The following is a 57,671-nucleotide window of genomic DNA, read 5'->3' on the forward strand; positions in this document are numbered from 1 at the left end:
ACACGCCGGGACTCCCCGGGTCCGCGGCCAGGCGGACGGCGGCCTCCACCGAGGTCAGCGCGCTCATGCGCCACAGGTCGCGCCCGCTGACCTGCCCGGCCCGGCCGCCGTCAGCGGTGATCACCTGCGCGGCGACCGTGAACGCGGAGCCCGCCCGGGTCGCGGCGTCCGCGTCCTCGCTGGTGAACACCTGCTCCTCCTGGAACGTGTCCGCCGTGAGCTGCGCCTCGACCCTTCTCGCGCGTACGTGCCTGGGGACCGTGACGACCTCCGAGAACGGGACGGGGGCGATCATCGTGCGCGGGCCGAGCGGCGGCGGGAACGGGAAGACGGCGTTGCGCGGCTCGACGTAGCCGACGTGCTGCTCGCCGTCGGTGTAGGTGATGCGCCGGGTGTCGGCGAACAGCAGCTCGGCGGTCTGCTTCGCCCCCGTGGTCAGCCGCCAGCCGGACACCGCGTAGGCGGTGATCACCCGTTCGACGTCCGTCAGGCCGTCGGCCACGGCGGCGGCGAGCAGGTCGCCCGTCCCGCCGTAGAAGCTCATCGCGGTGACCATGGTGACGCCCGCTCTCCTCGCGGGCTCCTGCATCGTGTCGAACATCCACTTCGTGTGGTGCTGCTCCAGGGCGTGGTCCACGTAGTGGCAGCCGCCCTCGGCCGCCGCCGTGGCGACGGGCCGGCCGGTGTGCGTGAACGGGCCCGCGCAGTGGACCAGCACGGCCGCCTGCTCGGCGAGCGCGCGTAACGCGGCGGGGTCGTCCAGCGGGGCCTGGTGCACGGGCGCCCCGCCGAGCTCGTCGGACAGGGCCTTGAGCGCTCCGTCGTCGCGGCCGGCCAGGATGACCTCCTTGCCGCGGGCGCGCAGCTCCGCCGCGACCAGGCGCCCGGTGTGGCCGGTGGCGCCGTAGACGGCGATGCGCGGTGAGGACGAGGGGGACACGAGCCACCTCCATGTTTCATACTGGCGGTACGTAACTGTTCTTCGAAGTTACGTACCGCGAGTATGTAAGTCAATGGGAGCACGATGATCCGCCGTACCCAGGCAGAGCGATCGGACGAGACCACGGGGCGGCTGGTGCGGGCCGCGCGGGAGCTGTTCGGGGCTCATGGTTACGCGCTCACGTCGATCGACGCGGTGGCCGCCGCGGCCGGGGTCACCAAGGGGGCGGCCTATCACCACTTCAACGGAAAAGTCGCGCTATTTCGGGCGGCGTTCGTGGGGGAGCAGGAGGAGGTCGCCGCCGCGGTGGAGCGCGCGGCCCTGTCGGAGCCCGACCCCTGGGCGGCGCTGCGGCGCGGCTGCCGCACCTTTCTCGAGCGCTGCCTCGACCCGGGCTTCCGGCAGATCGTCCTGCTCGACGCGCCGTCGGTGCTGGGGTGGGAGACGGTCCGCGAGATCGAGTACGCCCACACGCTACGGGTCCTGCTCGCCGGCCTCGACCTGGCCACGGCGGAGGGCGACAAGGTGGTTCTGTCCATGCGCGCACAACTCGTCTTCGGCGCGTTGTGCGAGGGCGGCATGCTGCTGGCCCGCTCCGCCGACCCGGCGGCCGACCTGCCGCGGCTCGCCGCGGAGGCCGACCGCTTCCTGGCGGCGCTCAGGCCATGATCAGCCGTGCGAGTCGGTGGGCTGAGCCTTGATCGTCGCGAAGGTCTCGCAGGCCGGGCCGTTCGGCCCGCCGACGCGTACGGAGTTGAAGAAGTCGCGGAACGGGGTGTAGAAGTTGCCCTTCCCGCCGGCCACGGTCACGGCCGAGCAGCCGCCGTAGTTCGCCTCCGAGTAGAGGTGGATGGTCGAGCCCGTGCGGTTCCAGTCGGACTTGGCGCGGTCGGCCATGTTGAGGGCGGCCAGGTCGGGGGTGTTGCTCTGGATCTGGACGATGTCGCCGGTGCCGTCCAGGCCGGAGAACAGGCAGTAGTAGTTGGCGGGGCAACGGTCATAGCCGTCGGCCGCCTGCGCGGGAACGGCCGTCAGCGCCAGGGCCGCGGCGGCGATCGGTAATGCCAGAATGTGAAGCTTCTTGCCCAACGCTCCTCCATTGGTGAAACTTTCTTTCGGGTCGAACATACAGGGCGGGATCTTGTCAGGAAAGAGGGTCGACCAACGTCACCTCCCTGCCCCTCCCGCCGGGAGTGGGGATCAGAGGCGGGCGCCTACGTCGGCGCCGTTCTTGGGGCGGAGGAAGGTGGAGGAGGGGATGGAGCCGTCGGGACGCCGAGGGCCGGTCAGGGTGGCGAGGTCGAAGCCGGTCCCGCCGGCCGCTATGAGAGTTTCACGCCGCCCCCCATCGCCCGCAATCCGTGGATGAACAGCTCCAGGTGCCGCCGGGCGAGCGCGTGCTTGGCCTCGTCCGGGAGCGGCCCGGGGAGGGGGCGGGCGATCCGTACGAGCATGGTCGTGATGTCCATGAACGTGACACCCTCCGGCAGCGTGCCCGCCGCGTGGGCGTCGGAGATCATTCGGCGTATCGTGCGGGCGGACTCCTCGCGCACGGGTGAAAGCAGTGGATCGTTCGCCGGGTCCACCACGTCGAGCAGGGCCGGAAGCACGGCCGAGACGCGTAGCTCGAGCGCCTCGCGCAGGTAGCGCGCCAGTGCCTCGAACGGGTCGCGCTCCTGCTCGGCCGCCGCCTTGGCCGCGACGGCCGTCCTGGTCAGGGCGTCGAGCGCGAGCGCGCGCAGCAGGGCGTCGCGGTCGGGGAAGCGGCGGTAGAGCGTGGCGCTGCCGACCCCGGCGCGCCGGGCGATGTCGTCGAGCGGGACGTCAGGGCCGCGCTCGGCGACCATGTCGCGGGCGGCGAGCAGGATCTGCTCCAGGTTGCGCCGCGCGTCGGCCCGCATGGGCTTGCTCATCACACTCACCAGCATATGGGGGAAAACTCCCCGGTTGGGGTTGTGCGAGTCCCCGGTGTCTGCCAGATTTAAGTGGGGAACTTTTCCCCGGTTAAGAGAGGGGCAGATCATGAGCAGTCAGGAGCAGGTTCTCGACCTCGTCCGCCGCTGGGCACGGGCCGAGCTCGACGGCGACGCGGACGCCTTCGGCGACCTCCTCGGCGAGGACTTCGCCGGAATCGGTCCCGTGGGGTTCAAGCTGGACAAGCGGCAGTGGGCGGGGCGGCACCGGGGCGACCTGAAGAACCACCACTTCGAGATCCTCGATCCGCAGGTGCGCCTCCACGGCGACACCGCGATCGTGGGCGGCGTGCAGGAGCAGCGCACCTCAGTCAGAGGGCACGAGGTCAACGACTCCTTCCGGCTGACCCTGGTCGCCGTCAAGCAGGGCGAGCGCTGGGTGATCGCCAACATCCAGCTCAGCGGCCCGCTCCAGGACCCGTCCGCGCCGCCGCCTTTCGCCCGTGAGCAGGGGTGAAACTTTCACCTCGTTTCCGCTGCTGAGGGTCGTGAATGCGGGCTGGGCCCTGGGCGGCGGCACCGCCCTGTCCTAGAGTTGTGGGAGCGCTCCCAAATATCTCTGGATGTGCCATGAGCAGCAGACAGTGGGCGATCAGGGCGGCCGTGCCGCTGCTCGTCGCCGCCGGACTGGTCGTTCCCCGGGCGTCCGCCGCGTCCTTGTTCGGGGCCGCCCCTTACCAGGACCCCAGCCTGCCCGTGCCCACCCGGGTGGCCGACCTCATGTCCAGGATGACGCTGGACGAGAAGCTCGGCCAGATGACCCAGGCCGAACGCGGCTCGGTCAGCAACTCCGACGTCACCACGTACCGGCTCGGCTCCGTGCTGTCGGGCGGCGGCTCCGCGCCGTCGCCCAACACGGCCGCTTCCTGGGCGGACATGTACGACGGGTTCCAGAACGCGGCCCTGGCCACGCCGCTCGGCATCCCCATCCTCTACGGGGCGGACGCCGTGCACGGCCACAACAACGTCGTCGGCGCCACGATCTTCCCCCACAACATCGGCCTCGGCGCCACCCGGGACCCCGCCCTCGTCGAGCGCGTCGGCCGGGCGGTGGCCGAGGAGGTGTCGGGCACCGGCGTCGACTGGGACTTCGCCCCCTGCCTGTGCGTGGCCCGCAACGACCGGTGGGGCCGCACGTACGAGTCGTTCGGCGAGACGCCGGAGCTGCCCTCCTCCATGGCCACGATCGTGACGGGCCTGCAGGGCGCCACGCTGAACGGCCCCGCGTCCGTGCTCGCCACCGCCAAGCACTACGTCGGCGACGGCGGCACCACGGGCGGCGTGGACCAGGGCGACACCCAGCTGTCCGAGGCCGACCTGCGGGCGATCCACCTGCCGCCGTTCAGGGCCGCGGTGGAGCGCGGGGTCGGCTCCGTGATGACCTCCTTCAGCAGCTGGAACGGCGCCAGGCTGCACGGGCACCAGTACCTGATCACCACGGTGCTCAAGGGCGAGCTGGGCTTCTCCGGGTTCGTGGTCTCCGACTGGAACGGCATCGACCAGATCGACGGCGCCCCCGGCACGTCCGCGCTCGACGTGCGCACCGCCGTGAACGCGGGCATCGACATGGTGATGGTCCCCACGGCGTGGCGCCAGTTCATCGACCTGCTGCGGGCCGAGGTCCAGGCCGGCCGGGTGACCACGGCCAGGGTCGACGACGCGGTACGGCGCATCCTCACCAAGAAGTTCGAGCTCGGGCTGTTCGAGAAGCCGCTGACGGACCGCTCGTACACCTCGACCGTGGGCAGCGCCGCGCACCGCGCGCTGGCCCGCGAGGCGGTCGCCAAGTCGCAGGTCGTGCTGAAGAACGCCGGCAACGTGCTGCCGCTCGCCCGCGGCGGCAAGATCTTCGTGGCGGGCAGGAGCGCGGACAACATCGGCAACCAGAGCGGCGGCTGGACGATCTCCTGGCAGGGCTCGTCCGGCAACATCACCCCGGGCACCACCATCCTGCAGGGCATCAGGAACAGCGCGGGCTCCGGCACGACCGTCACCTACAGCCAGGACGGCACCGGCATCGACTCCTCCTACCGCGTCGCCGTCGCGGTGGTCGGCGAGACTCCGTACGCCGAGGGCCAGGGCGACCGGCCCGGCAGCCTGGGCCTGGACGCCGCGGACGTCAACACCATCGCGAACCTGCGCGCGTCCGGCGTCCCGGTCGTCGTGGTGCTGGTCTCGGGCCGGCCCCTCGACGTCGCCTCCCAGCTGTCCGGCTGGAACGCGCTGGTCGCCGCCTGGTTGCCGGGCACCGAGGGGCAGGGCGTGGCGGACGTGCTGTTCGGGACCACCCCGCCGACCGGCAAGCTGCCGGTGACCTGGATGAGCAGCGCGTCCCAGCAGCCGATCAACTCGGGGGACGGGAAGACGCCGCTGTTCCCGTACGGGTTCGGTCTGACGTACGGGCAGGCGGACTCCAGCCCGCCCACCGCGCCCGGCACGCCCGCGGCCTCCGCGGTCACCTCCTCGTCCGCGACCCTGACCTGGGCCGCCTCCAGCGACGACGTGGGGGTGACGGGGTACGACGTGGTCCGCGTTCAGGGCTCGACGGAGACGGCCGTGGCCACGAGCGCGACGGCCTCGGCCACCGTCACGGGGCTGGCGGCGGGCACGTCGTACACCTTCGCCGTGTACGCCAGGGACGCGGCGGGCAACCGCTCGCCGCGCTCGGGAACGGTGAGCGTGACGACGTCCGGCGGCGGCCAGCCGGGCGGTTGCACGGCCACCGCGACCGTGCAGAGCCAGTGGAGCACCGGGTACGTCATCCAGGTCGCGGTGACCAACACCGGCACCACGTCCCTGACCGGGTGGGGCGTCACCTTCACATTGCCGCCCGGGCACGCGGTCACCGGGTCGTGGAACGTCACGATGACCACGTCCGGCCAGGCCGTCACCGCCCGCAACGCCGCGCACAACGGCTCGCTCGCCCCGGGGGCGAGCACGTCGTTCGGCTTCCAGGCCACCCGCCCGGCCGGCGACACCCGCCTGCCGTCCGGCTACACCTGCGGGTGACGGCGGGCCTGGTGCGCTCGCCGTCACCCGGGGGAGAGGTCAGCGGGGGAGATGCCAGCAGGGGAGATGCCGGCAGGGGGAGAGGTCAGCGGTCGACGTGCAGCCGGTCGAACTCGACCTGCGGCGCGCTACCGGCGAAGTTGCGGTCGACCTCGGCCCGCTCGGCGGCGCTCGGGTTCGCGTTGGTGCAGCTCACGGGCGCGCTCGACCCCGACATCAGGTCGGAGCACAGCCCGGTGCGCCGGTCGGGCAGGCCCAGGATGTGGCCGATCTCGTGGGTGGAGATGCGCAGCGGGTTGTAGCCCTGCGTGGTGGCCTGCCGGCCGATCCAGACCGTGCCGCGGCCCAGGCTGGTGGGCAGCGCGCGCGGCCAGCCGTTGTCGGCGTACACGACGAAGTCGGCGGGCGTTCCCTGGACGAGCCGGACGTTGACGACGCTGGAGTTCCAGAGCTGGGCCGCCTGGTTCACCACGGACACGAACTCGGCGGCCCGGCTCGCGTCGTACCTGACGACCCTGACCAGGGCCGCGGCCTGCGCGGGCGCGGTGACGAGCAGGAATGTGAGGCCGAGTAAGAGGGAGAGCACGAGACGAAGGGGTCTGGGCACGGAGCCTCCTCCGGGAGTTGGGGGTGCCGCCACGTTATGCGCGTCCTCCGGCCCAGGGAGAGGTACCAGATTGCCCCTATCGCGGTGGTATGGCGCGGGGTTGCGTGGCTGCCTGACCGTCACGAAGCGCAGCCGAGGAAAAACTGTCAGTGTCCGAACGCATACTCAGAGCATGCAGGATGAGCCTCTCGAACTCGGCGAGATCGCCACCCCCACCTGGAACGTTCACAACGACAAGATGGCGGAGGTCGGCTTCCTGACCATCGCCCGCCGCCTGCCGTCGCTCGTGGCACAGGCGATGCGCATGGCCTGGGGCGCGAGCCGGCGCGACACCATGGCCACGATCACGCTCAACCTCCTCGGCGGCGTCTTCACGGCCTTCGGCCTGCTGGCGACCACCGGCGTCCTCACCGCCCTCTTCAGCGAGGGCCCGACCCCCGATCGCGTGCTGGCCGCGCTGCCCAGCCTCGTCCTGGTCGGCGGCGCGGCCGTGCTGCGCACGACCGTTCAGGCGGGCGCGGGCTGGGCGGAGTCGCGCCTCACCCCGCAGATCACCCGGCTGACGGAGGAGCGCCTGTTCGGGCTGACCAGCCGGGTGGAGCTCGTGGCCTACGACGACCCGGAGTTCCATGACGCCCTCGAACGCGCCAGGGCGCGGGGTGCGGGCGTGGCCGACTGGGTGGTGTCGTCGGCCATCGACGTGGTCACGGCCGCGGTCGGCATCGCGGCCGCGGCCGGCGTCCTCGGCCTGCTCCACCCGGTGCTCCTGCCGCTGCTGCTGCTCGCCGTCCTGCCCGACGCCTGGGCGGCGGTCCGCAGCGCGCGCATGCGCTACTCGACCATGTACGGCCTGATCCCGGCCCGCCGCCGCAAGTGGATCATCGCGGAGCTGCTGGCCGAGCGCGAGGCCGCGGCCGAGGTCCGCTCGTTCACCATGCGCGGCTTCCTGCTGCGCATGTACGACGCGGTGGCCCGGGCCGAGCAGGACGTCCTGCTCCAGCTGGCCAGACGCCAGACCGTCGCCCGGCTCGTCGGCGAGGCCCTCGGCGGCCTCGGCGCCGCGCTGGTCTACGTCGCCCTCGGCGTGCTCCTGGCGGTGGCCGCGATCCCGCTGGCGGTGGCGGGCACCGCGGTCCTGGCGATCAGATCGGGCCAGAGCTCGCTGAGCAGTTTCCTGTACGCCACCAACAGCCTCTACGAGCAGGGCCTCTACTTCACCGACTTCCTGGAGTTCTGCGAGGACGCCGAGCGCCGCCTGACCGGCCCCCGCCCGGCCGCGGCCCCGGTCGGCTTCGACCGCATCACGGCCGATGACATCACCTTCACCTACCCCGGGGCCGAGGAGCCCGCCCTGCGCGAGGTGTCCATCGAGATCAAACGCGGCGAGGTCATCGCCTTCGTCGGAGAGAACGGCTCCGGCAAGACCACCCTCGCCAAAATCCTGTCCGGCCTGTACGAACCCGACACCGGCACCGTCCGCTGGGACGACACCGACCTGCGCCAGGTCGACCCCGAGCACCTGCGCCGGCGCACCGCCGTCATCGCCCAGGACCACACCCGCTGGCCCCTCACCGCCCGCTACAACATCACCATGGGCACCGGCAAAGGCGAGCAGGCCCTGCACGCCGCCGCCGCGGTCGCCGGCGCCGACCAGGTCATCGCCGACCTCCCCCACGGCTACCGCACCCTGCTCGACCGCCGCTTCAAGGACGGCCACGAGCTGTCCGGCGGCCAGTGGCAGCGCATCGCCGTCGCCCGTGGCTTCCACCGCGACGCAGACCTGCTCATCTGCGACGAACCCACCGCCGCCCTCGACGCCCGCGCCGAACACGCGCTCTTCGAACGCATCCGCCACCACTCCGACGGCCGCACCGTCCTGCTCATCACCCACCGCCTGGCCAGCGTCCGCTACGCCGACCGCATCTACGTCCTCGACCACGGCCAGATCACCGAGCAGGGCGACCACCACACCCTGATGTCCCTCAACGGCCTCTACGCCGACCTCTACACCCTCCAGGCCGCCGCCTACCGCTGACACCTCTTCCAGCGTCACTTGCACAATGTTCAAGTCGCCCCTACCGTCGGACTTGAACATTGTGCAAGTCGTCGTCCCGGGAGGGCCCCATGCCGGTTTCCGTGGTCATCGCGTCCACGCTGCAGTACGCGCTCGCAGTGCTGTTCCTCGTCCTGCCCGTCCTCGTCCACACCCACGGGGAGCGGGCTCAGCGGGCGGCCGAGGCGGTCGTGACCCGGCAGGGCCTGCCTGCAGGGGTGCTCGCCCGGCACGGGGTCAAGTTCGCCGAGAGCGTCGTGGAGCTGCTGTTCCCCCTCGCCATCTGCGCCGCCCTGGCGACGCTGGCCTCGCTCGGCCTCGCGGGGAACGGGGTGGGCCGGATCCTGTCGTGGATCGCCGCCGCGCTCCTCATGACCGCGGGCGCGTTCGTCACCGGCAGCCAGGTCTTCGCGGCCCGCTACGTCGAGGCGGCCTTCAAGAAGTCCAAGGAGCCGGGGGTGCGGCAGCTCGACGGGGGAGCGGTGGTGCGCGCGGCGCAGGAGGCGTTCCCCGCGATCCTGCGACCGCTGATCGTGCTCCGGTTCGCGCTGACGGCCGCGGGCTCGCCGGCCGTCATCGTCCTGCTGGCGACTCCGGCCGCGAGCGCGTACTTCCATTAGCCAGCCGCGCCTCCAGCCCGTCGAGGATCGTCCGCAGCCCGAACTCGAACGAGTCCTCGTCCGGCAGGGAATGTGCGGCCTCCACCGACGGCGTGGCGCGGGCCCGCAACCGGGGGAACTGCTCGGCGATCTCGCTGATGCGCGCGATGGTGTCGCGCAGCCGCTGCTCCTCGTCCGCCCCCGCCCTGCGCAGCCGGGCCCGCCATGCCAGCTCGGCCGCCTCGCCCTGCGCGGCGCCGATGACGAACATGAGCACGGTCGCCGCCGCCTGGTCCGCATCCGGCCCGCCGAACCCGGCGGCCTCGTAGACGGCGAGGCAGCGGTCGTCGTAACGGGCCTTGTTGGGGCCGTGGATGAGGTGGGTGCTCATGGCCGGGAGCATCCAGAAGTGGCGCCCCAGCATGTCGTGCGCACCGGCGGCCAGCACCGCCGCGGCCTCCCGCCAGCCGACCTCGGCGGGGTCGGGCAGCTCGATCTCGTCCCACACGTGGTCGGCGGCCAGCACGACCAGCTCGTCCTTGCTCTTGACGTGCCAGTACATGGCCGTGGCCGCCGCGCCTAGCTGGGCGCCCAGCCGCCGCATGTTCAGCCCGTCCACGCCCTCGGCGTCCAGCACCGAGACGGCGGCCCGGACGATCTGGTCCCGGGTCAGGGTGTCACGCGGCATGCCCCCCAACCTACCGCCCCCGCCCGCGCGATCACCGGCCTCGCAGCGTCCACGCCCACAGTGCCCACCCCGGCACCCGCCCATCTCACGTTCGGTCGCTCCGCGTTCGCCCATCCCGCTTCCGCGCCCACGCGTCTGCCTCGCAGCGCCCGCCCCGGCAGCAGCCCATCTCGCGCCCAGCGGACCTCTCTCGTGCCGGCCGGGAGGGCGGGCACGAGAGAGGTCAGTGAGGCGGGCGCGTGGGTCCACAGTGCCCGGCGGGAGGTCAGCAGGAGGTGAGCATGCTGCCCAGCGCCGCCTTCTCCGTGCTGTCGGTGCTCAGCCCCCAGTACCACTTCACCTGGATCCAGGCGCGGGCGTACCGGCAGCGCTCGGCGGTGCGGGGCGGCTGCCACTCCGCCGGGTCCTGGTCCGACTTGGACTGGTTGACGTTGTCCGTGACGGCCCACAACTGGGGCCCGCCCAGGTCGTTGGCGAACTGCTGGCGGCGGGAGGTGGTCCACGCCCAGGCGCCCGAGGCCCAGGCTTCGGCGAGCGGGACCATGTGGTCGATGTCCACGTCGGAGGCGGCGGTCCAGGTCGCGCCGTCGTACGGGCTGTACCAGGAGCCGGAGGTGGCGGCGCAGGAGGAATCGGTCACGACGTTGGTGCCGTCGCGCTTGAGCACTTCTTCGCGGGTGTTGCAGGAGCCGCTGATCGTGATCCAGTGCGGGAACAGGTCACGGTCGTACGTGCTGCCGTGAGACTCGGCCGCCACCGTGAGCTCGGCGAGGCGGGCGGCGGCGGTGCCGACGGAAGGGATGTTCGGGGGGATCGCGGCGGCGGGTTGGGCGGTGGCGGTGAGGGTGACAGTGGCGGCGCAGGCAAGGGTGAGGGCGGCGGGTAACACGCGGTTGCGGCGCATGAGGGGTGGCCCTTCTGCCGCCGTCCTCGGCCGGCCACAAGTGCCGGTCAGGGGCGAGGAGGGCGGGCACCTAGACCGTGTCATTGTCCGTGTTAGTCCACATATAGCCAGGTTTGCCGAGCTCAAATGGAGGCGTCGGGCGATTGCTGACATGAGCTGTCATGCAGTCATGGGCGCGCCTGTCAACGTTGGGGCGACGTTCATCGCCCCGTCACGCGCACCCGAACGGCGATCGTCGGCGTCCCCCGCGTTGCGCGGGTTCGCGGATTCCTCGTCCTGTCGTCAGGGGAATCCGTGCGTGGTGGAGATCTGGGTCATCTCACCCGCGCCGAGGTCATCCCACGGTCGCTGACAGCTCTGGGAGCCACCTCCCAGAGCGAATCGTCCGAGCGGCCGAAGCGATCCGGTGCACGAAAGTCCAGGCTGTGAGCATGATCGCAAAGGTCTTCGGACTTGTACTGGTCGCCGCCCTGTTGCGGGGCGCACCGGCCCCTCCGCCCGAACCGCATGAGTGCGCGAACGCGACCACCCGCTGCGACGGCACCATCCGGGTTCCCCTCGATTGGGAAAACCCCTCCTCCGAACGCATCTCCGTTGCCTTCACCTTCATCCCGGCAAAGGACGCCGACGGCACGGTGGCAGCCAACCGCGGCGGGCCACAACCGGCTCTGCCGGAGATACCCGGGATCCAGCACGTTCTCGGGCCTGTGCTCGATCGGAAGAACCTCCTGGTCATGGATCCGCGCGGGATCGGACGATCCTCGCCGCTGCTGTGCCCGGGAGCCGACCCCTTCGCGCCTGAGACCATCGCCGCCTGCGCCGAGAGCGTGGGTGCGCGCGGTGCGTACTTCACCGCCGACCAGGCCTCGCACGACCTCGACGCGGTACGGCGAGCGCTCGGCCTGGGCAAGATGAGCTACTTCGGCAACTCCTACGGCACCTTGTACGCCCAGGCGTATGCGGCCCGATACCCGAACAGCCTCGACGCGATCTTCCTGGACAGCTCCATGGTCATCGGCCGCGACGGGTACGCGGAGCAGGAGTTCGACGCCCGGCTCGACTACCTCGATCTCGTCTGCGGGCGGTCGAGGGCATGTGACGCGCTGCCCGGCGAAGCCTCCGGCATCTGGACGAGGCTGGTGGACCGGCTGCGAAAGCGGCCCGATCCGGAGGTGACGTTGCACCAAGCGCTCACGCTACGTGGGCCGGCCGAAGCGGTGGTCGGCCGGGAGAACGTCGCGGCCGCACACGCCTACCTCAACGGCGACCCGGCTCCACTGCGCCGTCTGGCCCGCCTGACCCCCAAGACCGTCCCGCCGTTCGACCCTCCGTGGCTTGCGGGGCATGTGGCCTTTCGTTGTGGCGACGGTTCCTTCCCCTTCGACCGGCTGGCATCGGCGGCCGAGCGTCAAGCGCAGGCCGAGCGGTACTACGAGCGAGAACGCCCGATGGCCCCCTACTGGCCCACCGACTTCTTCCCCACCGAGGCGGTCGCCAGCCAGGAGTGGTGCGTCAACTGGCCGACCCCGCGACACAGCCCGCCGCGCCCGCCGGGACAGGCGCTGCCCAACGTACCCATCCTGGTAGTGGCCGGGGACTTCGACGTCAACCGCCCTGCGGAGGTGGCGCGTTCGCTCCGGGTCTTCCCGAACGCGACCGTCATCCGGATTCCGTTCGGGATTCACGCGCAGTCCTTCCTCCCGTCGCCGTTGGGTGACTGCGTGCGCGGCATGCTGCGTACGTTCCTGACCAGCAAGCGGATAGTGGATCAGAAATGCACCGGCGAGAACTACCGCGCCGTCGGCGCGTTCCCGCAGCAGCTCCGGGATGTGACGCCGCACCCGGCCCGTCGGCTCAGCTCTGGTCAGCGGCGGATCCTCGCGGCCGCCTTCGCGACCGCCGCCGACGCCACCGCTCGCCGCAATCCGCACGCCTTCTACTACTTCGGACGGCCGAACGAGGCGGGGCTGCGCGGCGGCCAGGTCACCTTCGGTCAGGACATCACGCTCGACAGGGTGCGGTTCGTGCGCGACCTGCAGGTCAGCGGACCGATCGCCCTCACCCCGGACGGTCGCGCCACCGCGACCCTCACGGCCGAGACCGGCGGACGTACCCACGAGGTGACGCTGACCTGGACGGCGTTCTCCACCCGGCCGGCCCTGTCCGGCACCTTCGACGGCCTCCCCTTCGACTGACCGCCCTGCCTTGCTCTGCGCCGGCTCTGCGCCGGCTCTGCGCCGCGTTCCGGATGGCCGAGTGGACGCAGGCGCATGCCGTGCCGACCGGAACGCCGCAGACGCGGATGAGGTGGACAGGACCGGCCGTGACGGTGGGTCATCCGGCCGGGCGAATATTTCCGCAATTCGCCCGGCCGGGATTCAGGGCGGTCGCCGTACTGGGAAACTCGGCGCCCGGCTGGACGGCAATCGGAAATTGCCGAGCCGGTGATTCGGATGGCGGTGGAGAATGGCGCGGGCGCGATCGGAAGTCTCAGGTCGCCGCAGGCGTACCCGTAGTGTGATCAAGGCTTGACGGGGAGCGTTCGGACCGCTAAACGACAGACATGGCGAACGTCAAGGCGCGGCTCCGTGTCGCGGTCTCCAACGTGGATCTCGGCATCGTGCTGCTCGTCGCCGCTGCCGTCAGTGTGCTCGATCTGCTCGATGTACTCAAAGACGGACAATCCGACCAGCTGATTCTGCCGGTGCTGGCCCTGCTCGCGTTCGTCTGGATCAGGGACAGGAACAGGCAGGCCCGGGTGGCCGACCAGCTTGATGCCGTCGCGCGTACGACCGACGGCATGTGGCGACTGCTGGCCAGCGGCGATTCGGTCAAGTCGCTCAACGGGGCGGCCATCACCCGGCTCCTCGAGGAGGCGCGGGCGGGCAGCGATATGTGGCTGTTCAAAGGGGGCACGGGGACTTTTATCCGGGCGGTGACGCTGCCCGAATGCGTTGAGCGGGCCAAGAGGAAGCGCAGCAAACTGCGTTTCCTGCTGGAATTACTCGACCCGACGGACGAACCTCTGTGCGCGGAGTACACCCAGTTGCACCGCAGTCTCGCCGACGACGGGGCCGAGGAGAAAGGGTGGACCTCGCTGGGCACGCGCAAGGACGTATATTCGACGATCCTCGCCGCCTGCTGGTACCGGCAGCACAACAGCCAGCTGCTGGAGTTGCGGATCGGCCTGTCCCGCACGATCTCGCTGTTCCGCTGCGACCTCACCAAGCACAATCTGGTGATCACCCAGCGCGGTCCCGAGTTTCCCGGCCTCGCCATTCCGCAGAACAGCCCGCATTACAACCCGTGGTCCATCGAGCTGCACAACAGCCTCGACCAGACCAAACTGCTGGACGTGGCCAAGGCGCCGCAGCTGAGCGCCCGGCCGACCGTGGACGAGACGCGTCAGCTGTTCGAGCGCCTGGGCATTCCGCTGACCGAGGAGTTCCGGGATTCCGATGTGGCGGACATCGCGAGGGGTGCGCTCAACCGCATCGACCCGTACGAGGGGCGGGTGCCGGTCGCAGCGCCGTCAGTCAACTGACCGCGCAGGCGGGGCCGGGGACGGCGGAGTTGGGCGAGGTCGCAGAGGGGGATGATGGCGCCGTCCCTGCCGGTGCCGGTGCCGGTGCCGGTGCCGGTGGGAGTGGGGTGGGGGTGCGGGTGCCGTGCCGGTGTCGCTCGCGAGCAGACGGCCCTCGGGGCTGGAAGTCGGGGAAGTGACGCGGTCGGTGTGCCCGGGGGAGGTCTGCTCGGACGGCAGGGATGTGGGTTGAGGTGGTGGGGCCGGGGCGCGGGTGAGGCGGTGGGCCGGGGCGTGGAGTGAGGTGGTCCGGCCGGGGCGTGGGTTGAGGTGGTCGGGCCGGGGCGTGGGTTGAGGTGGTCGGGTCGGGTCGGCGTGTGGGCAGTGGGCGGTTTGCCTGGCGCGGTGCTGACGTTGCAGCGCGAGAAGGCGGTGGCCGGGCGGGCGAACTTCGCCGACGGTCGTGTCACGATGTTCACCGGGCGTCGGCCCGCACGGTGGTCTGACGGGCCTGGGGCGGGCGCGACGAGGTGGTTCCCCGTCTGACGGGCCTGGGGCGGGCGCGACGGGGTGGTTCCCCCGACAAGAGCGTCAGGGGAAACGCGCGGCTCAACAAGGACCGCCGGCGTCGACGGAGCCGAGTGATTCGTGGGTCGTGCCGCTCAGGGCGGCGAGGACGGCCTCTTCCACCGTGGCGTGCACGTGCAGGACGGTGTGCGCCCACGTGAGCTCCATGATGCGGGCCAGCTTCGGATCTGGGGCGGCCAGGTGCAGGCCGCCGCCGTGCTGGCGGGCGAAGGCGTGGGTGTTGAGCAGGACGCGAAGGCCCGCGCTGCCCAGGAACTGCGCCTCGCTGAGGTCGATCACCACGTGCTCGCCGGGCTGCCGCCTGCTGCCGCGGATATGGCGATCGAGCTGCCCGGCGGTCGCGACGTCGACCTCGCCGGCCACCGAGATCACGCTCACGCCCGGCAATCTCTGAATGGCGAACGTCAGATCCGGCATGCGGTGCCCACCGATCGGAGTCCGGAGACGATGCACTGTTATGGCTTGCCCGTATCGCACCATATCCGGGCGCCCGCCTTTCGCCTAGACATGAGCACTTACTTCTTTCCGGCCCACCGCTCGCGCCCGGCATGCCCAGGGTGAGCAGCGGATTCATGGAACCCACACGATCCGTGCAAGACCGGCCCGGCACAGTGGAACGTACGGGACGAGTGATTGGCGGTCGGACATATTCAGCGCTTGCGAACGGACGGAAATACGAATATCCGCGACGCCGCGAATTTCGGTGGCGCTCTCCCCGAGTTTGACCGTGCTCGCCATGATCACGGATGCGCTCGCGGGCCGTCATCGCGGTCTGCCCCAATCGTGGCGAAGGACGATTCAGGCACGGTCCGGCTGGCGGTCGAAGGAGGCGGTGCGGCCGCTGGGCGCACCCGGCCATGCGGTGGTGCCGGACAGCGTCGTGCCGTGCGCCCCCGTCGGTGACGTCTCCGTCCAGGAGCAGATCGATCGCCTGCATGACATGCCGCCCGACCTGCTGCTCAAGGACCTGGAGCAGGCGTTCAGGCCGCCGGCCGCGCACTGGCGCGCGGCCGCCGACCGCTCCGACCGCTGGCTGCCCGCGCACTGGCGGCTCGCCGCCGACCGGCCCGACCGCTGGCTGCGCGGGTACGCGGGCGCGCTCGCCGACGTGTGGGCCGTCGCCGAGCCGCTGTGGAGCAGGGCGCGTCCGCTCCTCGACAGGGAGGTCGCGCGGGTGGGTGTCGCGAGCGTGCGCGGCGGCGCGGACGCGCTGCTCGGCTCGCTCGCCGGGCGGCTCGTCCGCGACGAGAACGGCCTGGTCATCGAGGGGGTCGCGGCCGGTGTCCACGAGCTGGGGGACCGGTCGCTGGTGCTCGTGCCGATGCTGGCGGGCAAGGATGCGCTGATCGTCGGGCTGGACGACCCGGAGGCCGTGTGGATCGCGTATCCGGTTCCCGCGGCCGGGAGGCTGTGGCGTACGGACACCGATGACCTCTCGGAGCTGGTGGGACCCGTACGGGCGGAGCTGCTGCGCACGCTCGACCGGCCCATGACCATGACCGCGCTGGCCGGCGGCATGAACATCCCGCCCAGCAGCCTGACGTTCCACTGTGACCGGCTGGTCGCGGCGCGGCTCATCGCCCGTGAGCGCCGCGGTCGCGAGGTGTGGATCGACCGCACGCCCCGCGCGGGGGCGCTCCTGGAGCTGTGCCTCCGCTGAATCGTCCAAGGGGAACGGGGGCGCGCTCGCGATCCGGCGCGCCCCCGTTCAACGAACTGCCGCTCAGCCGGCGTTGGTGAACTGGTTGAGCAGCGGGCCGTCGAGCTTCCAGCCCGGCTCGTTGGCCAGGATCTTCTGGGTGTGGGAGTCGATGGCGAGGCGCCACTTGTTGTTGTTCGACAGGCGGTAGATCTTCACCGTCTCACCGGGGGAGGCCGCGGCGGGCGCGTACCCGAGGATGCCCTCGTAGCGGAACTTGCCCGAGCTCACGAGCGACTCCCGCTCCGCGACGGAGCCGGTGACGATGTAGGACGCCTTGGCCTCCCAACGCAGCCGGAAGAGCGGCTTGCCGCCGGTGAAGGGGGCGCGCGAGATGTAGTACATCGGAGTCTGGGTCACCGACCAGCCGTGCTTGGTGACCGCGCTCTCCTTCTCCGCCTCGTTGCTGGTGTAGAAGAAGCCACCGTCCTTGGTCACCAGCTCGTAGACCTTCACCCGCTGCTCGGCGACGCTCTGGGCCGACGACGCCGACGTGGCGGACGCCTGCGTGGCGATCCCGACGGACAGCGTGGCGCCGAGCGCCACGGCGAGCCCGAGGCCGACGGGACGGGTCATGCGGCCGAACGATATTGCCATCAAAGCTGTTTCCCTCCGTATGGATGGCGATGCCCGGCCAAGCTAACAGTGCGTTGTGTGACCGCCTTGTCCATTTCGAGTAACGTCTAAGGGTTACCCGGCCAGCCTGGCGCGCAGGCGGTCGGCGTCCGGGTGGTTGAGCTGCTCCAGCAGCTCCAGGGCGCGGCGGAACGTGTCGAGGGCGGCGGCGCGGTCGCCGGCGGCGTCGTACATCTCGCCGAGGTGGACGGTGGTGTCGGCCTCGTGCCAGCGGTCCCCGACCTCCTGGAACAGGCCGATCGAACGCCGGTAGAGCTCGGCGGCCTCGGCGAAGCGGCCGAGGTGGTGGTAGGCGTAGGCGAGGCTGTCGCCCGCGCTGGCCTGACCGTGCCGGTAACCCAGCTTCGCGTGCAGGTCCAGGGCCTCCTGGCAGTACGGGATGGCCTCCTCGTACTCGCCGAGCAGGACGAGCTGGTAGCCGATCGAGTTGAGGAACAAGGCCGCGCCCGCCTCGTTGCCCGCCTCGCGGTGGAGCGTGAGGGCCTGATGGAACTCTTCGAGGGCGGCGCGGGGCCGGTCCTGTTTCTGGTGGATGAAGCCGAGGCCCAGATGCGCACGGGTCCGGCCGTCACGGTCGCCCAGCTCGGTGAACAGGGCGATCGCCCGCTCGAGGTCGGCCCGCGCGTCGTCGAGCCGGCCGAGCCGGATGAGGGCGCGGCTCGCCCCGGCATGGGACTGGGCCTCGCCGAAGCGGTCCGCCTGCCGCCGGGTGACGTCGAGCGCGGCGCTGTGGGCGGCGAGCAGGTCGAGCCAGCGCCCCTGGCGGTCCAGGTAGTCGCTGAGCGTCCAGCCGAGCTGCCATGCGCGGGTGCCGAGGCCGGCGTCGGCGGCGTGCCGGACGGCGGCCAGGAGCGTGGGGTGCTCGGTGGCGAACCACTCCATCGCCTGGTCGTGGTCCGCCAGATGCGCCGGGGACGTCCCCGGCTGGGGCTCGTCCAGGGTCAGCGGCTGGCGGCTGCGGTTGATGATCAGGGCTGCGGCGTGGGCCGTGTGCAGGTAGTGGTCGAGCAGCCGGCACGTCGCGGCCCGCCGCTGGTCGGAGAGGAAGCCAGGGCCGTCGAGGGCGCCGGAGTCGGTGTGGACGGCAGGGGTGCTGGGGCCGTCGAGGGCGGCGGAGTCGGCGTGGACGGCGGTGGTGGTGGGGAGGTGCTGTTCGGCGGCGTAGGCGCGTAGGAGGTCGTGCATGGTGAACCGGCCGGCGACGTTCTCGGTGACGAGGTGCGCCCGTACGAGCTCCCCGAGCAGCACCCGCACCTCCCCACCTGTGAGCCCGGCCAGGCTCGCCGCCGCCGCGCCGCCCAGATCGGTGCCGAACGCGCTCCCCAGCAGCCTGAACAGGCGCGCGGCCGGCGGCGTGAGCGCCCGGTAGGACCAGGAGAAGACCGCGCGGAGGCTGGCCGTCTGCTCCCCGGCGTCCAGGAGGTCGAGCCGGGAGGAGTCCTCGCGCAGCTGCCCGGCGAGCACGGCCAGCGGGAAGCCGGGGTGCATGCGGGCGCGGGCCGCCACGATCCCCAGCGCCAGCGGCAGCCCGCCGCAGCGGTCGAGCAGGTCGGCCACCGCGTCCGGCTCGGCGCGTACCCGCTCCTCGCCCAGCAGGCCGGTGATCGCCTGGCGGGCCTCCTCCGGGTCGAAGGCGTCGAGCGGGATCGGCCGGGCGCCGTGGCCGGTGATGAGGCCGGGCAGCAGACGGCGGCTGGTGACCAGCACCGCGCAGGACGGGCTGCCGGGCAGCAGCGGGGTCACCTGGTCGGTGTCGCGGGCGTTGTCGAGCACGATCAGCATCCGCTTGCCCGCCACCAGGCTGCGGTAGAGCGCGGCCTGCGCCTCCAGGCCGACGGGCACCGCGGCGGCGTCCACGCCCAGGGCGTCGAGGAAGCCGCGCACCGCGGTCTCGGGCGGCATGGGCGCGTCGGAGGGGTCGAAGCCGCGCAGGTTCACGTACAGCTGGCCGTCGGGGAAGCGGGGCAGGTTTGCGTGCGCCCAGTGCAGGGCGAGCCAGGTCTTGCCGACGCCGCCCGTGCCGCCGATGGCGGAGATCACGACCGTGTCCCCGGGTGCGGCCATGATCCGGTCGAGGGCGGCCAGTTCGCGCGAGCGCCCCGCGAACGACGGCGGCGGCTGGGGCAGCTGACGGGGCACCGGGACGGGGCGCGGGGCGAGCGTGGTCTCGGCGCTGAGCATCCGCAGGTGCAGCCGCCGCAGGCCGGGGCCGGGGTCGGCGCCCAGCTCGTCGGCCAGCCGGCGGCGGGTCCGCTCGTAGCGGTCGAGCGCCTCGGCCTGGCGGCCGTTGCGGTAGAGGGCGAGGATGAGCTGCCCGACGAGGCGTTCGTCGAGCGGGTGGCGGTCGGCCAGTACGGCCAGCTCGGGCAGCAACTCGGCGTGCCGGCCCAGCCGGAGCTGGACGTCGTGGTGGTCGAGCCAGGCGGACAGGTGTTCGGTCTGGAGCGTGTGGCGCAGGGCCGCCAGCCACGGGGTGTCCAGGCCGGCGAACGGCTCGCCGCGCCACAGGCCCAGCGCGACCTCGTACAGCCGGGCGGCCTCCAGGTCGTCGCTCGCCCGCGCCCGGGCCAGCAGCGCGCGGAAGCGGTGGAGGTCCACCGCCTCCTCCCGCACCCGCAGGAGGTAGCCGGCGGCGCTGCGGTGGATGCCGCCGGAAGGTGACAGCGCGGAGGGGGACAGCGCGGAGGGGGACAGCGCGGAGGGGGACAGCGCGGAGGGGGACAGCGCGGAGGGGGACAGCGCGGAGGGGGACAGCGCGGAGGGGGACAGGACGGAGCGCAGGCGGGACAGGTAGCTGTGCAGCGTGCCCGCGGCCCGTTGCGGCGGGGCGTCCCCCCAGACGCGGTCGGTCAGCTGGTCGAGGGAGACGGGATGGTTGGCGTCGACGAGGAGGGCCGCCAGCACGCAGCGCTGCCGCGCGGGCCCGAGGTTGATCGGCCGGCCGTCCGCCCACGCGCTGACCTCGCCCAGGATCCCGAACTCGACCCCCACGGGACTCATCCTAGGGGGCGGCCGTCACCGCGCCAGGAGCGGCTTGGACAGCTCGAACACCCCGCCGACCCCTTTGCCGGGGACGTCGAAGACGACGGCGGCCAGGTCCTTGGCGGGGATCACGTGGGTGCCCGTGGCGCCCCTGCGCGCGTTGGGGTCCCAGACGGTGATCGTGCCCTTCGCGGTGTCGTAGCCGTAGGCGACGACGGCATGGCCGAAGTCGCGCTTCTTCCTGCTCCAGGGCAGCCGGTTGCCGAGGACCGCGACGATCGTGGGCTTCCCGAGCACGCCGACCGCCTGGGAGACCTCCGCCATCAGCGCGGCGGGGTCGTCCTTGGCGTACGCGAGCCGGAACCGGTAGCCCGCGGGCCTGACGTACGCGTTGAGCACGGCCAGGATGTCCTCCCGCCTGGTCGAACGGGCCTCGGCGCTCGTCTTCATCTCCTCGGCCAGCTGGTCCTGACTGCGCTTGACGCCGAACGCGCGCAGCACGATCGAGCTCGCCGCCGGGGCGCAGTAGTAGGTGGTCCGCTGCGCCTGCCCCTTGATCCCCACGGCCACCGCGGTGGGCGCGGCGAGTTGCGCCCTGACCGGGGGCAGCACGGTCGCGGCGGCCGGAGGGGCGAGGGGCAGGACACAGGCGGCGAGGACGGCGCCGAGGACGAGTCTTGCGGAACGCACGCGGTCTCTCTCCGTGTTACAGGCGATACGGAAGTGACCAAAATACACACTTCAGCGGCTCAGCTGTTCGTTCATGATGAGGAACGCCCCCAGCCCGTGGAAGTCGTTGACCGGGCGGGCCCGCCCGAAGTAGTAACTGAGCGAGTCGCTGGCGTTGGTGCCCTCGCTGACGCCCACGAGGTTGGTCCGCCCGTCGGAGCCGAGCGACACCTGGGCGAGCACCCCCTGGTAGCCGCGCTCGGCGTTGGCGCGATAGGAGGCGTCCACGTACCCGCGCTCGACCGCCCGCGAGATCGTGTACGTGTACATCGCCGAGCACGACGTCTCCGTCCAGTTCGACGGGTTCGACGGCTCGGTGACCACCTGCCACCAGCGGCCCGTGGCCGGGTCCTGCCAGCGGGCGTACGCGGGCACGAGCTCGCGCAGGATGTCGATCAGCGCCGCCCGGCGCGGATGGTCGGCCGGGATCAGCTCCAGGATGTCGGTCACGGCCATCCCGAACCAGCCCATCGCCCGGCACCAGGAGATCCCGTTCGTGTTGCCCAGCGAGGGTTTGACCCAGGACGCGGTGGGGCCGCCCGGCTCGTCGTAGGCGTGGTAGAGCAGCCCGGCGGCCTGGCCCGACGTGCGGCGCAGGTGGCTCCAGTAGATCTCGAGCTGCTTGGCAGGTTCGGCGCTGGTGAAGGAGTCGGCCGCCACCCAGGCGCCGTACCGGGCGAGGAACGGGTCGGCCATGTAGACGCCGTCGCCCCAGAGCTGGCCCTCGCGGGAGGTGGAGGTGGAGTGCCACCAGCCGCCGTCGGAGGTGCGCGGGTACGTGTTCAGCCGGGTCCTGATCTTGGCCGCGGCGGTGCGGTAGCGGGCCTGCCCGGTCTCCCGGTAGAGGGCGAGCAGGACGTTGCCGGCCTGCATGCTGTCGAGGTTGCCGAAGCTCTGGGAGATGCCGCCGGAGGAGTCCACGAACCGGTCGGCCCAGTCCTTGATGTACTGCAGGTAGCGGGGCTCGCCGGTGCGCTGGTAGACGAGGTACTGGCCCCAGAGGTAGAGGCCCTGCGGGTAGCTCCAGCCGCCGAGCGTGGCGGGGGAGAAGCGGGCCATCGTCGAGTCGACCATCGCCCGGGACCAGTCGGTGCCCGTCGAGGAGGGGTCCACGCCCAGCGAGTCGAGGTTCGGGCCGCCGTTGGCGGTGGTGGCGGTGGCCTTGACCGCGTTCGCGCCGGCTGTCAGCGTGACCCGTACGGTGACGGTCCGCCAGGTGGTCCAGGAGCCGGTGCCGGGGAAGGACAGGGTGGTGGCGGTGCCACCGGCGGTGACGGTCATCGGACGGTCGACGGCCGTGCCGTTGGCGTAGCGGAGGGCGAGCGTGACCGGGCCGGGGTCCGCCGCCTGGATCGTCCACTCGACGGAGGAGCCGGCGACGTTGTCGAGGTTGACGAAGCCCGAGCCGGTGAACCCGGCGTGGTTCGACTCCACGACCCCTTGCGAGATCGTCCCGTTCTCGGCCTCGTAGAGGGTGGCCGCCGCGGCCGAGCTGACGGCAACCGGTTGCAGAATGAGCAGGCCGCCGAGTGTCGCGGCGGTGATTGCGCGAAGACGTCCCATGTATCACTCCGGGTCTGACGAGCTGTGATGCCGTGCCGCCGGTGCGGTCCTGCACGATCGGGAGCCCATGGCTCCGATCTTCTTGCGCACCTCAGGCATACATCCCGGCGTGGCGCCCTGTCTACCGGTCGATGTCATCCGATGTATCGATGCAGCAAAGTTAGGAAACTTTCCTAAGCAATGGACCGTTCCAACTATTGACGGGCCTGACGGTTTATGGCAAACGTTTGGAAAGCTCCCCTCTCTTACACCAGGCATCACTCTCAGCCAGGAGCGCCCGATGAACTTCAGCAAGTCCCGGGCCTGCGTCATCGCCTGCTTACTCGCCCTGGGAACGGCCACCACGGCCCTCCCGGCGGACGCGGCGCCCACCCGGTACGAAGCCGAGAACGCGACGATCTCCCAAGGCGTCGTCGAGTCCAACCACGCCGGCTACTCCGGCACCGGCTTCGTCAACGGGGACAACGTCGCAGGCTCCTTCACCGAATGGACGATCAACGCGCCCGCCGCGGGCACGGCCACGCTGGCCTTCCGCTACGCCAACGGCACCGGCGCCGACCGGCCCAGCGACATCGCGGTCAATGGCACGACCGTCGCCGCCGCCCGCTCCTTCCCCGCCACCGGCGCCTGGACCACCTGGACCACGATCACGCTGACCGCCCAGGTCACCGCGGGCACGAACACGATCAGGGCCACCGCCACCGGCGCGGGCGGCAACCCGAACTGGGACTACCTCGACGCCGAGGTCCAGTCGTCCAACTTCACCGACTACCAGGCGGAGTCCGCGACGATCTCGCAGGGCGTCGTCGAGTCCAACCACGCCGGCTTCACCGGCTCGGGCTTCGTCAACTACGACAACGTCACCGGCTCCTCCGTCGAGTTCGCCGTCAGCGCGGCCGCCGCCGGCACCCAGAGTCTGACCTTCCGCTTCGCCAACGGCACCACCACCGACCGGCCGATGACCATCGCCGTCAACGGCACCGCGGTCGCCACCGCCCGGTCTTTCCCCGGCACGGGTGCCTGGACGACCTGGCAGGAGATCAGCGTGAACGCCCCGCTGAACGCGGGCGGCAACACGGTCAGGGCCACGGCCACCACGGACAACGGCGGCCCGAACCTCGACCGGCTGCGGGTCACCGGCCCCGGCGACACCGAGAAGCCGACCTCGCCGGGCCAGCCGGCGTGCTCCGACATCACGCACAACGCCCTGACCCTGGCCTGGCCGCCGTCCACCGACAACATCGGCGTGGCGGCCTACGACATCTACTACCTGGGCCAGCAGATCGCGACCGCTCCCGCGTCGCCGTACCGGCTGACCGGGCTCAACCCGAACTTCTCTTACCAGCTGTCGGTCTTCGCCCGCGACGCCTCCGGCAACGTGTCGCTGAGCAGCCCCGAAGTGAACTGCAAGACGCTGCCCGCGCCCGCCGACGACCCGCCCTCGCAGCCGGGGCAGCCCACCGTCAGCGGCGTGCAGTCCGCCTCCGCCACCGTGACCTGGGGCGCCTCCACCGACGACAACGGCGTGCGGGCCTACCTGGTGCGCGACAACGCCACCAACGCCGTGCTCGCCACGGTGACCGGCACCCCGCCGGCCACGACGGCCAGTGTGCCGCTCGAATGCGCGCACACGTACCAGGTGCACGTGGTCGCGCGTGACAGCGCCAACCAGCTCTCCACGCCGAGCGCGCCGTCCGCGTCGTTCACCACGGGCAGCTGCGGCACCGTGCCGCAGACGCCGGCCGGCGTCGCCGGTGGCTGGGACGTGCCGTGGGACATCTCCTGGGCGCCCGACGGCACGTACGCGCTGGTGACCGAGCGCGACACGTTCAAGGTCTTCAAGATCACCCCGTCGGGCACCAAGACGCAGGTCGGCACCGTGCCCAACGTGCAGACCACCGACGGCGAGGGCGGCCTGATGGGCCTCGACTTCTCGCCCACCTGGAACGGCACGACCGACCAGGAGGTGTTCTTCATGCACACCGCCTCCGAAGGCAACCGGGTCGTGAAGATGAACTTCAACGGCACCGCGCTCAGCGGCTACGCCACCATCCTGCAGGGCATCGACAAGAACCGGTACCACAACGGCGGGCGCATCAGGTTCGGCCCCGACGGCTACCTGTACGTGACCACCGGCGACGCGCAGCAGTCGAGCAACGCCCCCGACCTCGACTCGCTCAACGGCAAGATCCTTCGCATCACCAAGACCGGCGCCGCCGCGCCCGGCAACCCGTTCGGCACCCGCGTCTACAGCTACGGCCACCGCAACCCGCAGGGCCTGGCCTGGGACTCGGCCGGCCGACTGTGGGAGTCGGAGCTGGGCAACTCCTCGCGGGACGAGCTCAACCTCATCCAGCCGGGCAAGAACTACGGCTGGCCCACCTGCGAGGGCACCTGCAGCACCTCCGGCATGACGAACCCGAAGTACACCTGGAGTGTCTCCGAGGCCTCGCCGAGCGGCATCGCCATCGTCAACAACACGGTGTTCATGGCGGCGCTGCGCGGCCAGCGGCTGTGGCGCATCGTGCTGAACGGCGAGAACGTCTCGACGGTCAACTCCTACTTCAACGGCACGTACGGCAGGCTCCGCGCGGTCGAGAAGGTCCCCGGCGCCAACGCCATCTGGTTCGGCTCCACCAACTCCGACAACAACGGCGACGGATCGGCCGACACCATCCGCCGCTCCAACATCCAGTAGTCACCCCCTAGTCGCCGGCGGCCGCGCCATCGCGCGGTCGCCGGATCCACCCCCCGGAGCCTGCGATGCATCCCTCCAGAAGGGCCGTGCTCAAAGGAGCGCTGCTCGTCCCCGTGCAGGCGGGCGCCGTGCTGCCGCCGGCGCCCGCCACGGCCCAGCCGCTCGACTCCCCCTGGGACCAGGTGCCCGCGATCCTGGCCAGGATCGTGCCGCCGACCTTTCCCGACCGCACGTTCCCCATCACCGATTACGGTGCCAAGCCGGACAACTCCACCGACTGCACGGCCGCCTTCCGCTCCGCCATCGCGGCCTGCAACGCGGCGGGCGGCGGCACGGTGCTCGTGCCCGGCACCGGCAAGTTCCGCACCGGCAAGATCCACCTGCTGTCCGGCGTGCGGCTGCACGTCGAGGCGGGCGGCACGATCCGGTTCAGATCGGACGCGGGCTCGTACCTGCCGACGGTGTTCACCCGCTGGCAGGGGATCGAGTGCTTCAACTACTCGCCCTTCATCTACGCCAGGAACCAGACCGACCTCGCGCTGACCGGCACCGGCACGATCGACGGGAACGCGGCGGCCGGCCCCTGGTTCGGCTTCGACGACCAGCGCGGCCCGGACTGGGACCGGTTGCAGCAGCAGGCCGTGGACGGCGTGCCGGTGGAGCAGCGGCAGTTCGGCGACGGCCACTTCCTCAAGCCGAACCTGATCCAGTTCTACGGCTGCCGGAACATCCTCGTCGAGGACCTCGACATCAGGAACCCCGCGATGTGGACCATCCACCCCGTCTTATCCCGAAATATCACGGTAAGGCGGGTCAAAATCTATAGCCGGGGCGCGATGGTGGACGGCGTCGACCCCGAATCCTCGTCGGACGTGCTCATCGAGGGCTGCACGTTCGACACCGGCGACGACGGCACCGTCATCAAGTCGGGCCGCGACACCGACGGCCGCCGCGTGGGCGTGCCGTCCACCGACATCGTCATCCGCGACAACACCTACTACGGCCGCTGGGGCGCGATCACGGTCGGCAGCGAGATGTCCGGCGGCGTCCGCAACGTCTTCGCCGAGAACAACCGCATCCTCGCCGGCTCCAGTTACCACTCGTTCTACGCCCTCTACCTGAAGACCAACAACCGGCGCGGCGGGACGGTGGACGGCGTGCACGTCCGCAACCTGACGGGTGGCCCGTGCGACCGGGGCGGCTTCTACATCGACATGAACTACAGCCTGACCGGCCCCGGCAACGGCCCGATCGTCGACCCGGTCATCCAGAACATCACCGTGGACGGCCTGAACCTCGCCGGCTCGCCGTTCGCGATCAAGCTGTCGGGCTCCGCCGCCAGCCACATCCGCAATGTCACGATCACCAACAGCACCTTCACCCAGATCGACACCCCCGCCCCCCAGCTCTCCAACGCCGACAACGTCGTGCTGCGCGACGTGCGCATCAACGGCGTCCTGTACGGGGGCTCGCCGCCGGGCAACCGGTACGAGGCCGAGAACGCGACGATCTCCCAGGGCGCGGTCGAGTCCAACCACGCCGGCTTCTCCGGCACCGGGTTCGTGAACTACGACAACGCGGCCGGCTCGTACGTCGAGTTCACCGTGAACGCCGCCGCGGCGGGGACGGCGACCCTGACCCTCCGCTACGCCAACGGCACCACGGCCAACCGCGCGATGGACATCGCGGTCAACGGCACGGTCGTGGCGGCGGCCAAACCCTTCAACGGCACGGGCGCCTGGACCACCTGGCAGTCCACGACGGTCTCCGCCCAGCTCGCCGCCGGCGCCAACACCGTCAGGGCGACCGCCACCACCGCCAACGGCGGCCCCAACCTCGACTACCTGGAGGTCCGATGAGCGTGACCCGTCGCCAGCTCGGCGCCCTGGTGGGGGCCGCGTTCCTCGCCCCGGCCCTGCCCACCAGGGCCGCCTCGGCCGGCACCTTGACCGTCGCCCCCGCCTGGAAGCTCATGTGGGCGCCCGACCCGGCCGCCGTCGGGCTGCGCGCGTTCGAGACGCTGGAGGACGACCGCGCCGACTCGCATCCGGCCGGGCAGCCCCACATCTACGTCGAGGGCGACGCCTTCCGCTTCAACATGCACACCGTCGACCGCGACACGTCCACGGACCGGCAGCGCCAGGAGGTCACCGGCAACCGGAACCCGGACGGCTACCTGCGCTGGCTGGCGGGCGAGACCTGGCGCGTCACGTACTCGATGTACATCCCCAGCTCGCTCAAGGCGACCACGACCTTCACCCACATCAGCCAGACCAAGATGCCGGGCACCGGAACCAGCCCGATCACCGTCACGTCGCTGCGCCGCGTGAACGGCGTGCAGACCATCGAACACAAGATCTTCGAGTCCGACACCCTGGTGGGGCGCACCGAGCTAGAGCCGCTGCACGACAAGTGGATCGACGCCGAGTACGAGATCAAGATCGGCGACGGCGGCTCGGGCTCGGTGCGGTGGGTGCTGCGCAGCGGCGGCGCCACGCTCGTGGACGCCACCAAGACGGGCGACACCTTCCTCGGCGACCGGGTCCGCCCCAAGTGGGGCATCTACCGCTCGCTCGGCGACACCTCCGGCTCGCTGCAGAACTGCTACCTGCTGCTGCGCGACATGCGCGCGTACAAGCAGGTGCAGGCCACCGCCACCCGGCTGGAAGCGGAGAACGCGACGATCTCGCAGGGCGTCGTCGAGTCGAACCACGCGGGGTTCTCCGGCGCCGGGTTCGTCAACACCGACAACGTGGCGGGCGCCTACGTCGAGTGGCGGCACACCGCCGCCGCGGCCGGTCCCGCCACGCTGACCGTCCGCTACGCCAACGGCACGGGCGCCGACCGCCCCGCGGACCTGGCCGTCAACGGCCGGCTCGTGGCCTCCGGCCTGTCCTTCCCCGCCACCGGCGCCTGGACCACGTGGGCGTCCAGGAGCGTGGTGGCCGACCTCGCCGCCGGGGCCAACACCATCCGCCTCACCGCCGCCACGGCGGGCGGCTGCCCGAACCTCGACTACCTGGAGGTGGTCCAGTGACGATCTCCCGGCGCGACCTGATCAAAGCAGGCGGCGCCCTCCTCGTCGGCACCGGCACCACGGGCGGGCCCACGTACGCCGAGTCCGTCGCCCCTGGTGCGGCGGGCTCGGCCACCACCACCACCGGCACCACCGCCACCACCGCCGCCGCGACCAGTGCCTCCATGGCGGCGTCGCCGTGGGACCGGGTGCCCGAGATCCTCGCCAGGATCGTCCCGCCGGCCTTCCCCGACCGCGCGTTCCCGATCACCGACTACGGCGCCAAGCCCGACAACTCCACCGACTGCACGGCCGCGTTCCGCGACGCCATCGCCGCCTGCAACGCGGCGGGCGGCGGCCGCGTGGTGGTGCCGTCAGGAACGTTCCGCACCGGCAAGATCCACCTGCTGTCGAACGTCAACCTCCAGGTGAACGGCACCATCCGGTTCCGCACGGACCCCGGCTCCTACCTGCCGACGGTCTTCACCCGCTGGGAGGGCATCGAGTGCTACAACTACTCGCCCTTCATCTACGCCAACGGCCAGACCAACGTGGCCATCACGGGCACGGGCACGATCGACGGCAACGCGCCCGCCGGCGACTGGTCGTCGTGGGGGAGCGGCGGCGCGGACCGCGACCAGCTCCGCGAATGGGGCGCGGACGACCACCCGGTGGCGCAGCGCCAGTTCGGCAGCGGCCACAAGCTGCGCCCGAACCTGATCGGCCTCTACAACTGCACGGCGGTGCTCGTCGAGGGCGTCAACCTGCGCAACCCGGCGATGTGGACCCTGCACCCGGTCTACTGCACCAACGTCACCGTCCGGAACGTCACCTTCTCCTCCACCAACTCCCAGGGTGACGGCTGCGACCCCGACTCCTGCACCGACGTGCTGATCACCGGCTGCAAGTTCGACACCAACGACGACTGCGTCCCCGTCAAGTCGGGCCGCGACCGCGACGGCCGCCGGGTGAACCGCCCCTCGCAGAACATCGTGATCCAGAACTGCAAGTTCAGCGGCCGGTGGGGCGGCGTGACCATCGGCAGCGAGATGTCCGGCGGGGTCCGCGACGTGTTCGCCGAGGACTGCGAGTGCAACGCGCCCGACTTCCCCGGCCGCTACCCGGTCAAGTACGCCCTCTACGTCAAGACCAGCTTCAACCGCGGCGGCTTCGTGGACGGCGTGCACCTGCGCCGCATCACCGGCCACGACCTGGAGCGCAGCGCCCTGTACGTCACGCTCAACTACGAGACCTCGGGCTCCCTGCCGCCGGTCGTGCAGAACTTCACCGCCGACGGTCTCACGATCGACGGCGCGGCGCAGGCGTACGACCTGGACGGCCGCCCGACCGACCACATCAAGAACGTCACGATCTCCAACAGCACGTTCACCGGGATCACGACGGCCACGCCGACCGCGTCGAACGTCGACAACCTCGTGCTGTCCGGCGTCCGCGTCAACGGCAAGGACATTTCGAACACGGCGGGGACCCGCTACGAGGCCGAGAACGCGACGATCTCCCAGGGCGCCGCCGAGTCGAACCACGCCGGCTACTCCGGCACCGGCTTCGTCAACTCCGACAACGTGGCCGGCGCCTACGTCGAGTTCGCGGTGAGCGCGGCGGCGGCCGGCAGCAGGACGCTCACGATCAGGTACGCCAACGGCACGAGCACCAACCGGCCGTTCGCGGTCACCGTCAACGGCGCCGCCGCCGGATCCGCCGTGAACGCCCCCGGCACCGGCGCCTGGACCACCTGGGTGTCCACCTCCGTCACCGTGCCGCTCATCTCCGGCGCCAACGCCATCCGGCTCACCGCCACCACCGCCGGTGGCCTGCCCAATCTCGACTACGTGGAGCTCCAGCCATGAAACCGCTCGCCCGAGCCCTGCTGGTGTGCGCCCTCGCCCTGCTCGGAGCCGCCCCCCTCCCGGTGAACCCGGCGCACGCGCTCGCCGAGTTCAACGTGCGCGACTACGGCGCCACCGGCAACGGCTCGACCAACGACGACGACGCCATCGACCGCGCCATCAACGCCGCGAGCGCGGCCCCCGGCGGCACCGTCGTCCTGCCCTCCGGCCGCTACCGGGCCCGCACCATCCACCTGAAGTCCAACGTCACGATCAGGCTCGACTCCGGCGCGACCCTCCTGGCCGCGAGCAGCGGCATGGACGCCGCCGAGTCCAACCCCAACGACGACTACCAGGACTACGGCCACAGCCACTTCCACAACTCGCTCATGTGGGGCAGCGGCATCACCGGCTTCCACCTCACCGGCACCGGCACGATCGACGGCGACGGCAACCTCATCACCGGCAACCCGTCCTCCGGCCAGGCCGACAAGGCGCTGACCCTCACCGAGTGCTCGAACGTCAGCCTCGAAGGCGTCACGTTCCGGCGCGGCGGCCACTTCGCCGCCCTGATCAACGGCTGCCACGACGTCACGGTCGACAACCTCAAGACGATCAACTCCAGCAGCGGCGTGCGCGACGGCATCAACCTGATCAACAGCTGGAACGTCACGGTCACGAACAGCCGCATCGAGGCCAGCGACGACGCCCTGGTGTTCAAGAGCGACTACGCGCTCGGCCACACCTACACCAGCCAGAACGTCCGCGTGCGCGACACCACCGTCTACTCGCACGAGAACAACGCGCTCCAGTTCGGGTCGGAGACCTGCGGGAGCTTCCGCGACTTCCGGTTCGACAACATCACCGTGCTGGGCGCGGGCAAGGCCGGCATCGGCATCGTCTCCATGGACGGCGCGATCATCGAGGACGTCCACTACGACAACGTGACGCTCACCAAGACCACGTCGCCATTCTTCTTCAAGATCGGTGAGCGGAAGCGCTGCCCCGGCTCGCCCCCCGCCGGACGGATCCGAAATATCACGATCTCCAATGTGACCGGGACCGACCTGACCGCGCCCGTGGTCACCGGCACGGTGGGCGCCTCCGACTACACCAGCACGCTGACCGGCACGCCGTCCGTGGACCTCGGCCCCGGCATCACGTTCCAGAACGTCGACCTGACCGTCCCCGGCGGCCACCCCGCCTCGGAGGCGACCCGGGTGCCCGGCGAGTTCCTCACCACCTACCCGCCGCGCGACTACGGCGCGCGCCCCTCGTACGGCTACTGGATCAGGCACGCCACCGGCATCACGCTCAACGGCGAGACCCGGTTCGAGGACAACGACAACCGGCCCTACGCGATCGCCGACGACGCCTCCGACGTGCGGGTGGACGGCGTCGTCGCGCAGCGCGGCAGCGGCAGCGCCTACGACGTCGGGTTCAGCGGCGTCAGCGGCTACGCCGTGCGCGACAGCGCCGACACCTCCGGCGGCGCGCTGCGCGTGCGCGCCACCAACTCCACGCCCGTCCCCGGCACCCCCGACAGCCTGTACGCCGAGGCGGAGGCGGGCACGGTCACCGCCCCCATGCAGACGGCCGCCGACCAGGCCGCGTCCGGCGGCTCGTACGTGACCGTCGCCGCCGGCAACAACAGCAAGTCCAGCGCACCCTCCACCGGCTGGACCACGATCCCGTTCACGGTCGAGCACGACGGCACGTTCGCCGTCTGGGCCCGCGTGATCGCCGCCAACGACGGCGACGACTCGTTCTGGGTGCGCTCGGGCACCGGCTCGTGGACGAACTGGAACAACATCCCGATCGGCGCCTCCTGGCACTGGGCCAAGCTGCCCGTCACGTACGACCTGGCGGCCGGAGCGCGCACGATCACCTTCGCCTACCGCGAGGACGGCGCCCGCCTCGACCGGGTGGCCATCAGCAGCGACCCCGCCTTCGATCCCGGATCCTAGGAGACGCACCATGAGACGAACGGCGACGCTCGCCGTCCTGGCGCTTCTGCTCGGCCTGCTCACCGCCGCCCCGGCGCGGGCCGACCTGCAACACCCGCGCCAGGCGTTCCTGCGCAACTCGATCGCCGGCCTCTTCCTGCACTGGGGCGAGCGGACCTCGCCGCAGCACACCAGCTGCAGCGCGTGGGAGGCCGACGTCACCAACGGCGGCTGGAGCGCCTCCTACTGGGTGAACGAGGCCAAGAAGCTGCACGCCCAGTACATCGTGCTGGCCACCTTCCACAGCCGGCTCGGCTACGCCCGGCCGTACCCGTCGGCGATCCCGGGCTCCTGCCGCACCACGCGGGACTTCCTCGGCGAGCTGATCGACGCCGCCGACGCGCAGGGCCTGAAGGTCATCAACTACATGACCGACGACCCGCAGTGGCACAACGAGGGCCTGTCGTCGGGGTCGTGGCTCAACTCCTCGGCCTTCTCCGGTTACGTCGGCCACGACGTGGACCTGACCACCCGCGACGGGTTCGGGGAGTTCAGCTACCTGCAGTTCTTCGAGCAGATGCAGCGCTATCCCAAGCTCGCCGGGTTCTGGATCGACAACGACAACGCCTACTGGGAGCGCAACGACCTGTACGCCAAGATCTACCAGCAGCGCCCCGACATGACGATCTCGAACAACAACGAAGACACGCCGATCATGGACATGATCAGCAACGAGCAGAAGACCGGCATGACGCCGTCGTACGACTATCCGCAGGCGGTCTACACGGCGCTGCCCCGGCTGATCGAGGCCGACTTCAAGCTGCCGACCGGCGGCCCCTGGTGGTACGGCGGCTCCGACCAGGCCGTGGACCGCAAGCTCACCCTCGGGCGGCTCATCACGAACGCGGGTTCGTCGGTCAAGGCGCTGATGGCCGAGACGGCCATGGTCAACGGCCGCTTCCCGGCGCAGCAGGCCGACTTCAACAACTTCGCGAACACGTACCTGTCGGCCATCTGGGAGTCGCTCGGCGGCACGGAAGGCGGCGGCTACATGTTCGGCGGGCTCAAGCCGGGCTTCTGGAACAACGGCGCGCACGGCGTGACCACCGTCGCCAAGAGCGACCCCGACCGGCACTACATCCACGTGATCACGCCGCCGTCCGGCAGCACGCTGTCGCTGCGCGACAACGGCTACCGGGTCAGCGCGGTGACGAACCTGCGCACGGGCGCGCCGGTCGCGTTCACGCAGTCGGGCGGCACGCTGACGCTCAGCGGGATCTCGAGCTGGGACCAGTACGACACCGTCTTCAAGGTCGTCACCAGCGGCCGTCAGGGCGTCTACACCGGCGTCACGCTCTCGGCGAGCTCGTCCACCAGCGGCCACGGCGCGGCGGCGGCGGGCGACGGCAACTACCTGACCTACTGGGACAGCGACGCCGCCGAGCCCGCGCGGCTCACCTTCGACCTGGGCTCCGCCAAGCCCGTCCAGTATCTGGCGATCAACCAGCGGGAGGACTCCACCGTCTACCCGTCGTCCGGGTCGGCGCGGATCTCCGACTACCAGGTACACGTCAGCAACGACGGCTCGACCTGGGGGAGCGCGGTCAAGACCGGGACCGTGCCGAACGCCCGCGGCGTCCAGTTCATCGACCTGAACGGGGTCAACGCCCGCTACGTCCGGCTCTCCAAGACCGGGCACCACGGCGTCGCCCGCTGGCGGGTGGACGAGGCGTGGGTCGGTGGCCGGTACGCGGGCGGCGGCGGCTCCACCGGCACCCGCTACGAGGCCGAGAACGCGACGATCTCGCAGGGCGCCGTCGAGTCCAACCACGCGGGCTACTCCGGCACCGGCTTCGTCAACGGCGACAACGTCACCGGCGCCTACACCGAGTGGACGATCAACGCGCCCGCGGCCGGAACCGCCACGATCGCGCTGCGCTACGCCAACGGGACGACGACCAGCCGCCCGGCGGCCGTCACCGTGAACGGCGGCGCCGCCCAGAACCGCGACTACCCCGGCACCGGCGCCTGGACCACCTGGGCGACCGACACGTTCACCGTCCAGCTCAACGCCGGGGCCAACACGCTGCGGGTGACCGCGACGACCGATGGCGGCAACCCCAACCTCGACTGCATCGACGTCACGACGGGAGGCGCCTCATGAAAACGGTGCTCATGAAAGCGGGGCTCGCGGCGCTGGCGCTGGCCGCCACGTGCCTGGCCGTGCCCGCGGCACCGGCCGCCGCCTCGGACAACGGGCTGTCGATCAGGCCCGCGATGGGCTGGAGCAGCTGGAGCTTCGTCCGCCGCTGGCCCGACGAGACCAAGATGAAGGCCCAGGCGGACGCCCTGGTCAGCAGCGGGCTGGCCGACAAGGGCTACGTGTACGTCAACCTCGACGACTTCTACCAGAAGTGCGACTCCAACGGCTTCATGGTCGACGACTACGGCCGCTGGGCGGTCGACACCGCCAAGTTCCCGTCCGGGATCAAGGCGCTGGCCGACTACGTGCACGCCAAGGGGCTGAAGTTCGGCTTCTACGTCACCCCGGGGATCGCGAAGAACGCCGTCACCGCCAACAAGCCGATCGAGGGCACGTCGTACCACGCGCAGGACATCGCGGACACCTCGCAGACCCACAAGAACTACAACTGCAAGAACATGTACCGGCTCAAGTACTCCCACCCGGGTGCGCAGGCGTTCATCAACTCGTGGGCCGACCAGATGGCCTCCTGGGGCGTGGACTACCTCAAGATCGACGGCGTGGACGCGTCCACGGTCGCGGACGTGGAGGCGTGGGACAAGGCGCTGCGCCAGACCGGCCGGCCGATCAACTTCGCGCTCTCCAACAACCTGCCGATCGCCCAGGCCACCACCTGGAAGCGGCTGGCCAACAGCTGGCGCACCCAGGGCGACGTCGAGTGCTACTGCGGCTCCGGCCCGAACGGCAGCGGCTACCCGCTCACCGACTGGTCGCACGTCGTCAGCCGGTTCAACTCGGCCGCCTCCTGGCAGCAGTACGCCGGTCCGGGCGGCTGGAACGACTACGACTCGCTGCAGATCGGCAACGGCGACCAGGTCGGGCTCACCGCCGACCAGCGCCGCTCGCACATGACGCACTGGGCGATGGCCGCCAGCCCGCTGCTGCTCGGCACCGACCTGACCGCGCTCACCTCCGTCGACCTGGCGATGCTGAAGAACGACCGGCTCATCGCGGTCAACCAGGACGGCGTGGCCGCCCAGCGCGTCGTCAACAGCGGCGTCAACCAGGTGTGGCGCAAGCGGGAGGCCAACGGCGACTACATCGTCGCGCTCTACAACACCGGCACCTCGGGCAACTCCACGGTGAGCGTCACCTGGGCGCAGGCCGGCTTCAGCGGCCCGGCCGCCGTCACGAACCTGTGGTCGGGCGCCTCCGAGGGCACCGTCGCCTCCTCCTACAGCGCCACCCTGCGCCCAGGGGAGACCCGCCTCATCCGCGCCCGGCCGGCCGCCGCCGCGACCCGTTACGAGGCCGAGAACGCGACGATCTCGCAGGGCGCGGCCGAGTCGAACCACTCCGGCTTCTCCGGCACCGGGTTCGTCAACGCCGACAACGTGACCGGCTCTTACGTGGAGTTCACCGTGAACGCCGCCGAGGCCGGCTCGCGCACCGTCACCATCCGGTACGCCAACGGCACCTCGGTGAACCGGCCGATGAGCGTCGCGGTCAACGGCGCCGCCGTCCAGACCCGCGACTTCCCCGGCACGGGCGACTGGGACACCTGGGCGGACGCCACGCTCACGGTGCCGCTGAACGCCGGGGCCAACACGGTCCGCCTGACGGGCACCACCGCCAACGGCGGACCCAACGTCGACTACCTCGACCTCTCCTGATTGGAAGGTACGCCTGTGCACCCCCCACGCTTACGCCGCCTCGTCATCCTGGCCGTCGGCTGCCTGGCCGTCACCGGCCTGGTCGCGTTACCCGCCCGGGCCGCGACCGTGCGGTACGAGGCCGAGAACGCCACCAACGTCCAGGGCGTCGTCGAGTCCAACCACGCCGGGTTCTCCGGCACCGGCTTCGTCAACAGCGACAACGCCGCCGGCCCGTACACCGAGTGGACGGTGAACGCGCCCGCGGCCGGCACCGCCACGCTCGCCATCCGCTACGCCAACGGCACCACCACGACCCGCACCACCGATGTCTCGGTCAACGGCACGGTCGTCTCGGCCGGGCGCACGTTCGGCCCCACCGGGGCCTGGACCACGTGGGCCACCTCCACCCTGACCGCCGCGCTCGCCGCGGGCGACAACAAGATCCGCATCACCTCGACGGCCTCGGGCGGCAACCCCAACCTCGACTACCTCGAGGTCACCGTGGCTGACGCGCCCGCGACCGAGTATCAGGCGGAGTCCGCCACGCTGTCGCAGGCCGCGGTGGCGACCAACCACACCGGCTACACCGGCTCGGGCTTCGTCGACTACGTCAACGCCGCGGGCGGCTACATCGAGTGGTCCGTCAACGTGGCCGAGGCCAGCACGCACACTCTCACGCTGAGGTACGCCAACGGCACGACCGTCAACCGGCCGATGAGCGTCGCGGTGAACGGCGCCGCCGTCCAGACCCGCGACTTCCCGGGCACCGGCAGCTGGGACACCTGGGCGGACGCCGCGCTGACGGTGTCGCTGAACGCCGGGGTCAACACCGTCCGCGCGACCGGCACCACCGCCAACGGCGGCCCCAACGTGGACCGGCTTTCGGTCAGCGGCTCCGGCGGGCCCGACGGGCAGGCGCCGACCGTGCCCGCGGACGTCCGCGTCACCGGCACCTCGGCCGCCAGCATCACGCTGGCCTGGACGGACTCCGCCGACAACGTGGCCGTCACCGGCTACCGCGTCTACGAGGGGACGACCGTGGTCACGACCACGCCGACGGCCGGCGCCACGATCGGCGGGCTCACCGCCGGGTCCACGCACACGTACACGGTCACCGCGATCGACGCGGCGGGCAACGAGTCCGGGCACAGCGCCGCGGCCACCGGCACGACCGGCGGGGCCGGCACCGGGCCGACGGCCGACCAGCTCCTGGCGAAGGTGACCGCGTGCAGCCAGATCTCCAACGGCAAGTACAAGACCGACTCCGACGTGAGCTCGGCGACGGTCGCGGTGTGCGAGAAGACCGGGGCGGTGTTCTGGAAGGGCGACATGGACATCGACTGCGACGGGGTGCGCACGTCGCAGTGCAACGAGGACACCGACTGCTGCTTCCAGGCCGACACGTTCTGCCACACCAGCGGGGACTCGCCGCTCAACGCGGCGCAGCTCGCGTACATGGTGGTGCCGAGCGCCAGCTCCATCTGGGACTACCGGACGAAGGGCATCGGCTGCGGCACCGTGGTGGCGATCGTCTACAACGGGCAGGTGGAGTACGCCGTGATGGGTGACACGGGGCCGAGCGGGATCATCGGCGAGGCGTCCTACCGGACGGCGGCCGACCTCGGCATCAACCCCGACCCGAGCAACGGCGGCACGGACACCGGCGTCACGTACATCGTCTTCACCGGCTCCGGCACCAAGGTCCAGACCATCGAGAACCACACCCAGGCGGTCACCTTGGGCCGCACGCTGGCACAGCGCTTCCTCGACCAGAACTGACGCGGCCGCGCATCCTGGGCCGGCTCCGTGGTCGTCCTGACCACGGAGCCGGCCCGTGTTCATGCCCGTGTTCATGAGCGGCCGAGGATGCCGGCCGCCCGCTCGCGCATCTCCACCTTGCGGATCTTGCCGGTGACCGTCATGGGGAACGCGTCCACCACGTGCACGTACCGGGGGATCTTGTAGTGCGCCAGGCGGCCCGCGCAGAACTCCCTGACGCGCTCGGCCGTCAGCGGCTCCACGCCCGGCCGCATGACGATCCAGGCCATCAGCTCCTCCCCGTACCTCTCGTCGGGCACGCCGATCACCTGCACGTCGGCGACGTCCGGGTGGCCGTAGAGGAACTCCTCGATCTCGCGCGGATAGATGTTCTCGCCGCCGCGGATCACCATGTCCTTGATGCGGCCCACGATGGTGACGTAGCCGTCGGCGTCCATGGTGGCCAGGTCGCCGGTGTGCATCCAGCGGGCGGCGTCGACGGCCTCGGCCGTGGCGTCGGGCTGGGCCCAGTAGCCGAGCATGACCGAGTAGCCGCGGGTGCACAGCTCGCCCGGCACGCCGCGGGGGAGCGTGAGCCGGGTCTCCGGGTCGACGACCTTGACCTCGATGTGCGGCATGGCGCGGCCGACCGTCTCGGTGCGGCGGGCCAGGCCGTCGTCCCGGCGGGTCATCGTGGACACGGGTGAGGTCTCGGTCATGCCGTAGCAGATGGCGACCTCGGTCAGGTTCATCTCGCTGACTACGCGTTTCATGACCTCGACGGGGCACGGGGATCCGGCCATGATGCCCGTTCTGAGGGTGGAAAGATCGAAATTTCCGGATCCATTCAGCAGGGCCAGCTCGGCGATGAACATCGTCGGCACCCCGTACAGGGACGTGCACCCCTCGGCCTGCACGGCGCGCAGCGTCGCCTCCGGGTCGAACCCCGGCGAGGGCAGCACGACGCACGCGCCGTGCGAGGTCGCGCCGAGGTTGCCCATGACCATCCCGAAGCAGTGGTAGAGCGGCACCGGCAGGCACACCCGGTCGGCCTCGGTGTAGCCGAGCAGCTCGCCGACGAAGTAGCCGTTGTTGAGGATGTTGTGGTGCGACAGCGTGGCGCCCTTCGGGAAGCCGGTCGTGCCCGAGGTGTACTGGATGTTGATCGGGTCGTCGAACGTCAGGAGCGCCGCCCGCTCCGCCAGCAGGGCCGGGTCGGCGCGCCTGCCGCTCTCGACCAGCTCGTCCCAGCCGGGCTCGCCGATGAACACCGCCTCCGCGAACCCGATCTCGCCGATCATCGCCCGGTAGTCGCTGCTCTTGTGCGTGACCGCGCTGACGAGCAGCCGCAGGCCCGACTGCTCGACGACGTAGGCCAGCTCGTGGGACCGGTACGCGGGATTGACGTTCACCAGGATCGCGCCGATCTTGGCGGTGGCGTACTGGACGAGCACCCATTCGGCGCAGTTGGGCGCCCAGATGCCGACCCGGTCACCTTTGGCGATGCCGCGGGCCAGCAGGCCGAGCGCCACCTCGTTCACGGCGGCGTCGAGCTCCGAGTAGGTCCAGCGGCGCCCGGTCGGCACGTCCACCAGCGCCTCGCGCTCGCCGAACCGCGCCACGGCGCGCTCGAAGTTCTGCCCGATCGTCTCGCCCAGCAGGGGGACCTCGGACGCGCCCGAGGCGTAGGAGAGCAATGCGTCAGCCATGAACGGACGATTCCCCCGTCCCCGGCCCGGCACGCGCTCAGTTGCCCTGCGGGTGGGTGCTCCAGTACTCGTCGGCGGCGGCCTGGATGTCCGTCAGGACCTTCTGGTAGGTGTCCGGCTTGACGACGAAGGCGCCGAAGCCGTCCAGCGCGGCGGTGAGCACCGGGGGCGGGGTGGCCTCGAAGTAGCGGTTCACCAGGCGATACTCGCCGCTGCCCGCCGCCTTGCTGACCTCGGCGATGGCCTGGTCGGCGATGGCGACCTTGGGGTTGGCCGACACGTCGCCCCTGGCCGTGGCCCACTTCTCCTGGGCGGACGAGCTCACCCACCACTTGAGGTACTTCGTGCTCGCGCCGGGGTCGGGCGCCTTGGCCAGCGAGCAGAGCGGGCCGCTCTCGAAGATCATCGACGTCTTGGGCAGCGCGGGGTTGACGTTCGGGACGACGAAGAAGCCGTAGTCGGTGCCCGCCTTCATGTCGCGCTGCGTCATGCTCGTGTTGAACCACGTGCCGAACGACACCATCGCGGCCTTGCCGGTCTTGAGCACGTCGCCCGGGTCGGTCTTGTCGCCGGGGTTGTTGAAGTAGCCGGCGTCGATCATCGACTTCCACCGCTTCATCACCTCGACCACGCCGGGGTCGGTGTACTTCGCCTGACCGGCCGAGAGGCGGTCGTAGAGGTCGGGGTCGGTGCCGGCCAGGAGCTGCTCGAACCAGACGAAGGAGAACAGCACCGAGGTGTGGTAGAAGGCGGTCACGCCGTTCTTCTTCAGGGTGTCGGCGACCTTGACCAGCTCGTCCCATGTCGCCGGCGGCTTGAGCCGGTACTTGTCGAAGACGCTCTTGTTGTAGAACATGCCCCAGTACGCCGCGTTCAGCGGCACGCAGTACTGCTTGCCGCCCACCGTGTAGTACTTGGCCAGGTCGGCGGACAGGTCGCCGTTCTTGATCGCCTCCTGCCAGATGGCGGTCGTGTCGGAGACCTGCTTCTGCGCGACGATCTCGGCCAGCCGCCCGCCCGTCGTCCAGGTGAACAGGTCGGGCTTCACGTTCGTGCGGAACGACGCCTTGATGAACGCCTGGTACGTCGGCTCGTCGGTGTAGCCGACCGGCTTCATGGACAGGCCGATCTGCTGCTTGGACAGGCTGCCCATCTCGTCGAAGTATTTGCTCCAGGCGCCCTTGTCGTTGTAGAGCTTCAGCTCCGTCCTGCCGGCGGCCTGCTGGGGCGCGGATCCGCCGGAGGAGCAGGCGGTAAGAGCGAGGCAGATGACGGCGGCGACACCAAGTGACCGGATCATGCCCGGCCTCCTCTTCGATCTTGGGGGGATTAAGTCATCTAATCACTTGATATCTTGGCTGTCCATAGGGACGACGGCTCGCCGCGTAACCTCCCGGTAACATCGCGGGGCCATGCCGTACCGCTCCTGGAAGAGCCGGCCGAAATACGACTGGCCGGAGAATCCGCAGCGCTGGGCGATCCGGCCGATGCCCTCCGTCGTCGTGGTCAGCAGCAGCGCGGCGTGCTCCAGCCGGCGACCGACCACGAACCCGATCGGCGTGCACCCGTAGTGCCTGCGCATCGAGCGGGCCAGATGCCCCGGGCTGACCGCGGCGAGGGCCTGCAGCCGGGGCAGGCCCTCGCGCAGGTTCTCCTCGCGCCGCATCGCGACGCAGGCCGACACCAGCCAGCCGGGCCGCCGGTCCACGGCCGTCCCGTCGGCGCCCTCCAGCAGCGGGACGACCGCCGTCAGCAGCCCGACCAGGTCGAGCACGCGGGGCGCGCCGGAGTAGGCGGCCAGCAGCCGGGCGAACTCCGCCGCCACCGGCCCGTCCAGGTCGGCGCGGGCCGACGGCGGGAGCTCCCGCCGCTCCCAGTCCGCCGGTCCCGCCAGCCCCGCCAGGTCGGCGAAGGCCCGCCAGCGCTCGCTCGGGAAGGCGATGTTGACGAAGCGCATGCCGCCGGCCGAGGCGAACTCGTGCCGGTCGTGCGGCCGTACCAGCAGCACGTCCCCGGCGCGCAGCGGCTGCTCCGCCTCGCCGACCCGCTGCACGCCCGCCCCCGCCGTCACGAGGACCAGCTCGTGGAAGTCGGCGTGGGAGTGCGGCTCCGGGCGGTCCCTGCGGCCGCCCTTCACCGGCACCAGGGCCGCGTGGTACGGCAGCCCGGCCGCGAACTCGACCCAGCGCAGGACGGTCGGCATGTCAGGAAATTAATACTTGTGGAGCGCCGATTACTAGTAACCCGTCCCGCGAAGACCGAAGAATCCGAGTGACGCCCCACCCCCACAAGGAGCGCATGGTGAGAGTCGACCGGACCCTTCAGGACTACGACCGCGACGGCTACACGATCTTCCGCGACGTCCTCGACCGCGACCTGATCGCCGAGGCGAGCGAGCACGTCGCCTGGCTCCAGGCCAAACACCCCGACCTGCACGGCGAGGACCTGGGCACCGAGCTGGTCGCCCGCGACCCCTTCTGGGTGCGGCTGGTCGGCGACGACCGGCTGCTGGACATCGCCGAGCTCTTCGTCGGCCCCGACATCGCGCTGTTCGCCTCGCACTACATCAGCAAGCCGCCCTTCGCCGGCAAGCCGGTCCTGTGGCACCAGGACGGCGCGTACTGGCCGCTGGAGCCGATGCGCGTCGTCACGCTCTGGTTGGCGGTGGACGAGGCCACGACGGAGAACGGCTGCCTGCGCGTGATCCCCGGCTCACACCGGCAGGACCTGCACGAGCTGCGGCAGCGTGACGACATCGACAACGTGCTCGGCTCGGAGAGCGCGGTGACGGTGGACGAGTCGCAGGCCGTGGACCTCGTCCTGGCGCCCGGCGACGTGGAGGTCCACCACCCCAACATCCTGCACGCCTCCAACGCCAACACCTCGCCGCGCCGCCGCTGCGGCCTGACCATCCGCTACATCCCGACCTCGACCCGGATCACCAGCGAGGAGCAGCCGTTCGTGTCGGCCCTGCTGTTCCGCGGGGACCCGGGCGTGAACGTCTACCAGCCCTTCCCGGAGTACGTGGAGGGCGAGCACATGCCCTTCAGATAGCCCGGCGCTCACCCGGCGCCGTGCTGGAAGATCGCGCTGTCCTCGGCCTCGTAGACCGAGGCGGCGAACTCCTCCAGCGTCCGGGCGCAGCCGTCGAGCGCCTCGACGACCTCCTTGCGCCGGGCCGCGCCCAGCACGTCGCGAACCTTGACCTTCTCGAACCAGCCCCTGAGCTTGGCGAGATCCTCCTCGTTCTCCTCAAGCTCGCTGTAGGTGAAGTGCTTGGCCAGCACCTCTTTCTCGACCTCCTTGTGGAAGTCGGCGCACTTGTCGAGGATCTCCTCGTACTCGTCGTCGCGGGCGGCGTTGTAGAGCGCGACCAGGTCGGACTCGCCGATGACCGACGAGGTGCTGACCAGGAACGCCTGGCCGGCCATCGACTCGACGATCTCGCTGCGCAGCGCCCGCAGGGCCCGCTCGCTCTGCGGGGTGCGCGGCGCGGCGGCCGCGGAGTTCTGCAAATAGACGGCGCCGAGGTTGCGCAGCTTGCGCCAGACCGCGGCCCGCAGCCTGGTCGGCTCGCTGGGCACCCGGTAGATCAGCATGAGCCAGGTGACCGCCTTGGCCGGCCCGGCCGCCTGCGGCTCGCCGCCCTTCGCCTCCTCCGTGCCCGGCACCGCGCCTCCTTCTCCGAACGGGACCACTCGATCGTATCCGCGCCCGGTGGCGGGGCGCGCCGCCCCGCCAGGGGGCTACCCCGCGCGGTAGGCGATGTGCCCGTCGAGCATGGTCAGCCACGCGTCCACGCCGGACAGCGCGTCCGCGGGCAGGCTCCGGACGTCGCCGTCCAGGACCACCACGTCGGCGAGCTTGCCGGGCGTGAGCGAGCCGATCCGGTCCTCCATGCGCAGGGCGTACGCCGCGTCGATCGTGTGCGCGCGCAGCGCCTCCTCCAGGGTGATCGCCTGCTCCGCCCCGATCGGGCCGCCCTCCCTGGTGCGGCGGCGCACCGCGTTCGACACCGTCTCCATGGGCCGCAGCGAGGAGACGAACGAGTCGCTGGACAGCACCGGGCGCAGGCCCGCGTCCAGCTCCTCGCGGATCGGCTGCAGCCGGTGCGCCCGCCGCTCGCCGAGCCGGCGCACGAAGTCGGTGCCGCTGTCGTACAGGAAGTTGGGCTGGTTGACCGGGATCACGCCGAGCGCGGCGAACTCCCTGACCTGGGCGGACGTCGGGTGGCCGCAGTGCTCGATCCTGGGCCGGGCGTCGTCGCCCGACACCGCCACCGCGGCCTTGATCGCTTCGAGGGAGTAGCCCATGGCCCGGTCGCCCTGGGTGTGGATGCCGATCTGCCAGCCCGCCGTCGCGGCCCGCCGTACGAGATCGACGAGCTGCTCGGGCTGGTGGTAGAGCGAGCCGGTGAAGCCCTCGCCGTACGGCTCGTCGAACATCGCCGTGCCGCCCAGCAGCGTGCCGTCGCAGTAGAACTTCATCGCGCCGAACCGCAGCCGGTCGTCGCCGAACGGGCCCGCCAGGCCGATCGAGGACAGCTCGTCCAGCATGTGCGACAGCGGCATGACCGCCGTACGCACCGGCAGCGTGCCCGCCTCCCAGGCGGACCGGTAGACCAGCAGCTCGCGGCGCGAGACCTGCGGGTCGCACACGGTCGTCACCCCGGCCCGCAGGTACGTCTCCCCGGCCAGCTCCAGCCACGACCGCAGCTGCTCCAGGGGCAGGTCGACGTGGAAGTTCGGGCCGTGGCAGCCGATGTCCACGGCCACGGGCAGGATCAGCTCCATCGCCGAGTCCAGCACCATGCCGGTCAGCCGCCCGCCCTCGTCGCGCACGAACGCGCCGCCCGCCGGGTCGGCCACGTCGTCGCCGATGCCGCGCCAGGACAGCGCGGCCGAGTTGACCACCGCCTGGTGCCCGGACACGTGGTAGACGATCACCGGGTGCTCGGTGGTGGCCTCGTCGAGCTGCCGCCGGGTCGGCCGCCCGCCGGGATATTTGGCGTCGTCCATCCCGTACGCCCTTATCCACTGGCCCGCCGGGGTCCTGGCGGCCTCGGCGGCGACGGCGGCGACCAGGTCGGCGGCGCTGCCCACGGCCGGGTAGCGCGCGTCCACCGCCACCAGCGTCTCCGCGGTGGACAGCAGGTGGTTGTGCGGGTCGATGAAGCCGGGCAGCACGCTGCGCCCGCCCGCCCGCACGACCTCGGCCCCCGGGCCCGCCTGGGCGAGGACGTCCTCCTCGCGCCCCACGGCCAGGACGCGGCCGTCGCGTACGGCCACGGCCCCCGCGTACGGGTTCGAGGGGTCCATGGTGATGACGTTCCCGCCGGTGATGACGGTGGTGGACAATGCACTCTCCTATTCGGTGGTGATCGGAGCGGCCGGCACGCGGTCGCGGTGGCGGGGCGCCACGAGCAGGCAGAGCACGCTGAGCGCGCACATGGCGACCAGCAGCGCCACGGCCGGCCAGGCGGCGCCGCCGTACGCGCCGACGAGCGCGGTGGCGGCCAGCGGCGACAGGCCGCCGAAGATCGCGCCGGCGCCCTGGTAGGCGAGCGAGATCCCGGTGTAGCGGACCTGCGGCGGGAACATCTCGGACAGGATCGCGGCCATCGGCCCGTACGTGCCCGAGGTGGCCAGCCGCATGACGCCGAGCATCAGGAAGATCAGGAACGTGTTGTGCGTGCCGAGCACCGCGAACTGCGGCACCGCCAGCACCGCCGTGCCGATCAGGAACCAGATGGCGACCTTGCGCCCGCCGAACCTGTCGCCCATCCAGGCGATGCCGAGCGTGGCGACCAGCTCCACGAAGGCGGCGAAGCTCAGGCCGTTCAGGATGAGCTGCTCGGTCTCGCCGACCGACGGGCCCGTGGCGTACGACAGCAGGAACGTGGTGAGGATGTAGTAGCCGCCGATGGCCACCGGCAGCGTGCCGATGCCGAGCAGGACCGACCGCCACGACGTCCGGAAGACCTCCTTGATCGGCACCCCGGTCTTGTCGGCCTCCTCGAAGACCGGCGACTCCTCGACGCGGAGCCGGATGAACAGGCCCACCAGCACCAGCACGGCCGAGACGATGAACGGCGCCCGCCAGCCCCACGAGTGCAGCGCGTCGTCGCCGAACAGGGTCATCAGGCTGAACGCGCCCGTCGCCAGCAGCGCGCCCGCCGGGTTGCCGAGCTGGGCGAAACCGCCGTAGAAGGTCTTCTTGCCCGCGGGCGCGTGCTCGACCGCCATCAGCGCGGCCCCGCCCCACTCGCCGCCGACCGCCAGCCCCTGCACGAAGCGGAGCAGCACCAGGAGCACGGGGGCGAGCGTGCCGATCGACGCGTACGTCGGCAGCAGGCCCACGGCGAAGGTCGCGCCGCCCATCATGAGCAGCGTGACCACCAGCGCCGACTTCCGGCCGACCCGGTCGCCGAAGTGGCCGAACACGATGCCGCCGAGCGGCCTGGCGAAGAAGCCGACCGCGTACGTGGCGAAGGACGCCATGAGCGCCACCGTGGGGCTGGAGGCGTTGGGGAAGAACAGGTCGTCGAAGAGCAGCGCGGCCGCCGTGGCGTAGACGTAGAAGTCGTACCACTCGATCGTGGTCCCGACGAAGGCGGCGCCGGCCGCCCGGGTGGCGCGATTCATGGATCCTCCGGGTCTCAGGGGGTGCGACGACGATAAGCGCAGGTCAGCCGGACGGGGGCCGGGACGAAACGCACCACCGGGGGTGAATTAGAGTGCGGTATGCACAGCCCTGAGGAGCACCCATGGCCTTGACCGTCGCGCAGGCCATGACCCTGCCCGGCATGCGCATGCGGCTGCTGGCCGGGCGCGCCGGCCTGTCGCGCGTGGTCCGCTGGGCGCACGTGTCCGAGCTGGCCGACCCCGTGCCGTGGCTGCGCGGGGGCGAGCTGGTGATGACCATCGGCCTCGGCCTGCCGGGCGACCCGGCCGGTCGGCAGGCGTACGTCGAGCGGCTGTCGGGCGCGGGCTGCGCCGGGCTCGCCTTCGCGCTCGGCGAGGCCGTGACGGCCGTCCCGGAGGAGGTGCTGGCCGCCGCCGACCTCCAGGGGCTGCCGGTGCTGGAGATCCTGACCCCGTTCATCGCGGTGACCGAGGCCGTCGCGCGGTGGCACGCCGACGAGCGCGTACGCGGGGAGCGGCGGGTCGTCGCCGCCCAGGAGGCCATGGCGCGGGCCGCGCTGCTGTCGGGCACCTCGGGCATCCTGCGCGCCCTGGCCGAGCACACCGGCGGCGAGTCCCTGCTGCTGGACCCGCAGGGCAAGCCCAGGGCGGCCACGCCGGCGGGGGAGCGGCCCTGGCACGCCAGGGCCCTGGAAATGGCGCGGGGCGCGGCCCGGCTGAGCGCGGGCGTGCTGGACGACGGCATCCAGGCCGTCCAGGTGCAGAGCCTCGGCTTCTCCGGGCCGCCGACCGGCTGGCTGGCGGTGTGCACGGGCTCGCCGCTGGAGTGGCACGCCAGGATGCTGGCCAACCAGGCCGCCTGCCTGCTCGCCATGGAGCTGCTGGGCGTGCGGGCCGGCCGGGCCAAGGCGCACGCCCAGCGGGGCGCGCTGCTGGCCGCCGTGCTCGACGGCGGGCTGTCGCCGCGCCAGCTTGGCGAGCTGTGCCCGGTCGCGGCGGCGCCGTACGAGGTGGTCGTGACGGCGGCGCCGGTCCCGCCGGAGGCGGCGATCGAGGCGCTGGAGGAGGTGGCGGCGGACGCCGAGGAGCTGGCCCTCGTGTGCGCCCGGCCGGAGGGCACGGTCTTCGTGCTGCCGGAACGCACGCCCTCAGGTGGAGGTCCTGAAGGGGCCGGGCTCGCGGCGCCCCGGTGGGGCGCGGAGCTGTGCGGGCGGCTGGGCGTGCCGGGCGGCGGCTGCCGGGCGCTCGGCCTGGACGAGCTCCCCTCGGCCGTACGGCACGCCGCCACCCTGGCCGCCCGGGGCGACGGCTACCTCCACGTGGACGACCTCGAGGCGTCCGCGCTGCTCAGGGACGCCTTCGTGCCCGCCGCCGCCCACCGCTTCGCCGCCGCCGCGCTCCGCCCGCTGCGCGAGTACGAGGCGCGGCACGGCGGCGACCTGGTCGGCTCGCTCCGCGCGTACCTGGAGGCGGGGTCGAACCTGGAGACGGCGGCGCGGCGGCTGGGCGTGCACCGCAACACCCTGCGCCGCCGCCTGGCCGTCGCCGAACGCGTCTCGGGCCGCCCCCTCACCGACCCCGGGCACCGGCTCCAGCTCTGGCTGGCCCTCTCCCTCGGCGACCTCGTACCTCCCGGCTAGCGCCCACGGCCGGGCATTCCTTCAGGCCGGACGGGTGATCAGGTGGCGAGGGGAAGGGACAGGACGAGGCGGACGCCCCGGGCGAGGGGCTCGGCGCGGACCGTGCCGCCGTGGGCCTCGGCGATCTGGCGCACGATGGCCAGCCCCAGCCCCGAGCCGGGCAGCGAGCGGGCCGCCTTGGCGCGGTAGAAGCGGTCGAAGACGAACGGCAGGTCCTCCGCGGCGATGCCGGGCCCCTGGTCGGCGACCGACAGCGCGCCGTCCGCGGTCACCTCGACCAGCACCTCCCCGCCCGGCGGGCTCCACTTGATCGCGTTGTCGACCAGGTTGGCGGCGGCGCGCTCGACGGCGTCGGGATCGGCGTGGACCAGGCACTCGGCCAGCTCGTCCCGCAGCCGGACGTGCGGCGCCCGCCCCCGCGCCCTGGCGATCACGCGCTGCGCGACCAGGTCGAGGCGGACGTCCTCGGTGTGGATCTGGACGTCGCCGTACCTGGCCAGCTCCACCAGGTCGTTGACCAGCACCCGCAGCTCCCCGGCCTGCGCGCGGGCGTCCTGGACCAGGGCCGGGGCCTGCGGGTCGGCGGTGCCGCGCCCCTCGCCCAGCAGTTCGAGGTTGGTGATGAGGCTGGTCAGCGGGGTGCGCAGCTCGTGGGATGCGTCGGCGACCAGGCGCCGCTGGGCCAGCAGGGACTCGTTCAGCGCGCCGGTCATCGTGGTGAACGAGCGGGCCAGCCGGGCGACCTCGTCGCGCCCGCTGCCGTCGAGCCCGCCCGCGGTGAGCGTACGGGTGGCGGTGACGTGCTCGACCACCTCGGTCAGGCGGCCGATGGGGCGCAGCACCCGCCCGGCGAGCAGCCGCGCCCCCATCCCGGCGATCAGCGCGCCGCCCAGGATCAGCGCCCCCAGCAGGAGCTTCAGGCTGTTCAGGGTGCTGTCGTCCCGGTCGAGCGGGAACGCGGTGCGTACCAGTCCCTGATCCACCTGCCCCAGCGGAGCCGTGTAGACGCGGTAGCGCGCCCCGCCGTAGGTCACCTCCTGGAAGTACGGCGGGAGCTTGCCCCACGCGACCCCGGCGTCCCTGTCCGAGAGCGGGACGAAACCGGTGGTCGGCCCCGGCTCCACGGGAGGCGGGAAGAACTGCAGCAGCGTGTTGCCCACGGAGACCGGGTAATCCGGCAGGGGCGCGCGGGTGACCTTGAACGTGGCCAGCAGCTGGGGCGCCTGCCCGGCGGCCAGCACCAGCTCGCCGTCGTGCTGGCCGCCCAGCCCGCTCGCCATCGCCGGATAGACCACCAGCGAGGCGATCAGCAGGGCCGCCGCCACCACGGCCGCCCCGGCCAGGGCGACCCTGGTCCGCAGCGTCACGGCTCCTCCCGCAGCACGTACCCCAGCCCGCGGACCGTCTGGATCAGCCGCGGCTCGCCCCCGGCCTCCAGCTTGGCCCGCAGGTAGCTGATGTAGACCCACAGCGCGTTGGACGACGGGCCGAAGTCGTACCCCCAGACCGCGTCGAAGATCACGCCACGGCTCAGCACCCGGTTCGGGTTGCGCAGGAACACCTTCAGCAGCGTGTACTCGGTCCTGGTCAGGTCGAGCACCCGCGCCCCGCGGGCGGCCCGGCAGGCGGCGGTGTCCAGCTCCAGGTCGGCGAAGCGCAGCACCTCCTCGGCCGCGCCGCTGCGCCGCAGCAGGGCGCGCAGGCGGGCCCGCAGCTCCTCCAGCGCGAACGGCTTGACCAGGTAGTCGTCGGCCCCGGCGTCCAGCCCCGCGACCCGGTCGGCGACCAGGTCGCGGGCGGTGAGCATCAGGATCGGCGTGCGGTCGCCGCCGGCGCGGAGGCGGCGGCACACCTCCAGCCCGTCCAGGCCGGGCATCATGATGTCCAGCACCACCGCGTCCTGCCGCCCGCCGCCGGCCGCCTCCAGGGCGCGCAGGCCGTCGGCGGCGGTGCTCACGTGATAGCCCTCACGGGCGAGCGCGCGCGTCAGCGAACGGCGCACCGCCTCGTCGTCGTCGGCCACAAGGACGTGCATGATCCCACTCTCCTCGCCGTGCCCGCCGCCGCCCACCCCTGAGCGCGTTCTGGTGGCCGGGCGGGATGGCCGCCGTCCAGCCCCGGAGGCTGGTCGCCCGCCCGGCCGCTCAAGATCCCGGGGTCTTGGGGGCGTCCGGCCTGACGTCCTCTCCTTGTACGAAGGACCGCTTGAAGTCGTCCAGCGCCTGGATCAGCCGCTCCGCCGACACGCCCAGGCGCTCGGCGATCGCGGCGAATTCCGGTGATTTCGGATTTATCCCGCCTTTCTGGCTGAGGAGGTTCAGCTCCTCCTCGGCGGCGGTCGCCCGCTCAAGCCCGACGCCCAGCGAGGCCGCCAGCGCCTTGGCCAGCATCCCGCTCTCGACCAGCTTGGGCTGCTCCCGCTTCTGCACGTCGGGTTGCTGCACGTCGGGTTGCTTCACGTCGGGTTGCTGCACCTCCGGCTTCTGCACGCCGGGTTGCTGCACCTCGGGCTGCTTCACGTCCGGTCGCTTCACGTCGGGCGAGCACTTGCCGTCGAGTTCCGCGGCCTTGGCCGCCTTGGCCTTCGCGATGTCGGCAGGCGTGCAGGCCGCCGCCTTGGCGCACGGGTCGTCGGCGGGGTCCCGCTGGGACGAGGCCGCCAGCGCCCCCGACCCGCCCAGCGTCAGCACCAGCACCATGCCGGCGGCCAGGCCGGCCTTGCGTCGGTCCATGTCGCGTCTCCTTCTCCCGACCGGCCGGCCCCTCCGGCCCGGTGGCTGCCGCCAGCCAACCCGGCCGACCTTCACCCAGCCGTCGGCGAACCTTAGAAACGCCCTAGATTCACCAAGCGGATCGCGTTGGGCGTCGCGTCCATCTGCGCCGTTCTCGATCCCGAACTCGTCGTGCTGGGCAGTCACGTCGGTGCCGCCGGAGGCGGCGAACTCGCCGGCCGCGTCCAGCGGGCCGTGGCGCGCATGTGCCTGGCCCAGCCACGGGTGGAGGCGAGCGCGATCCCGGACAGGCCCGTGGTGCGCGGCGCCCTGCTGGTCGCGGTCGAGCAGGCGCGTGAGCGGGTGTTCTTCGCTGATCTGTGAACGGCGTCGGCCTGAGGGCTCGCCGACCTGGGCAGCGCCCGGAATGATCGCTAATCTGCCACAATGTCATCCCATTATCGAGCGCCTGGCGCGTTAGCACTCGCGGCGGCCGTCGCCCTCACCACGACGTCGATCGCACCGGCGCACGCGGCGCCCGCGGCCGCCGAGGATCGGGTCTTACGGGTCTACAACAACAACATCGAGAACCTGGTGAGAAACAACGCCGACGGCACGTGCACCCGGATCTCGGGCCCGGACCACCTCGCGTCGATGCTGGTCGACGACGACGGCAAGACAGGCACCTCCGGCGTGCAGGCCCCCGATCTCCTGATCGTGCAGCAGGTGCGCGGCACCGGGCAGGCCACGGCCTACGCCGACCAGCTCTCGGGCGTGTTCGGATATCCGGCGGGCACGTACAAGGCGATCGTGGCCTGGGACGACCCCGAGGAGTGGGGCAGCACGCACAAGTGCAGCCAGCAGTCGCTCGGCGACCTGAAGAAGCGGCAGACCAACGCCATCATCTACAACACCCGGACGCTGGGCCTCGCGGCGGGTGACATCTCGAAGTACTGGAGCGCGGGCTGGTTGAAGCCCGGCACCTCGTACGCCGGCGGGGCCGGCTGCACGCTGTACAAGCCGCCGGACAGCGACGACGGCACCACCAACCAGTACAAGTGGAAGCGCACGAGCGCCATCGCGGCGAGGTTCACGATCAAGGAGACCGGGACGACGGTCTTCGCCGCGACCATGCACCTCCCGGAGCAGAACGGCGCGAACGCCTGCGCGGGCGCGGGCTACACGGGCATCGCGAACTCCGGCATCCACGTCGGCGCGGACGCCACGAGCCTCATGAACGCCTCGACGATCCGCGTGATCGGGATCGACGCGAATCGTACGAACATCGCCGCCACCACCCTCGGCGGCTTCGGCATGACCGGCTACGGCGCGAAGGCGACCTCCGGTTCCAGGAAGATCGACTACCTCTTCGTCAAGGGCACCGTCCGGCCGTCGAGCATCGACCACACGGTGAGCAGCACGAAGTCGAACCATCTCGCCCTGTACGGCTTCATCGAGTTCTGAACGCGCACCCCCTTCGGCGCCGGGCATGCACCTGCGCGGGCGGCACGCGCGCGCAGGCGCCCCCGACGGCGGGACGGCTCGCTACAGAGCCGCTACAAGAACGCCACAATCGCGGTTCGGGTCCTGTCAAAACGATAGTGAAGGTGATCATCGCCGCCCTAAGATCACTTTCATGCTGATTCGCCGGACATTACGGATGATCACTGCTCTGGCCGCGACCTGCACCGTCGCGATCGCCGGGGGTGTGGGGACGGCCCAGGCCGAGGCGTCCCCCGCGTCGTCCCAGGGGCAGTTGCTGTTCTACAACCACGCCTACAGCGTGGTGGACCGCGAGACGGCCGACGCCGTCGAGAACTCGGCCTACCTGCGCGAGTTCGCCAACTTCGAGGTCCGCACCACGACCGGTGGCGGCCTGACCTGGAAGGGCCGCTACCTCAAGGGCCGCGAGACCTACATGGAGCTGTTCGGCGAGGGCGACCTGCCCGGCCAGGACGCGCTCTTCGGCTCCGCGGGGCTGGCCGTCTCGACCGAGCGCGTCGGCGACCTGGCCAAGGTGACCGCGCAGCTGAAGGCCCAGGGCATCTCGGACCCGGCCGAATACCGCCAGACGCGTGACTTCGGCGATGGCGTCCCGATCCCGTGGTTCGACACCATCCGCACCACCTCCACCCAGTACGAAGCCTTCGACCCGTGGGCGATGGAGTACTTCCCCGAGTACTTCGCCGACCCGCGCAGCCAGACCGAGCCGGAGAGCTACCCCGGTGACGTCAGCCGGGAGCGCTACCTGCCCGACGCCTACCAGGACCACCTGATGCGGGACATCACCTACATCCGCATCGGTGTCACCGCGCGGGACCTGGCCAACACGGTGCCACTGCTGCGGGCCGGCGGGTTCAAGGTCGCGGTCGTCGGGGGCGGCGCCATCGCGACCGGCGGCGGCACCACCATCCAGCTCGACTCCGTCGCGCGTGAGCAGGCGGGCCTGAAGCAGGTCACCATGTCGCTCAACCGCTCCGTGGAGACCCGGCACGAGGAGCGGATCGGACGTTCGACCCTCGCCGTCGGCCCGGGCGCCCGCGCCCAGTGGACCTTCGACGCCCCGCAGTAAAGCCCCGTAGTCAAGCCCCGTAGTCAAGCTCCGTAGTCAAGCTCCGTAGTTCCTTCTCCACGCGCCCGGCCGGCGACGACGTCGATCGTCGCCGGCCGGGCGTCGTCGCTCCGCCTGTCAGCCAAGGCGCTCGTTCCTGCGCGCACTCCAGACCGCAGGCCCGGCCACCAGGACGAGAACGCCGGCGAGCCACAGGACGCCCCGGAGCGGAAGGGCGTCGACGATCGCGCCGCCGGCCAGCGCGCCGAGACCGATCGAGAGGTTGAACACCGCCACCCACAGCGCGGAGGCTTCCTCGACCGCCTCCGGCGCGGCCCTGATCATCCATGTTTGGAGGCTCGTGGAGACCCCGCCGTACACCAGGCCCCAGACGACGAGCAGCAGCACCCCGCCCGCGGCGCTGAGCCCTGCCACGGGGTAGAGCAGCACGGTCACCCCCAAGGCGGCGGCGATGGTGAGGACCGTGCGATGAAGCCTCTTCGCCACGGCGGCGCCCGCGACGAAGTTCCCCGCGATGCCCGCCACGCCGAATCCGAACAGCAGTGGCCCGACGAACTCCTCGTCGATGCCGGACAGCTCCCGCAGCACGGGACTGATGAACGTGTAGGCCGAGAAATGGCCGGTCACGATCAGGAAGGTCGCCAGGAGGCCGACCCGTACGCCCTGGTCGCGGAACTGAACGGCCAGCCGCCGCAGGCCGACGGGCCGGGCGGCGGTCAACGGCGGCAGCACCGCCAGCAAGGCGACCAGCACGGCGAGCGCGAGGACGCCCAGCGCGCCGAACGCGATCCGCCAGTTCGCCAGCCCGCCGATCATCGTGCCGATGGGGACGCCGAAGACGTTCGCGGCCCCGACGCCGCCGAAGATGATCGCAGTGGCCCGCGGCACGCGCGGGGCCGGGACGAGCCGTACGGCCAGACCGCCGGCGATGGCCCAGAACCCGCCGATCGCCACCCCGACCAGCACGCGGGCGGCGATCAGGAGCGGATAGTCCGGGGCCAGGGCGGAGGCCAGGTTGGCGAGCGTCATGAGTCCCATCAAGGCGACGAGCAGGAGCCTGCGATCCATCGTGCCGACGAGCACCGGCACGACGGGCGCCGCGACGGCGGCGACGATGCTGGGGACCGTGACCATCAGTCCCGCCGCGCCCTCGGACACCGACAGCGCCGATCCGACGGGGGTGAGCAGCCCGATGGGCAGCTGCTCGGCCGTCACCAGAAGAAATGTGCCGAAGGCCACGGCGGTCACCGCGATCCAGTGATTCCTCGCCGAGGCGTCTCGCCCGGTCGTCGTGGGGTCCGTTGCCGTCACGCCGCATCTCCCTCCGCTATTCGGGAGCGATCGCTCCCATATGACGGCACACCCTAATACGGGAGCGATCGCTCCACAATTCGGGTAGAGTGGTGACCATGGCACGACCCAGGGAGTTCGACGAGCAGGACGTGGTCGCCAGGGCGACCCACCTGTTCTGGCGTCGCGGCTACAACGCCACGTCCGTCCGCGACTTGGGCGCCGAGCTCGCGCTCAAGCAGAGCAGCCTGTACCGGACCTTCACCGACAAGCACACGCTGTTCCTGCGGACGCTGGACCACTATCGGGCGACGGAGTCCGCTCAAGCCGAAGAGCAGCTCAACATCCCCGGCCCCAGCCTCGAGGTCCTGCGGGAGTGGCTGGTCTGGATGATCGGCCACGACGCCGGTCGCGGCTGCTTCGTGGTCAACACGGCCGCCGAGCTCGGCACCACCGACCCCGAGGTCCGGCAGAGGACCGAGGCCGCGTTCGAGGTCACCCGGGAAACCCTGGCGTCACTGCTGCGCCGCGGCATCCGCGACGGCGACCTGCCCGCCACCTTGGACGTCGACGCCGCGATGGAGCTGCTGTTCACGACGGTGCTCGGACTGCGCGTACGCGAACGCGCCGGACACGACCCCCAGCGGCTAGCCACGGCGATCGACTTCACGATCAGAACGCTCGCGACCTCCGCGAGCTGACGCGCCCACCGCCCGCGGTCCAGCGGAGCCCGGCCGTACCGGGGCTGCTCCTCACGCGCGCATACCGTCCAGGATCGCGCCCGGCCGCCTGCTCGGCGGCCGGAAGGCGGAGTGAGTCATCGGGCCACCGCGTACGTGGCCGAGACGGTGCCGCTCCGGTAGCTGTGCGAGGCCAGGAGTGTCCAGGTCAGCCGGTCGCCGCCGACCAGCGTGGAGTTGCGCCACTCGAGCGCGGGCAGCGTGGCGGAGAAGCCGACCTTGTGGAGGTCGTTCATCCGATCCGCGAGCCCGCCGGTCGCCGTCGGCCAGTAGCCGGCGTGTTCCTCGTAGGTGCGCCGCCCGAGCAGCATGGTGTCCGCGGCGGCCAGGTTCGCCGCGATCCGCTGCTCCATCTCCTCGTCATGGAAGGGCCCGTGCCACTGGTCCGGCGATCCGACGACCCCGTCCAGCGACGAGAACAGCTCCGCAACGATCTTCCTCATCCACGTTCCTCGGTTTCCTGCGGCTTCCATCCGTTGCCGGCAACTCTGGTCCGCCAGGCCGTACCGGGACATCCGTGGAGATCACCTGACTGCTACGGAGTCGTCACTGATTCGCCGCTGAGAGGCGCGTACGCCACAATGGCCGCATGGTCCCTGGCGAGCCGCGGGAGGTCTCGCCCCGCGAGGCCGAGGTGCTGGCGGGATTGGCCGAGCACCGGACGAACGCGCAGATCGCCCACCGGCTGCGGATCTCGGTCCGTACCGTGGAAAGTCACGTCTCCTCGCTGCTGCGCAAGTACGGCGTGGCCAACAGGGCGGCCCTGGTGGCCCTGACGGGGCAGCAGCCGTCCCCTTCGGCCAGGCCGGGGCACGTCGAGGGGATCCCGGTCAGCCACACCTCCTTCATCGGGCGCCGGCAGGAGCGGCAGGAGGCGCTGGCGGCGCTGACACACGCCGCGCCGGTCTGCCTGGTGGGCCCCGGCGGCGTCGGCAAGACCCGGCTGGCCGCCGTGCTGGCGCAGGCGGCCTCGGCGTCGTTCCCCGCCGGTGGGGCGTTCGTCGATCTGACCCCGGTCGGCGAGGGGTTCGTCCTGCGAACCGTGGCCGACGCGCTGGGCCTGGCCGAGCGTCCTCCCCAGCCGCTGGAGAGCATGGTCGCCGAGCGGCTCGCGCTGGGACGGTCGCTGCTGGTCCTCGACAACTGCGAGCACCTGCTGGACGAGGTCGGCGACCTGGTGGACAGACTGCGCTCGGACTGCCCCCAGGCGGGGATTCTGATCGCGAGCCGGGAGCGGCCGGGCCTGCCCGGCGAGCGGGTCATCACGGTGCCGCCGCTGGCGGGGGAGGCCGAGACGCTGTTCCTGGAGCGGGCCCGCGCGATCGATCCGGGATTCGCCGCGGAGCCCGCGGTCGTCGCCGAGGTGTGCGCCCGGCTCGACGGACTGCCGCTGGCGATCGAGCTGGCCGCCTCGCGGGTCGCCGTACTCGGCATCGACGCCCTGCGGGTGGGGCTGCAGGACCGGCTCCGGCTGCTGTCGGGCGCGCGTGGCAGGCCGCCCCGGCACCGCTCGTTGCGCGCGGTCATCGGCTGGAGCTACGACCTGCTGGAAGAGGAGGAACGCGCGCTGCTGCGTCGCCTGGCGGTGTTCGCGGGCGGGTTCGACCTGGCGGCGGCCACGGCGCTCATGCCGGGCACGCCGCCCAGCGCGACGGCCGACGTCATCGGCCGGCTGGCCGACAAGAGCCTGATCGGGGTGGTGGGCGGTGGCCGGTGGCGGCTGCTGGAGACCATCAGAGCCTTCGCCGCCGACCGGCTCGCGGACAGCGGCGAGACCGAGGAGACGTTCCAGCTCCGTCTGCGCTGGGCCGCGGGCACGGCGGCGACGCTGGAGTCACGGCTCGACGGCAACTGGGCGCCGCAGTTCGACCTGGTGGCCGACGATCTGCGGGCCACGCTCGCCGGCACGGCCGCCGTACCGGACCGGCAGGCCCACCGCCTGGCCAGGTCGCTGGCGCACCTGACGTTCGCCCGGCGCTTCCACCGGGAGGCGATCGGCCACTACCTGGCCGCCGCCGACCGGGCCCGCGACGCCGCGGACGGCCACCAGGACCTCCTGAGCGCCGCCGCCACGGCCGTCTCGATCGCCGACGGCCCACTGGCCTTCCGCCTGCTGGCACGCGCCGCCGACCAGGTCGAACCCGGCGGTCTGCGGGCGGCCGCGCTCGCCTCCGCCCTCGTGGTCACCCACCGCTACAGAGGCGCGGACGACCGCGACCCGATGTCCGAACACCTGCCGGCGCTGATCGACAAGGCGAGCGCCGACGCCGCCCCTGCCGATCCGCGCACCGCGGCGCTGGTGGCGACCGCGCGGGCCTGGGATCAGGACGATCTCCAACTCGCCGCCTCCGCCGTCGAGGCCGCCCGTGAGTGCGGCGACGTCATCGTCCTGCTGGGCGCGCTGGACGTGCTCACGCGCGCCCACGCGCGGGCCGGCCGGATGCGCACCGTCCAGCGGATCTGCCGGGAACGGCTCGCGCTCATCGAGCACCTGCCGGCGCACGAGCCGCCCGCAGCGGCCGAGATCGTCGACACCTTCCACTCCGCGGCGCGCGCGGAGCTGTGCGTCGGCGACCTGCCGGCCGCGCTCGCCGTCGCCGACCGCGCGCAGCGCGAAGACCCCATCGGCGAACACCCCTACCTGTCCATCCCCAAGACCATCAGACCGCTCGCCCTGAGCGGTCGTTTCCCGGAGGTCTTCCAGCAGGCGCCCGCCATGTGGGAAGCCTGGCATCAGGCAGGCAGCCCG

45 protein-coding genes (2 of these 45 only partly in view) are annotated in these 57,671 nt (G+C 71.4%); 23 read left to right on the plus strand and 22 right to left on the minus strand.

Annotated features, from left to right (window positions below):
* Positions 1-940, minus strand: partial view of a saccharopine dehydrogenase NADP-binding domain-containing protein gene (locus H4W80_RS50035; protein ID WP_318787429.1) — the 5' portion only. It extends 110 nt beyond the left edge of the window; 940 of the gene's 1,050 nt are visible here — the first part of the coding sequence; its start codon is at positions 938-940; its stop codon lies beyond the left edge, outside the window.
* A gap of 84 nt (positions 941-1,024) precedes the next feature.
* Between H4W80_RS50035 and H4W80_RS50040 the strand changes: the two genes are divergently transcribed.
* Entirely contained in the window at positions 1,025-1,609 is a 585-nt protein-coding gene (locus H4W80_RS50040) for a TetR/AcrR family transcriptional regulator (protein WP_192791508.1), read from the plus strand.
* Here H4W80_RS50040 and H4W80_RS50045 read toward each other — a convergent pair whose 3' ends face one another.
* Both H4W80_RS50045 and H4W80_RS50050 read right to left on the minus strand, forming a co-directional pair.
* Complete coding sequence (locus H4W80_RS50045; RefSeq protein ID WP_192791509.1) at positions 1,610-2,029, minus strand: peptidase inhibitor family I36 protein; 420 nt, start codon at positions 2,027-2,029, stop codon at positions 1,610-1,612.
* Positions 2,030-2,262: 233 nt separating this feature from the next.
* On the minus strand, positions 2,263-2,853 hold the full coding sequence (locus H4W80_RS50050) for a TetR/AcrR family transcriptional regulator (protein WP_192791510.1): 591 nt from the start codon (positions 2,851-2,853) through the stop codon (positions 2,263-2,265).
* A 109-nt stretch (positions 2,854-2,962) separates the two neighbouring features.
* Between H4W80_RS50050 and H4W80_RS50055 the strand changes: the two genes are divergently transcribed.
* Both H4W80_RS50055 and H4W80_RS50060 read left to right on the plus strand, forming a co-directional pair.
* Complete coding sequence (locus H4W80_RS50055) at positions 2,963-3,370, plus strand: nuclear transport factor 2 family protein (RefSeq protein WP_192791511.1); 408 nt, start codon at positions 2,963-2,965, stop codon at positions 3,368-3,370.
* Positions 3,371-3,483: 113 nt separating this feature from the next.
* Positions 3,484-5,922 (plus strand): glycoside hydrolase family 3 N-terminal domain-containing protein, encoded by a 2,439-nt coding sequence (locus H4W80_RS50060; RefSeq protein WP_192791512.1) that lies wholly within the window; start codon positions 3,484-3,486, stop codon positions 5,920-5,922.
* An 85-nt stretch (positions 5,923-6,007) separates the two neighbouring features.
* Here H4W80_RS50060 and H4W80_RS50065 read toward each other — a convergent pair whose 3' ends face one another.
* Positions 6,008-6,529 carry a snapalysin family zinc-dependent metalloprotease gene (locus tag H4W80_RS50065; protein ID WP_192791513.1) on the minus strand — a complete coding sequence of 174 codons (522 nt, stop codon included), beginning with the start codon at positions 6,527-6,529 and terminating at the stop codon, positions 6,008-6,010.
* Between the two features lie 172 nt (positions 6,530-6,701).
* On the opposite strand from H4W80_RS50065, the gene H4W80_RS50070 reads away from it, so the two are divergent.
* Both H4W80_RS50070 and H4W80_RS50075 read left to right on the plus strand, forming a co-directional pair.
* Positions 6,702-8,564, plus strand: coding sequence for an ABC transporter ATP-binding protein (locus H4W80_RS50070; RefSeq protein ID WP_192791514.1), 1,863 nt, complete (start codon positions 6,702-6,704; stop codon positions 8,562-8,564).
* Between the two features lie 89 nt (positions 8,565-8,653).
* A complete protein-coding gene (locus tag H4W80_RS50075; protein WP_192791515.1) occupies positions 8,654-9,202 on the plus strand; it encodes a hypothetical protein in 549 nt (182 codons plus the stop codon).
* Here the strand turns inward: H4W80_RS50075 and H4W80_RS50080 are convergent.
* Both H4W80_RS50080 and H4W80_RS50085 read right to left on the minus strand, forming a co-directional pair.
* Positions 9,156-9,869, minus strand: a complete 714-nt coding sequence (locus tag H4W80_RS50080) for a TetR/AcrR family transcriptional regulator (RefSeq protein WP_192791516.1) — start codon at positions 9,867-9,869, stop codon at positions 9,156-9,158. The genes H4W80_RS50075 and H4W80_RS50080 overlap by 47 nt on opposite strands.
* 265 nt (positions 9,870-10,134) lie before the next feature.
* Positions 10,135-10,773 carry an HNH endonuclease family protein gene (locus H4W80_RS50085; protein ID WP_192791517.1) on the minus strand — a complete coding sequence of 213 codons (639 nt, stop codon included), beginning with the start codon at positions 10,771-10,773 and terminating at the stop codon, positions 10,135-10,137.
* Positions 10,774-11,204: 431 nt separating this feature from the next.
* On the opposite strand from H4W80_RS50085, the gene H4W80_RS50090 reads away from it, so the two are divergent.
* Both H4W80_RS50090 and H4W80_RS50095 read left to right on the plus strand, forming a co-directional pair.
* A complete protein-coding gene (locus H4W80_RS50090) occupies positions 11,205-12,968 on the plus strand; it encodes an alpha/beta fold hydrolase (protein ID WP_225966132.1) in 1,764 nt (587 codons plus the stop codon).
* Between the two features lie 368 nt (positions 12,969-13,336).
* On the plus strand, positions 13,337-14,317 hold the full coding sequence (locus H4W80_RS50095; protein WP_192791519.1) for a hypothetical protein: 981 nt from the start codon (positions 13,337-13,339) through the stop codon (positions 14,315-14,317).
* A 588-nt stretch (positions 14,318-14,905) separates the two neighbouring features.
* Here H4W80_RS50095 and H4W80_RS50100 read toward each other — a convergent pair.
* On the minus strand, positions 14,906-15,364 hold the full coding sequence (locus H4W80_RS50100; protein ID WP_318787430.1) for an STAS domain-containing protein: 459 nt from the start codon (positions 15,362-15,364) through the stop codon (positions 14,906-14,908).
* Between the two features lie 352 nt (positions 15,365-15,716).
* On the opposite strand from H4W80_RS50100, the gene H4W80_RS50105 reads away from it, so the two are divergent.
* Positions 15,717-16,544 carry an ArsR/SmtB family transcription factor gene (locus H4W80_RS50105; RefSeq protein WP_192791521.1) on the plus strand — a complete coding sequence of 276 codons (828 nt, stop codon included), beginning with the start codon at positions 15,717-15,719 and terminating at the stop codon, positions 16,542-16,544.
* 63 nt (positions 16,545-16,607) lie between these two features.
* Here H4W80_RS50105 and H4W80_RS50110 read toward each other — a convergent pair whose 3' ends face one another.
* From H4W80_RS50110 to H4W80_RS50125, 4 genes are all read right to left on the minus strand, one after another.
* The gene (locus H4W80_RS50110) at positions 16,608-17,159 is read right to left on the minus strand and encodes a hypothetical protein (protein ID WP_192791522.1); all 552 of its coding nucleotides are present in this window, start codon (positions 17,157-17,159) and stop codon (positions 16,608-16,610) included.
* Positions 17,160-17,273: 114 nt separating this feature from the next.
* Positions 17,274-20,210, minus strand: coding sequence for an AfsR/SARP family transcriptional regulator (locus tag H4W80_RS50115; RefSeq protein WP_318787431.1), 2,937 nt, complete (start codon positions 20,208-20,210; stop codon positions 17,274-17,276).
* A 24-nt stretch (positions 20,211-20,234) separates the two neighbouring features.
* On the minus strand, positions 20,235-20,891 hold the full coding sequence (locus H4W80_RS50120) for a C39 family peptidase (protein ID WP_192791523.1): 657 nt from the start codon (positions 20,889-20,891) through the stop codon (positions 20,235-20,237).
* Between the two features lie 51 nt (positions 20,892-20,942).
* Positions 20,943-22,493: a glycoside hydrolase family 88 protein gene (locus H4W80_RS50125; RefSeq protein WP_192791524.1), complete on the minus strand. Its 1,551-nt coding sequence runs from the start codon at positions 22,491-22,493 to the stop codon at positions 20,943-20,945.
* Between the two features lie 280 nt (positions 22,494-22,773).
* Here H4W80_RS50125 and H4W80_RS50130 point away from each other — a divergent pair, with 280 nt between their 5' ends.
* The 8 genes from H4W80_RS50130 to H4W80_RS50170 all read left to right on the plus strand — a co-directional run bounded on the left by H4W80_RS50130 (position 22,774) and on the right by H4W80_RS50170 (position 37,637).
* Complete coding sequence (locus H4W80_RS50130; RefSeq protein WP_192791525.1) at positions 22,774-25,191, plus strand: PQQ-dependent sugar dehydrogenase; 2,418 nt, start codon at positions 22,774-22,776, stop codon at positions 25,189-25,191.
* Positions 25,192-25,256: 65 nt separating this feature from the next.
* Positions 25,257-27,050, plus strand: coding sequence for a glycosyl hydrolase family 28 protein (locus tag H4W80_RS50135; RefSeq protein ID WP_192791526.1), 1,794 nt, complete (start codon positions 25,257-25,259; stop codon positions 27,048-27,050).
* Positions 27,047-28,228 carry a CBM35 domain-containing protein gene (locus H4W80_RS50140; protein WP_225964109.1) on the plus strand — a complete coding sequence of 394 codons (1,182 nt, stop codon included), beginning with the start codon at positions 27,047-27,049 and terminating at the stop codon, positions 28,226-28,228. The genes H4W80_RS50135 and H4W80_RS50140 overlap by 4 nt, the downstream gene beginning before the upstream one ends.
* Positions 28,225-30,075: a glycosyl hydrolase family 28 protein gene (locus H4W80_RS50150; protein WP_318787432.1), complete on the plus strand. Its 1,851-nt coding sequence runs from the start codon at positions 28,225-28,227 to the stop codon at positions 30,073-30,075. The genes H4W80_RS50140 and H4W80_RS50150 overlap by 4 nt, the downstream gene beginning before the upstream one ends.
* Positions 30,072-32,021, plus strand: a complete 1,950-nt coding sequence (locus H4W80_RS50155) for a glycoside hydrolase family 28 protein (RefSeq protein WP_192791527.1) — start codon at positions 30,072-30,074, stop codon at positions 32,019-32,021. The genes H4W80_RS50150 and H4W80_RS50155 overlap by 4 nt, the downstream gene beginning before the upstream one ends.
* 10 nt (positions 32,022-32,031) lie before the next feature.
* Positions 32,032-34,164 (plus strand): discoidin domain-containing protein, encoded by a 2,133-nt coding sequence (locus H4W80_RS50160; protein ID WP_225964110.1) that lies wholly within the window; start codon positions 32,032-32,034, stop codon positions 34,162-34,164.
* Positions 34,161-35,876 (plus strand): CBM35 domain-containing protein, encoded by a 1,716-nt coding sequence (locus H4W80_RS50165; protein WP_192791528.1) that lies wholly within the window; start codon positions 34,161-34,163, stop codon positions 35,874-35,876. The genes H4W80_RS50160 and H4W80_RS50165 overlap by 4 nt, the downstream gene beginning before the upstream one ends.
* A 15-nt stretch (positions 35,877-35,891) precedes the next feature.
* The gene (locus H4W80_RS50170) at positions 35,892-37,637 is read left to right on the plus strand and encodes a glycoside hydrolase family 75 protein (protein ID WP_192791529.1); all 1,746 of its coding nucleotides are present in this window, start codon (positions 35,892-35,894) and stop codon (positions 37,635-37,637) included.
* A gap of 71 nt (positions 37,638-37,708) precedes the next feature.
* Here the strand turns inward: H4W80_RS50170 and H4W80_RS50175 are convergent, their stop codons facing one another.
* Genes H4W80_RS50175 through H4W80_RS50185 form a run of 3 tightly spaced genes read right to left on the minus strand, consistent with a single transcriptional unit; the run spans position 37,709 to position 41,528 of the window.
* Positions 37,709-39,325 carry an AMP-binding protein gene (locus H4W80_RS50175; RefSeq protein ID WP_192791530.1) on the minus strand — a complete coding sequence of 539 codons (1,617 nt, stop codon included), beginning with the start codon at positions 39,323-39,325 and terminating at the stop codon, positions 37,709-37,711.
* Positions 39,326-39,362: 37 nt separating this feature from the next.
* Entirely contained in the window at positions 39,363-40,625 is a 1,263-nt protein-coding gene (locus tag H4W80_RS50180; RefSeq protein ID WP_192791531.1) for an ABC transporter substrate-binding protein, read from the minus strand.
* Between the two features lie 42 nt (positions 40,626-40,667).
* Positions 40,668-41,528: an AraC family transcriptional regulator gene (locus tag H4W80_RS50185; RefSeq protein WP_192791532.1), complete on the minus strand. Its 861-nt coding sequence runs from the start codon at positions 41,526-41,528 to the stop codon at positions 40,668-40,670.
* Between the two features lie 95 nt (positions 41,529-41,623).
* On the opposite strand from H4W80_RS50185, the gene H4W80_RS50190 reads away from it, so the two are divergent.
* Positions 41,624-42,379, plus strand: a complete 756-nt coding sequence (locus H4W80_RS50190) for a phytanoyl-CoA dioxygenase family protein (RefSeq protein WP_192791533.1) — start codon at positions 41,624-41,626, stop codon at positions 42,377-42,379.
* An 8-nt stretch (positions 42,380-42,387) separates the two neighbouring features.
* Here the strand turns inward: H4W80_RS50190 and H4W80_RS50195 are convergent, their stop codons facing one another.
* From H4W80_RS50195 to H4W80_RS50205, 3 genes are all read right to left on the minus strand, one after another.
* The gene (locus H4W80_RS50195) at positions 42,388-42,996 is read right to left on the minus strand and encodes a Chromate resistance protein ChrB (protein ID WP_318787433.1); all 609 of its coding nucleotides are present in this window, start codon (positions 42,994-42,996) and stop codon (positions 42,388-42,390) included.
* Positions 42,997-43,071: 75 nt separating this feature from the next.
* A complete protein-coding gene (locus tag H4W80_RS50200) occupies positions 43,072-44,643 on the minus strand; it encodes an amidohydrolase (protein ID WP_192794217.1) in 1,572 nt (523 codons plus the stop codon).
* A 48-nt stretch (positions 44,644-44,691) separates the two neighbouring features.
* A complete protein-coding gene (locus H4W80_RS50205) occupies positions 44,692-45,969 on the minus strand; it encodes an MFS transporter (RefSeq protein WP_192791534.1) in 1,278 nt (425 codons plus the stop codon).
* 122 nt (positions 45,970-46,091) lie between these two features.
* Between H4W80_RS50205 and H4W80_RS50210 the strand changes: the two genes are divergently transcribed.
* Positions 46,092-47,609: a PucR family transcriptional regulator gene (locus tag H4W80_RS50210; protein WP_192791535.1), complete on the plus strand. Its 1,518-nt coding sequence runs from the start codon at positions 46,092-46,094 to the stop codon at positions 47,607-47,609.
* A 38-nt stretch (positions 47,610-47,647) separates the two neighbouring features.
* On the opposite strand, the gene H4W80_RS50215 is transcribed toward H4W80_RS50210, so the two are convergent.
* The 3 genes from H4W80_RS50215 to H4W80_RS50225 form a co-directional block, all read right to left on the minus strand.
* The gene (locus H4W80_RS50215) at positions 47,648-48,976 is read right to left on the minus strand and encodes a sensor histidine kinase (RefSeq protein WP_192791536.1); all 1,329 of its coding nucleotides are present in this window, start codon (positions 48,974-48,976) and stop codon (positions 47,648-47,650) included.
* Positions 48,973-49,644, minus strand: a complete 672-nt coding sequence (locus tag H4W80_RS50220; protein ID WP_192791537.1) for a response regulator transcription factor — start codon at positions 49,642-49,644, stop codon at positions 48,973-48,975. Before H4W80_RS50220 ends, H4W80_RS50215 begins: the two co-directional genes overlap by 4 nt.
* Before the next feature lie 109 nt (positions 49,645-49,753).
* A complete protein-coding gene (locus H4W80_RS50225) occupies positions 49,754-50,341 on the minus strand; it encodes a hypothetical protein (protein ID WP_192791538.1) in 588 nt (195 codons plus the stop codon).
* Positions 50,342-50,467: 126 nt separating this feature from the next.
* Here H4W80_RS50225 and H4W80_RS50230 point away from each other — a divergent pair, with 126 nt between their 5' ends.
* The 3 genes from H4W80_RS50230 (at position 50,468) to H4W80_RS50240 (ending at position 52,892) form a co-directional block, all read left to right on the plus strand.
* Positions 50,468-50,704, plus strand: coding sequence for a hypothetical protein (locus tag H4W80_RS50230; RefSeq protein ID WP_192791539.1), 237 nt, complete (start codon positions 50,468-50,470; stop codon positions 50,702-50,704).
* A 63-nt stretch (positions 50,705-50,767) separates the two neighbouring features.
* The gene (locus H4W80_RS50235; RefSeq protein WP_192791540.1) at positions 50,768-51,784 is read left to right on the plus strand and encodes a hypothetical protein; all 1,017 of its coding nucleotides are present in this window, start codon (positions 50,768-50,770) and stop codon (positions 51,782-51,784) included.
* 172 nt (positions 51,785-51,956) lie between these two features.
* Positions 51,957-52,892, plus strand: coding sequence for a DUF5829 family protein (locus tag H4W80_RS50240; RefSeq protein ID WP_225964112.1), 936 nt, complete (start codon positions 51,957-51,959; stop codon positions 52,890-52,892).
* 117 nt (positions 52,893-53,009) lie between these two features.
* Here H4W80_RS50240 and H4W80_RS50245 read toward each other — a convergent pair whose 3' ends face one another.
* The gene (locus tag H4W80_RS50245) at positions 53,010-54,203 is read right to left on the minus strand and encodes an MFS transporter (RefSeq protein WP_192791541.1); all 1,194 of its coding nucleotides are present in this window, start codon (positions 54,201-54,203) and stop codon (positions 53,010-53,012) included.
* 98 nt (positions 54,204-54,301) lie between these two features.
* On the opposite strand from H4W80_RS50245, the gene H4W80_RS50250 reads away from it, so the two are divergent.
* The gene (locus tag H4W80_RS50250; protein WP_192791542.1) at positions 54,302-54,883 is read left to right on the plus strand and encodes a TetR/AcrR family transcriptional regulator; all 582 of its coding nucleotides are present in this window, start codon (positions 54,302-54,304) and stop codon (positions 54,881-54,883) included.
* 116 nt (positions 54,884-54,999) lie between these two features.
* Here the strand turns inward: H4W80_RS50250 and H4W80_RS50255 are convergent, their stop codons facing one another.
* A complete protein-coding gene (locus H4W80_RS50255) occupies positions 55,000-55,365 on the minus strand; it encodes a dihydrofolate reductase family protein (RefSeq protein WP_192791543.1) in 366 nt (121 codons plus the stop codon).
* A gap of 146 nt (positions 55,366-55,511) precedes the next feature.
* On the opposite strand from H4W80_RS50255, the gene H4W80_RS50260 reads away from it, so the two are divergent.
* Positions 55,512-57,671: the 5' portion of an ATP-binding protein gene (locus H4W80_RS50260; RefSeq protein ID WP_192791544.1), read on the plus strand. 492 nt of this gene lie beyond the right edge of the window; the window shows 2,160 of its 2,652 coding nt (coding positions 1-2,160); its start codon is at positions 55,512-55,514; the stop codon falls past the right edge of the window.

The organism is Nonomuraea angiospora, from assembly GCF_014873145.1.
GTDB classification, from domain to species: domain Bacteria; phylum Actinomycetota; class Actinomycetes; order Streptosporangiales; family Streptosporangiaceae; genus Nonomuraea; species Nonomuraea angiospora.

Coding starts and splice junctions, on each gene's coding strand:
- H4W80_RS50040 (WP_192791508.1), top strand. CDS start 1,025: ATGATCCGCCGTACCCAGGCAGAGCGATCGGACGAGACCACGGGGCGG.
- H4W80_RS50050 (WP_192791510.1), bottom strand. CDS start 2,853: ATGAGCAAGCCCATGCGGGCCGACGCGCGGCGCAACCTGGAGCAGATC.
- H4W80_RS50055 (WP_192791511.1), top strand. CDS start 2,963: ATGAGCAGTCAGGAGCAGGTTCTCGACCTCGTCCGCCGCTGGGCACGG.
- H4W80_RS50060 (WP_192791512.1), top strand. CDS start 3,484: ATGAGCAGCAGACAGTGGGCGATCAGGGCGGCCGTGCCGCTGCTCGTC.
- H4W80_RS50070 (WP_192791514.1), top strand. CDS start 6,702: ATGCAGGATGAGCCTCTCGAACTCGGCGAGATCGCCACCCCCACCTGG.
- H4W80_RS50075 (WP_192791515.1), top strand. CDS start 8,654: ATGCCGGTTTCCGTGGTCATCGCGTCCACGCTGCAGTACGCGCTCGCA.
- H4W80_RS50080 (WP_192791516.1), bottom strand. CDS start 9,869: ATGCCGCGTGACACCCTGACCCGGGACCAGATCGTCCGGGCCGCCGTC.
- H4W80_RS50085 (WP_192791517.1), bottom strand. CDS start 10,773: ATGCGCCGCAACCGCGTGTTACCCGCCGCCCTCACCCTTGCCTGCGCC.
- H4W80_RS50090 (WP_225966132.1), top strand. CDS start 11,205: ATGATCGCAAAGGTCTTCGGACTTGTACTGGTCGCCGCCCTGTTGCGG.
- H4W80_RS50095 (WP_192791519.1), top strand. CDS start 13,337: ATGGCGAACGTCAAGGCGCGGCTCCGTGTCGCGGTCTCCAACGTGGAT.
- H4W80_RS50100 (WP_318787430.1), bottom strand. CDS start 15,364: ATGGTGCGATACGGGCAAGCCATAACAGTGCATCGTCTCCGGACTCCG.
- H4W80_RS50110 (WP_192791522.1), bottom strand. CDS start 17,159: ATGACCCGTCCCGTCGGCCTCGGGCTCGCCGTGGCGCTCGGCGCCACG.
- H4W80_RS50125 (WP_192791524.1), bottom strand. CDS start 22,493: ATGGGACGTCTTCGCGCAATCACCGCCGCGACACTCGGCGGCCTGCTC.
- H4W80_RS50130 (WP_192791525.1), top strand. CDS start 22,774: ATGAACTTCAGCAAGTCCCGGGCCTGCGTCATCGCCTGCTTACTCGCC.
- H4W80_RS50135 (WP_192791526.1), top strand. CDS start 25,257: ATGCATCCCTCCAGAAGGGCCGTGCTCAAAGGAGCGCTGCTCGTCCCC.
- H4W80_RS50140 (WP_225964109.1), top strand. CDS start 27,047: ATGAGCGTGACCCGTCGCCAGCTCGGCGCCCTGGTGGGGGCCGCGTTC.
- H4W80_RS50155 (WP_192791527.1), top strand. CDS start 30,072: ATGAAACCGCTCGCCCGAGCCCTGCTGGTGTGCGCCCTCGCCCTGCTC.
- H4W80_RS50160 (WP_225964110.1), top strand. CDS start 32,032: ATGAGACGAACGGCGACGCTCGCCGTCCTGGCGCTTCTGCTCGGCCTG.
- H4W80_RS50165 (WP_192791528.1), top strand. CDS start 34,161: ATGAAAACGGTGCTCATGAAAGCGGGGCTCGCGGCGCTGGCGCTGGCC.
- H4W80_RS50175 (WP_192791530.1), bottom strand. CDS start 39,325: ATGGCTGACGCATTGCTCTCCTACGCCTCGGGCGCGTCCGAGGTCCCC.
- H4W80_RS50180 (WP_192791531.1), bottom strand. CDS start 40,625: ATGATCCGGTCACTTGGTGTCGCCGCCGTCATCTGCCTCGCTCTTACC.
- H4W80_RS50185 (WP_192791532.1), bottom strand. CDS start 41,528: ATGCCGACCGTCCTGCGCTGGGTCGAGTTCGCGGCCGGGCTGCCGTAC.
- H4W80_RS50190 (WP_192791533.1), top strand. CDS start 41,624: ATGGTGAGAGTCGACCGGACCCTTCAGGACTACGACCGCGACGGCTAC.
- H4W80_RS50200 (WP_192794217.1), bottom strand. CDS start 44,643: ATGGACCCCTCGAACCCGTACGCGGGGGCCGTGGCCGTACGCGACGGC.
- H4W80_RS50205 (WP_192791534.1), bottom strand. CDS start 45,969: ATGAATCGCGCCACCCGGGCGGCCGGCGCCGCCTTCGTCGGGACCACG.
- H4W80_RS50210 (WP_192791535.1), top strand. CDS start 46,092: ATGGCCTTGACCGTCGCGCAGGCCATGACCCTGCCCGGCATGCGCATG.
- H4W80_RS50220 (WP_192791537.1), bottom strand. CDS start 49,644: ATGCACGTCCTTGTGGCCGACGACGACGAGGCGGTGCGCCGTTCGCTG.
- H4W80_RS50225 (WP_192791538.1), bottom strand. CDS start 50,341: ATGGACCGACGCAAGGCCGGCCTGGCCGCCGGCATGGTGCTGGTGCTG.
- H4W80_RS50235 (WP_192791540.1), top strand. CDS start 50,768: ATGTCATCCCATTATCGAGCGCCTGGCGCGTTAGCACTCGCGGCGGCC.
- H4W80_RS50240 (WP_225964112.1), top strand. CDS start 51,957: ATGCTGATTCGCCGGACATTACGGATGATCACTGCTCTGGCCGCGACC.
- H4W80_RS50250 (WP_192791542.1), top strand. CDS start 54,302: ATGGCACGACCCAGGGAGTTCGACGAGCAGGACGTGGTCGCCAGGGCG.
- H4W80_RS50255 (WP_192791543.1), bottom strand. CDS start 55,365: ATGAGGAAGATCGTTGCGGAGCTGTTCTCGTCGCTGGACGGGGTCGTC.